General features: G+C 28.2%; 55 protein-coding genes (2 of these 55 only partly in view). 52 read left to right on the top strand and 3 right to left on the bottom strand.

Annotated features, from left to right (window positions below):
• Nucleotides 1-351 carry the 3' portion of a 5-(carboxyamino)imidazole ribonucleotide mutase gene (gene purE / locus HGPB_RS04345; protein ID WP_019132476.1) on the top strand. The gene continues 123 nt to the left of window position 1, outside the view, so the window shows 351 of its 474 coding nt (coding positions 124-474); its start codon lies beyond the left edge, outside the window; it ends in the stop codon at nt 349-351.
• Nucleotides 352-364: 13 nt separating this feature from the next.
• Nucleotides 365-676, top strand: a complete 312-nt coding sequence (locus HGPB_RS04340; protein ID WP_019132475.1) for a YerC/YecD family TrpR-related protein — start codon at nt 365-367, stop codon at nt 674-676.
• 51 nt (nt 677-727) lie between these two features.
• Here HGPB_RS04340 and HGPB_RS04335 read toward each other — a convergent pair whose 3' ends face one another.
• The gene (locus HGPB_RS04335) at nt 728-2,476 is read right to left on the bottom strand and encodes an Rqc2 family fibronectin-binding protein (RefSeq protein ID WP_019132474.1); all 1,749 of its coding nucleotides are present in this window, start codon (nt 2,474-2,476) and stop codon (nt 728-730) included.
• A gap of 147 nt (nt 2,477-2,623) precedes the next feature.
• Here HGPB_RS04335 and HGPB_RS04330 point away from each other — a divergent pair, with 147 nt between their 5' ends.
• From HGPB_RS04330 to HGPB_RS04300, 7 genes are all read left to right on the top strand, one after another.
• Nucleotides 2,624-3,331 carry a response regulator transcription factor gene (locus tag HGPB_RS04330; protein ID WP_019132473.1) on the top strand — a complete coding sequence of 236 codons (708 nt, stop codon included), beginning with the start codon at nt 2,624-2,626 and terminating at the stop codon, nt 3,329-3,331.
• A gap of 17 nt (nt 3,332-3,348) precedes the next feature.
• Complete coding sequence (locus HGPB_RS04325) at nt 3,349-5,565, top strand: sensor histidine kinase (protein WP_019132472.1); 2,217 nt, start codon at nt 3,349-3,351, stop codon at nt 5,563-5,565.
• An 82-nt stretch (nt 5,566-5,647) separates the two neighbouring features.
• Nucleotides 5,648-6,328, top strand: coding sequence for a response regulator transcription factor (locus HGPB_RS04320; RefSeq protein ID WP_019132471.1), 681 nt, complete (start codon nt 5,648-5,650; stop codon nt 6,326-6,328).
• Between the two features lie 67 nt (nt 6,329-6,395).
• Nucleotides 6,396-7,415 (top strand): aminomethyl transferase family protein, encoded by a 1,020-nt coding sequence (locus HGPB_RS04315; protein ID WP_019132470.1) that lies wholly within the window; start codon nt 6,396-6,398, stop codon nt 7,413-7,415.
• A gap of 147 nt (nt 7,416-7,562) precedes the next feature.
• Nucleotides 7,563-8,471: an ABC transporter ATP-binding protein gene (locus HGPB_RS04310; RefSeq protein ID WP_019132469.1), complete on the top strand. Its 909-nt coding sequence runs from the start codon at nt 7,563-7,565 to the stop codon at nt 8,469-8,471.
• Entirely contained in the window at nt 8,468-9,313 is an 846-nt protein-coding gene (locus tag HGPB_RS04305; protein ID WP_019132468.1) for an ABC transporter permease, read from the top strand. Before HGPB_RS04310 ends, HGPB_RS04305 begins: the two co-directional genes overlap by 4 nt.
• A 218-nt stretch (nt 9,314-9,531) precedes the next feature.
• The gene (locus tag HGPB_RS04300) at nt 9,532-10,200 is read left to right on the top strand and encodes a sensor histidine kinase (protein ID WP_019132467.1); all 669 of its coding nucleotides are present in this window, start codon (nt 9,532-9,534) and stop codon (nt 10,198-10,200) included.
• Between the two features lie 29 nt (nt 10,201-10,229).
• Here the strand turns inward: HGPB_RS04300 and glmS are convergent, their stop codons facing one another.
• Nucleotides 10,230-12,056 (bottom strand): glutamine--fructose-6-phosphate transaminase (isomerizing), encoded by a 1,827-nt coding sequence (gene glmS / locus HGPB_RS04295; RefSeq protein WP_019132466.1) that lies wholly within the window; start codon nt 12,054-12,056, stop codon nt 10,230-10,232.
• Nucleotides 12,057-12,325: 269 nt separating this feature from the next.
• Between glmS and HGPB_RS04290 the strand changes: the two genes are divergently transcribed.
• The 10 genes from HGPB_RS04290 (at nt 12,326) to HGPB_RS04245 (ending at nt 19,963) form a co-directional block, all read left to right on the top strand.
• Nucleotides 12,326-13,042 (top strand): acyl-[acyl-carrier-protein] thioesterase, encoded by a 717-nt coding sequence (locus HGPB_RS04290; RefSeq protein WP_019132465.1) that lies wholly within the window; start codon nt 12,326-12,328, stop codon nt 13,040-13,042.
• Between the two features lie 114 nt (nt 13,043-13,156).
• A complete protein-coding gene (locus tag HGPB_RS04285; protein WP_019132464.1) occupies nt 13,157-13,354 on the top strand; it encodes a cold-shock protein in 198 nt (65 codons plus the stop codon).
• A gap of 42 nt (nt 13,355-13,396) precedes the next feature.
• A complete protein-coding gene (locus tag HGPB_RS04280; RefSeq protein WP_019132463.1) occupies nt 13,397-14,167 on the top strand; it encodes a peptidylprolyl isomerase in 771 nt (256 codons plus the stop codon).
• Nucleotides 14,168-14,206: 39 nt separating this feature from the next.
• Nucleotides 14,207-15,547, top strand: a complete 1,341-nt coding sequence (locus tag HGPB_RS04275) for a GTP pyrophosphokinase (protein WP_019132462.1) — start codon at nt 14,207-14,209, stop codon at nt 15,545-15,547.
• A 1-nt stretch (nt 15,548) separates the two neighbouring features.
• Entirely contained in the window at nt 15,549-16,022 is a 474-nt protein-coding gene (msrA, locus tag HGPB_RS04270) for a peptide-methionine (S)-S-oxide reductase MsrA (protein WP_019132461.1), read from the top strand.
• Nucleotides 16,023-16,037: 15 nt separating this feature from the next.
• Nucleotides 16,038-17,492, top strand: a complete 1,455-nt coding sequence (locus HGPB_RS04265; protein WP_019132460.1) for an aminoacyl-histidine dipeptidase — start codon at nt 16,038-16,040, stop codon at nt 17,490-17,492.
• A 31-nt stretch (nt 17,493-17,523) separates the two neighbouring features.
• Nucleotides 17,524-17,967 (top strand): peroxiredoxin, encoded by a 444-nt coding sequence (locus HGPB_RS04260; RefSeq protein WP_019132459.1) that lies wholly within the window; start codon nt 17,524-17,526, stop codon nt 17,965-17,967.
• Nucleotides 17,964-18,875, top strand: a complete 912-nt coding sequence (gene mnmL / locus HGPB_RS04255; RefSeq protein ID WP_019132458.1) for a tRNA modification radical SAM protein MnmL/YtqA — start codon at nt 17,964-17,966, stop codon at nt 18,873-18,875. Before HGPB_RS04260 ends, mnmL begins: the two co-directional genes overlap by 4 nt.
• On the top strand, nt 18,872-19,297 hold the full coding sequence (locus HGPB_RS04250) for a hypothetical protein (protein WP_019132457.1): 426 nt from the start codon (nt 18,872-18,874) through the stop codon (nt 19,295-19,297). The genes mnmL and HGPB_RS04250 overlap by 4 nt, the downstream gene beginning before the upstream one ends.
• A gap of 114 nt (nt 19,298-19,411) precedes the next feature.
• Nucleotides 19,412-19,963, top strand: coding sequence for a DUF6648 family protein (locus tag HGPB_RS04245; RefSeq protein ID WP_019132456.1), 552 nt, complete (start codon nt 19,412-19,414; stop codon nt 19,961-19,963).
• 85 nt (nt 19,964-20,048) lie between these two features.
• Here the strand turns inward: HGPB_RS04245 and murC are convergent, their stop codons facing one another.
• Entirely contained in the window at nt 20,049-21,437 is a 1,389-nt protein-coding gene (murC, locus tag HGPB_RS04240; RefSeq protein ID WP_019132455.1) for a UDP-N-acetylmuramate--L-alanine ligase, read from the bottom strand.
• Nucleotides 21,438-21,616: 179 nt separating this feature from the next.
• Here murC and spoVG point away from each other — a divergent pair, with 179 nt between their 5' ends.
• The 33 genes from spoVG to HGPB_RS04075 all read left to right on the top strand — a co-directional run.
• A complete protein-coding gene (gene spoVG, locus HGPB_RS04235) occupies nt 21,617-21,880 on the top strand; it encodes a septation regulator SpoVG (RefSeq protein WP_019132454.1) in 264 nt (87 codons plus the stop codon).
• Between the two features lie 144 nt (nt 21,881-22,024).
• Nucleotides 22,025-23,782 (top strand): aminopeptidase P family protein, encoded by a 1,758-nt coding sequence (locus HGPB_RS04230; protein ID WP_019132453.1) that lies wholly within the window; start codon nt 22,025-22,027, stop codon nt 23,780-23,782.
• Nucleotides 23,783-23,792: 10 nt separating this feature from the next.
• Nucleotides 23,793-25,646, top strand: a complete 1,854-nt coding sequence (uvrC, locus tag HGPB_RS04225; RefSeq protein ID WP_019132452.1) for an excinuclease ABC subunit UvrC — start codon at nt 23,793-23,795, stop codon at nt 25,644-25,646.
• Nucleotides 25,636-26,559 carry an HPr(Ser) kinase/phosphatase gene (gene hprK, locus HGPB_RS04220; RefSeq protein ID WP_019132451.1) on the top strand — a complete coding sequence of 308 codons (924 nt, stop codon included), beginning with the start codon at nt 25,636-25,638 and terminating at the stop codon, nt 26,557-26,559. Before uvrC ends, hprK begins: the two co-directional genes overlap by 11 nt.
• Nucleotides 26,560-26,662: 103 nt before the next feature.
• A complete protein-coding gene (gene nifJ / locus HGPB_RS04215) occupies nt 26,663-30,235 on the top strand; it encodes a pyruvate:ferredoxin (flavodoxin) oxidoreductase (RefSeq protein WP_019132450.1) in 3,573 nt (1,190 codons plus the stop codon).
• 112 nt (nt 30,236-30,347) lie between these two features.
• Nucleotides 30,348-31,664, top strand: a complete 1,317-nt coding sequence (gene der, locus HGPB_RS04210; protein WP_019132449.1) for a ribosome biogenesis GTPase Der — start codon at nt 30,348-30,350, stop codon at nt 31,662-31,664.
• Nucleotides 31,664-32,263, top strand: coding sequence for a glycerol-3-phosphate 1-O-acyltransferase PlsY (gene plsY, locus HGPB_RS04205; RefSeq protein ID WP_019132448.1), 600 nt, complete (start codon nt 31,664-31,666; stop codon nt 32,261-32,263). Before der ends, plsY begins: the two co-directional genes overlap by 1 nt.
• Nucleotides 32,260-33,264 carry an NAD(P)H-dependent glycerol-3-phosphate dehydrogenase gene (locus HGPB_RS04200; protein ID WP_019132447.1) on the top strand — a complete coding sequence of 335 codons (1,005 nt, stop codon included), beginning with the start codon at nt 32,260-32,262 and terminating at the stop codon, nt 33,262-33,264. Before plsY ends, HGPB_RS04200 begins: the two co-directional genes overlap by 4 nt.
• Nucleotides 33,265-33,274: 10 nt before the next feature.
• The gene (locus HGPB_RS04195) at nt 33,275-34,528 is read left to right on the top strand and encodes a biotin/lipoyl attachment domain-containing protein (protein ID WP_019132446.1); all 1,254 of its coding nucleotides are present in this window, start codon (nt 33,275-33,277) and stop codon (nt 34,526-34,528) included.
• Nucleotides 34,529-34,536: 8 nt separating this feature from the next.
• Nucleotides 34,537-35,223: a YggS family pyridoxal phosphate-dependent enzyme gene (locus HGPB_RS04190; RefSeq protein ID WP_019132445.1), complete on the top strand. Its 687-nt coding sequence runs from the start codon at nt 34,537-34,539 to the stop codon at nt 35,221-35,223.
• Between the two features lie 13 nt (nt 35,224-35,236).
• The gene (locus tag HGPB_RS04185) at nt 35,237-35,680 is read left to right on the top strand and encodes a cell division protein SepF (RefSeq protein WP_019132444.1); all 444 of its coding nucleotides are present in this window, start codon (nt 35,237-35,239) and stop codon (nt 35,678-35,680) included.
• Nucleotides 35,680-36,450, top strand: a complete 771-nt coding sequence (locus HGPB_RS04180; RefSeq protein ID WP_019132443.1) for a YlmH family RNA-binding protein — start codon at nt 35,680-35,682, stop codon at nt 36,448-36,450. Before HGPB_RS04185 ends, HGPB_RS04180 begins: the two co-directional genes overlap by 1 nt.
• Before the next feature lie 22 nt (nt 36,451-36,472).
• On the top strand, nt 36,473-36,940 hold the full coding sequence (lspA, locus tag HGPB_RS04175; RefSeq protein WP_019132442.1) for a signal peptidase II: 468 nt from the start codon (nt 36,473-36,475) through the stop codon (nt 36,938-36,940).
• Nucleotides 36,937-37,821: an RluA family pseudouridine synthase gene (locus HGPB_RS04170; protein ID WP_019132441.1), complete on the top strand. Its 885-nt coding sequence runs from the start codon at nt 36,937-36,939 to the stop codon at nt 37,819-37,821. The genes lspA and HGPB_RS04170 overlap by 4 nt, the downstream gene beginning before the upstream one ends.
• Complete coding sequence (pyrR, locus tag HGPB_RS04165) at nt 37,818-38,333, top strand: bifunctional pyr operon transcriptional regulator/uracil phosphoribosyltransferase PyrR (RefSeq protein ID WP_019132440.1); 516 nt, start codon at nt 37,818-37,820, stop codon at nt 38,331-38,333. Before HGPB_RS04170 ends, pyrR begins: the two co-directional genes overlap by 4 nt.
• A 119-nt stretch (nt 38,334-38,452) precedes the next feature.
• Nucleotides 38,453-38,911 (top strand): ribosome maturation factor RimP, encoded by a 459-nt coding sequence (locus HGPB_RS04160; RefSeq protein WP_019132439.1) that lies wholly within the window; start codon nt 38,453-38,455, stop codon nt 38,909-38,911.
• Between the two features lie 12 nt (nt 38,912-38,923).
• On the top strand, nt 38,924-40,165 hold the full coding sequence (nusA, locus tag HGPB_RS04155; protein ID WP_019132438.1) for a transcription termination factor NusA: 1,242 nt from the start codon (nt 38,924-38,926) through the stop codon (nt 40,163-40,165).
• A 43-nt stretch (nt 40,166-40,208) separates the two neighbouring features.
• Nucleotides 40,209-40,478, top strand: a complete 270-nt coding sequence (gene rnpM / locus HGPB_RS04150; RefSeq protein WP_019132437.1) for an RNase P modulator RnpM — start codon at nt 40,209-40,211, stop codon at nt 40,476-40,478.
• Nucleotides 40,479-40,503: 25 nt separating this feature from the next.
• On the top strand, nt 40,504-42,744 hold the full coding sequence (gene infB / locus HGPB_RS04145; RefSeq protein WP_019132436.1) for a translation initiation factor IF-2: 2,241 nt from the start codon (nt 40,504-40,506) through the stop codon (nt 42,742-42,744).
• Between the two features lie 23 nt (nt 42,745-42,767).
• Nucleotides 42,768-43,127 (top strand): 30S ribosome-binding factor RbfA, encoded by a 360-nt coding sequence (gene rbfA / locus HGPB_RS04140; RefSeq protein ID WP_019132435.1) that lies wholly within the window; start codon nt 42,768-42,770, stop codon nt 43,125-43,127.
• On the top strand, nt 43,108-44,085 hold the full coding sequence (locus HGPB_RS04135) for a DHH family phosphoesterase (RefSeq protein ID WP_019132434.1): 978 nt from the start codon (nt 43,108-43,110) through the stop codon (nt 44,083-44,085). The genes rbfA and HGPB_RS04135 overlap by 20 nt, the downstream gene beginning before the upstream one ends.
• Nucleotides 44,063-44,953, top strand: coding sequence for a tRNA pseudouridine(55) synthase TruB (truB, locus tag HGPB_RS04130; RefSeq protein ID WP_019132433.1), 891 nt, complete (start codon nt 44,063-44,065; stop codon nt 44,951-44,953). The genes HGPB_RS04135 and truB overlap by 23 nt, the downstream gene beginning before the upstream one ends.
• A 4-nt stretch (nt 44,954-44,957) precedes the next feature.
• The gene (locus HGPB_RS04125; RefSeq protein ID WP_019132432.1) at nt 44,958-45,875 is read left to right on the top strand and encodes a bifunctional riboflavin kinase/FAD synthetase; all 918 of its coding nucleotides are present in this window, start codon (nt 44,958-44,960) and stop codon (nt 45,873-45,875) included.
• A 121-nt stretch (nt 45,876-45,996) separates the two neighbouring features.
• Nucleotides 45,997-46,263 (top strand): 30S ribosomal protein S15, encoded by a 267-nt coding sequence (gene rpsO, locus HGPB_RS04120; protein ID WP_019132431.1) that lies wholly within the window; start codon nt 45,997-45,999, stop codon nt 46,261-46,263.
• A gap of 47 nt (nt 46,264-46,310) precedes the next feature.
• A complete protein-coding gene (locus HGPB_RS04115) occupies nt 46,311-48,413 on the top strand; it encodes a polyribonucleotide nucleotidyltransferase (RefSeq protein ID WP_019132430.1) in 2,103 nt (700 codons plus the stop codon).
• Nucleotides 48,414-48,431: 18 nt separating this feature from the next.
• Nucleotides 48,432-48,863: a dUTP diphosphatase gene (gene dut, locus HGPB_RS04110; RefSeq protein WP_019132429.1), complete on the top strand. Its 432-nt coding sequence runs from the start codon at nt 48,432-48,434 to the stop codon at nt 48,861-48,863.
• A 120-nt stretch (nt 48,864-48,983) separates the two neighbouring features.
• Nucleotides 48,984-51,347, top strand: a complete 2,364-nt coding sequence (locus HGPB_RS04105) for an FtsK/SpoIIIE family DNA translocase (RefSeq protein ID WP_019132428.1) — start codon at nt 48,984-48,986, stop codon at nt 51,345-51,347.
• Nucleotides 51,340-52,656, top strand: coding sequence for a 30S ribosomal protein S12 methylthiotransferase RimO (rimO, locus tag HGPB_RS04100; protein WP_019132427.1), 1,317 nt, complete (start codon nt 51,340-51,342; stop codon nt 52,654-52,656). The genes HGPB_RS04105 and rimO overlap by 8 nt, the downstream gene beginning before the upstream one ends.
• Nucleotides 52,653-53,186 carry a CDP-diacylglycerol--glycerol-3-phosphate 3-phosphatidyltransferase gene (gene pgsA / locus HGPB_RS04095; protein ID WP_019132426.1) on the top strand — a complete coding sequence of 178 codons (534 nt, stop codon included), beginning with the start codon at nt 52,653-52,655 and terminating at the stop codon, nt 53,184-53,186. Before rimO ends, pgsA begins: the two co-directional genes overlap by 4 nt.
• 16 nt (nt 53,187-53,202) lie before the next feature.
• On the top strand, nt 53,203-54,432 hold the full coding sequence (locus tag HGPB_RS04090) for a competence/damage-inducible protein A (protein ID WP_019132425.1): 1,230 nt from the start codon (nt 53,203-53,205) through the stop codon (nt 54,430-54,432).
• Between the two features lies 1 nt (nt 54,433).
• Nucleotides 54,434-55,468, top strand: coding sequence for a recombinase RecA (gene recA, locus HGPB_RS04085; protein WP_019132424.1), 1,035 nt, complete (start codon nt 54,434-54,436; stop codon nt 55,466-55,468).
• Between the two features lie 20 nt (nt 55,469-55,488).
• Nucleotides 55,489-56,472: a metallophosphoesterase family protein gene (locus tag HGPB_RS04080; protein ID WP_019132423.1), complete on the top strand. Its 984-nt coding sequence runs from the start codon at nt 55,489-55,491 to the stop codon at nt 56,470-56,472.
• A protein-coding gene (locus HGPB_RS04075; protein ID WP_019132422.1) for an AAA family ATPase crosses the window boundary here: on the top strand, nt 56,469-57,671 show its 5' portion. It continues 240 nt past the right edge of the window; the window shows 1,203 of its 1,443 coding nt (coding positions 1-1,203); the start codon lies at nt 56,469-56,471; the stop codon falls past the right edge of the window. The genes HGPB_RS04080 and HGPB_RS04075 overlap by 4 nt, the downstream gene beginning before the upstream one ends.

The raw sequence follows: 57,671 nt of genomic DNA, 5'->3' as shown, positions 1-57,671 counted from the left end.
CAAAGAGCTTTTGAATTTTCAAAGAATGCTAAAGAAAATGGATTTGGAGCAATTATTTCAATTGCAGGTAAGGCAGCTCACCTTGGAGGAGTATTAGCAGCAAATACAACAATACCTGTAATTGGTGTGCCAGTAAAATCATCGACACTTGATGGACTTGATGCATTACTTGCTACAGTTCAAATGCCATCAGGAGTGCCAGTGGCAACTGTTGCAATCAATGGTGGAAAAAATGCTGCATTACTTGCTATTCAAATATTAGCTCTTAGCGATGAAAAATTAAGTCAAAAATTACTTGACTATAAAAAAGAGTTAGAAGAAGATGTTGTAAAAATGAATAAAGAATTATAAGCGAGGACGTATTATGGTATTTAATTCCAAAATAAAAAATGAACAAACTGATGGTTTATTTGAAGCAATTTTGGCTTTAGAAGATTTAGAAGAATGCTATAGATTTTTTGAAGATATTTGTACTATCAAAGAAATTCAAGCGATTGCTCAAAGACTTCAAGTTGTAAAATTACTTATTAAAAACAAAACTTACCATGAAATTGAATCAGAAACTGGTGCAAGTACTGCAACAATTTCTAGAATTAACAGATCTTTAAATTATGGATCAGATGGTTATAAGTTGGTACTTAAGAGATTAAACTTCATAGATGAAGATGAAGAATAAGGATTCGATATATATATCGAATCCTTATTTTTATAAATTATATTTTATTTTTTATATTTTTTTCAAATCATTCAAATTAATATCATCTTTTTTTATATTGATAGTATCATAGTCTGTATAGACTACTAGTCCAGGCATTTTTGCTGGATGTCTTTTTACATATTTTTTTCTACAATAATCGACAGAAATATTATTTGAAGTTGAAACAGAACTATTCATAGCAGCTACATAGGCTGCTTTTTTTATGCTATCTTCAGAAAAATCAAAATTATCATTTGTTAAAATAACATGAGATCCAGGAGCATCTTTAACGTGGAACCACAAATCTTCTCTATTAGCGAGTTTGAAAGTTATATGTTCATTTTGCTTATTATTTTTACCACAATAAATTTTATCCCCATTTTCAGTTTCATATTTTAAAATTTTTAATTTATTCTTTTTATTTTTATGTTTTTTATATCTTTTTAAATATCCTGTTTCGTGTAATTCATCTTTTATTTCATCAATATCATCTTCACTATCACTAAGCTCAAGATTTAGCATTAGATTTTCTAAATAATTTATCTTGGACTTAGTTTTTGGAATTTCTATTTTTAAAACTTTTTCTGCATGTTTTAATTTAGAAAACTTTTTATAATATTTATTTGCATTTTCGTGAGGACTTAGCTTTTTATCTAGATCTATCTCAAGCTCATTCATATTATCATAAAAGTTCTCTACAAGAACAGATTCATCACCAGCTTTGATTTTATAAGCATTTGCAGATATTAGGTCTGCATAGACTTTATATTTATCTCGGTCTAAAGATGAATTTAATTCATCAGACTGCTTAGCTAGCTTTTTATTTTCCTTATCTATATTTTTCTTGATAATCCTTTTTATATTTTGACTCTTATCTAGAATTAACTGGTTATTTTTTGATTCACTATAATAGAATTCCAGCATTTGACTTATGTTATCAAAAGATTTTTTATCTTCTTCTCTTATGTATTCAAGATTAATTGAAAAAAAGTCTGAAAGATTATTATTTTTATATATTAAAATTGGGGAATATTCATTTCTAGATAAAACTCTCATAATTTCATTAAATGAATTATTTATAGAGTCAAATTCTTCCTTTGTTAATGAGTTTGTCGCTTTAGACTCATCAACCCTTGCCCTATATAGAATTTCACTAGCCATCAGAGCAGATATACCTGTAAAGGATTTTATTATATTATTTTTTATAGCCTTATTTGGATTAAATATATCTATATTATTTATAAAAGCATCTTCTACCAAAGGATTTTCGGCTGTTGAAATAGGTTCAATCTCATATTTTAATCTTGGTAAGATTTGTCTAACTCTGGACATACTAGAGTTTACTCTTTTTATAGAATCAATAATGGACAGACTATCAGATTCAACAAGTATTATATTTGAATGCTTGCCCATAATTTCTACAAAAAGAGATTTTTTGAGTTCATCGCCTAGTTCATTTCTAGAATTTATGTCTATCCTAAAAATCCTATCCATCTTATATTGTTCAACATTCTCAACCTTAAAACCTTCTAAGTGCTTTCTAAGCAGCATACAAAAAGCTGGAGGGTTTTGTGGATTTGAATAGTTGTAGTCGCTAAGATACATCCTAGGATTGTTATTTGCTGCAGATATAAATAATTTATATCTTTGTCCTAAATTTCTAAAATTTATTACTATATCAAAATCATTGACTTGATAGATTTTATCTATTTTTGCATTTACTAATTTATCTTTTAAATCATATATTACAGACCTAAGAACAGATCCATCATATGCCATATTTATCACCTTTATTAATTATAACATGATTAAGTTTTAAGAAAAAATCATATATAATTAAATAATAAATGTGATTTTAATATATTCTTAATAAATTCTAAATTTTTTTGTTAAAGTTAACTGTTACTATAATACTGGAGGTAAGACATGGACAAATATACAGTACTAATAGCAGAAGATGATAAGGCAATTAGAGAATCTATTGCTATATATTTAAGAAATTCAGGTTATAACACCCTGTTTGCAGAAGATGGGGAAGAGGCAGTAAAAGTTTTTAATGAAAATAAGGTTGATTTAATCTTGATGGATTTAATGATGCCCAAACTTAGCGGGGAAGATGCAATTTTGAAATTAAGAGAGGATTCTTATATTCCAATAATAATTTTATCTGCTAAATCTGAAGATTTTGATAAGGTTATAGGATTAAATATAGGAGCTGATGATTATATTACTAAACCTTTTAACCCTCTGGAACTTGTTGCTAGAGTAAACTCAGCAATTAGAAGATTTTATAATTATCAAGCAAGTTCCAAGGCTCAAGAAGGGATTATTCAAATTGGAGATATAAAGCTAAATAGTTTAGAAAAAAATGTCTCTATAAATGATCAAGTAATAAAATTAACTTCGATAGAATATAAAATTCTAGAGCTTTTAATGAAAAATCCCAACAGAGTATTTTCGATTGAAGAAATATATGAAATAGTTTGGGATGAGCCTGCAATAGAAGCAAAAACTGTAACTGTCCATATCAGAAGGATAAGAGAAAAAATAGAAATTGATCCTAAAAAACCTCGCTATTTAAAAGTTGCTTGGGGTCTTGGTTATAAATTTGTAGATCCCTATAAAAAATCTTAAGAAAAGGAGGTTTTAAAATGGAAGAAAAAAGAAATATTAGGTATAGTAATTCTTTTGTTTGGTCTTTTATTTTAATTTTGTCTATACTTGCTACAATCGTATCTGTATTTTTAATAGGAAATAACAAAGGTGCTAAAAATACAAATCTTTCTAATTCAAGATATAGTGGAAGAATTTATGATGTTATTGATTCTTCCTTGTATGATGATATGTATGATGGTCTTGGATTCGAAGTAAGCCAAGATGAAATAGGCATAGATTATTATATTAGGTCTTATAAGATTGTGAACTATCCTTATACCCAAGAATATAAGGACAAATATCCAGACAATGTTGTAGTTTCTTCTGGAGATGACAGATATTATCAATATTATTCAAGAAATGAAATTGATAATGCAATAAGAAACGGTGAAGATATTGAATCGTTTTATGGTATTAGTAAGAACAAACTAGAAAATAGTAATTATTATAAGACAGAAGAGCCAGAATACAAGACAAGCTATCTTTCAAATAACTTTACAAGTGCAAAAGTGGATCCTCAAGAAATTCAAATTGATGATGCTAATGGGAAAAAATTTTTTGTAAAAGGTTATTATGAAAATGGAAATATAAACTTTACAGAGACAAATATAGATGATAATAAACTTGATAAAAGAGATGTTAATTTATTTATAAGTTCTCTTAAAAATGTTTATAAAAATATTGATAGTGAAGAAAATAGCATTAAGAAAATTAATTTTGCTTATAGCTTTGATCCAAACTCTGCATATTTTGCTGATTTAAAGGAAAGTGCTAATTATTCTAATATGGTTTTAAGTTCTATAGTTTTGGTAGTTATTGGAGCTTTGCTTGTAGCAACAGTTTTTGCTATTTCAATGGACTATAAAAAATCATATAACTTGTCTTTTTATCAAGGTTTGGTAAAATTTCCAATTGAAATTGTTATTATAGCTTGCATAGCTTGGGGATTTGCCCTAGCAATGATAGTCTATTCTTACAATGACTTTAATATCATAAGGGAGCTTGGAATTAATTTAAAAAGCTACACAAAGCTTGCTTTTATAGCTGAGTTTATCCTAGTATTTACTGGATCTATAGCTTGTATCTATTTAATAAATTCGATAAAAGCTATCTATAATGAAGGGTCTAAAGCAAAACTAATAGATAATTCAATAATTGTAAGAATATGTAGAAGCTTATCAAGATTTTTCAAAAGAATTTTCTCGAGTGCCAATGATGGTATGTTTAAACTGGCAAATAAAGACTATAGAAAGTATGCCATAGCAATCTATATAGGTCTTTTATTACTAGGATTTATAGCTTGCAACTCAGTTGTTGAATATGGAATGGGCTTAATAGTTTTTATACTATGGGCAATTTTAGTAACACTTGCTTTTAAATTCTTAAAAAAATTCATAGATTCAGTATCAGAAATAAATGAAGTAACAAAAGCAATTTCATCAGGAAATTATGATGTAAAAATTTCTGATCAAAATCAATTCGAATCAATAAGAGAAAATGTAAATACAATAACAAACAATCTTGATCAAGCAATAGAAAATGCTGTAAAATCTGAAAGATTAAAGACTGAGCTTATAACAAATGTATCGCATGATTTAAAAACTCCTCTTACATCGATTATTAATTACTCAGAACTTATAAGAGATGATAAGTTGGATAAAAAAGAAATAAATAAGTATTCAGAAATAATCCACAACAAGTCATTAAAATTAAAAAGTTTAATTGATGATTTATTTGAAGTTTCTAAAGTAGCATCAAATAATGTAGAACTAAACTTAGAAAAAATTGACTTTAAGGCACTTGTTGAACAAGTCGTTGGAGAGTGGGAAGATAAATTAAAAGAAAAAAATCTAGATATACAATTTAAATCTCCAGATCAAGCTGTAATATTAAATCTTGATGGAGATAAAACATCTAGAATAATAGATAATTTGATGTCAAACATCTATAAGTATGCTTTAGAAAACACAAGAATTTATATCGACCTAAAAAATGAAGGCAAAGTTAATTTAACAATTAAAAATATTTCTAAATATCCACTAAATATTTCAGCTAGTGAGCTAATTGAAAGATTTACAAGGGGAGATGAATCTAGAAATACTCCAGGTTCAGGACTTGGCTTATCAATTGCAAGTTCACTTGTAAATGCCCAAGGTGGAAGTTTTGAAATAGATATTGATGGAGACTTATTTAAAACAAGCATAAGTTTTTAATAAAAAATATAATTTACAAAATATGGGATAAGAGCCTGAAGTATAGGCTCTTTTTCTATGTTATAATGAAATTGGTGATTTTATGAATAAAATTTTAGTTATAGAAGACGATAACGATATAAACAAGCTGATAGTAGAAATACTAAAAGATAAATACCAAGTAGATAACGCTTTTACAGCAAGAGAAGCCTTATTATTAACTAAAATAAATAAATATGACTTAATTTTACTAGACTTGATGCTACCAAATATGAGCGGAGAAGATTTCATTAGAGAATTAAGAAAAACAAGTGATGTTGCTATTATAGTTGTGTCTGCAAAAATAGCAGTAGAAACGAAAATTGAAGTTTTAAAAATTGGAGCAGATGCTTTTGTAGAAAAACCTTTCGATAATAGTGAATTGCTTGCTCAAGTAGAAGCCAGTCTGAGAAGATATAACAAATATCTAGATAATAAAAATGAGCCTTCAAACCAGCTTAAGCACAATGATTTGGAATTAGATTTAGAAAATAATAGTCTAAAAATTTTAGATAAGGATGTAAAGCTTACTCTTATTGAGTTTAAACTCTTAGAGTTATTTATGAAAAATCCAAAGAAAATTTTTACAAAAGAAAATCTATATAATTCCGTTTGGAATGATGAATACATATATGCAGCTGATACAGTAAATACACATATTTATAATTTAAGAAGTAAGCTTAAAAAATTTGGGAATAAAGATTACATAGAAACTGTTTGGGGGATAGGCTATAAGTTGAAATAATTATTTATCATCACATTAGTTGGGTATAAGATTAATAGATTATTTTTCCGATATATGAGGTGATAACATGAAAGATAATTTTGAACTTAGAAAAAAAGAACATGAAGCAGTAAGGCACAATGTTGGTTATTATGATTTTACGCATCAATTATTAAATGTAACAGGTAGCGATAGTGCAAAGTTTCTAGACAGAATGTTTGTTAATGATATTAAAGGACTTAAATTATCCCATGCACTTTATACAACAATGCTAAATAGAGAAGCAGAGATTATAGATGATGTAATTGTTTTTCACCTAGAAGAAGATAGGTATTTAATATCAACTCTTTACATTGATAAAATGATCAAATGGTTTGATGAACATAAAAAAGAAGAAGATGTTAATTACGAAGATATTACTAATAGACTTACAATGTATGCGGTTCAAGGTCCAAAATCAAGAGATTTAATTAATAGTCTTGTTGATGAAAATATTGATGATTTAGCTTTCTTTACTGTTATGGATAATACAGTTGGCGATTTAGATATTATGATTGCAAGAGCTGGATTTACCGGAGAACTTGGATATGAACTTTATGTTCCAAGCGAAAAGAAAGAAGAATTAGAAAATAAATTAATTGAAAAAGGAAAAGAATTTAATCTTGTAAATATAACAAGTGATGTAATAATTACAAGTCTTCCAGCAGAAAAAGGTTATGTATTAATGAGTGATCTTGAAGGTGCAAATCCTTTAGAAGTTGGATATGGTTGGACTGTTGATTGGAACACTTTCTTTATAGGCAAAAACTCTTTAGAAAAGGCTAAGAAGAAAGGAATTACTAGAGATTTATTAGGCTTTGTTGTAGAAGATAAGGAAGCTGAAATTGAGCCAGGAGATAAAGTAGAATTTAATTCAGAAGAAGTTGGAAAGGTTACTAAATTTACTTATAGTTTCTCTTTAGGCAAAAACATAGGTTATGCCTTAGTAGATACAAGTAAGGTTAAAAAGACAAACACTGTTAAGATTAAATCAGCAAAAGCAGTTTATGATGCAAAACTTTGTCAAAGAATATTCTATGACCTAAACAATGAAAGAGTTAATGCTTAATAGATAGTTTATTAAAGGGGGATTTTCATCCTCCTTTTTTATTTGCAATAAAATATAATAAATATATAAAATTTAGAATTACTTTAGTTTTGATTTAGAAAAAATAAAAAAATATTTGCAATAATACAAGATAGAAAGAGGTGTGATATGAAAATTATTGAATGTATTGATTTAAATAAATCATTTAAGAAAAATAAGGCTCTAAGCAATTTTAATTTTAATCTGTATGATCATGATATATACGGATTAGTAGGACCGAACGGAGCTGGAAAATCTACATTTTTAAAAATAATTGCAGGCCATATTATAAGAGATTCGGGACAAGTTAGTATTTTTGAAAAGAATTTAGATAATCTTGGAAATAAAAAATCTGGAATTGGATTTTTAATTGAAAAACCTGCATTTTATTCCTATATGACAGGGAAAGAAGCGTTAAAATATATTGCTGATTTAAAAAGAATTAAATTTTCTTTAGATGATGAAATTATAGATGAATTTAATATGAGAGAACATCTAAATAAAAAAATAAAATCTTATTCAACTGGCATGAGGATGAGGCTTGGAATAATTGCTGCTTGTATAGGCAAACCAAGGATTTTAATACTAGATGAACCGATAAATGGTTTAGATCCAGAAGGGATAATTGAACTTAGAAACTTTCTTAAAAGAATTAATAAAGAATGGAATACAAGTATAATAGTTTCTTCTCATATTTTAAGTGAACTTTCTTTAATTACAAATAGAGTGGGTTTTATAAAAAATGGCTTAATGATAGAAGAGATTTCAAAAGAAGAATTAGATGAAAAAACTCAAAACTATATACAAGTTACTAGCAAGGAAGAAGACCTAGCCCAAGTAGTTAATACAATAGAAAATGATTTAAAGATAAATAACTATAAGGTCTTGGCTGATAATGTGGTTAGGGTGTTTGATGATTTTGATATGTTTAATTTCCAAAAAATTCTAGTAGGAAAGGGAATTTATTTAATGGGAATTTCTAGAGAAAGACTTTCACTAGAAGATTATTATATAAGTTTGGTAGGTGAAGAAAAATGAGATATGCTTTTTTAGATTTAAAAAGAGTTGTAAAAAGAAAATCTTTTTATTTAACACTTATAGTATTTTTAGCTTCAGTTGTAATATTAAATTATTTTTTATATAGAAATTTTAATTTCAAAGAATTTGACCTGACAAAATTTGATATACTTCCTATGATATTAAGCAATTTTTTTGCAATAAAAACTAGCGGTATCTTGGCTATGTTTATAACTATGTTTGTACTCACAGATGAATTAAAAGAATCTGGATATTTAAGACCGATTGAGACGGGATATTCTAGAAATACTATTATTTTATCAAAACTTTTAGTTTCATTTATATTAAGTCTTGCCTTTTTGTTAATAGTTTTTCTAGTACATAGTTTAGCTATATTTGTATTATATGGATTTTTTTCTAAAGAAAATTTCGATTTAATTTTAATTATGCTAAAGTATATACTTATAAATATTCCACAAATACTGGTTTTTATGATGATTCCTTTGATTTTATTTAATAGAACAGAAAGCGACTATACAGCATCCCTTGGATCATATTTTTTCGCTGCATTTTTTGTAAAAATATTGAGAACTTTGGGTAATAAATTTAATATTCCTATACTTTTAAAGATAGTTAAGTTTGCACCATCAACAACAACTAGTAAAATAGCTGACCAGTTTTTTGAAGAAGTAGTAATAAAAATACCGAAATTTGAATTTATTCGTGATTATATACTAGGAGATGGTAAAATAAATAGTATATCAATGGGGCAAATGATGCCTTATTTAGGAATTTCTTTAGTTTTATTTTTCATTTTGCTTGCCATAAGTTTATATTTATTTAATAGGAAAAATCTTGACTAAAAAAGGGGAAGATTGAGATAGTTTTTATAATAATATTACTTCTTATTTATATAATTTACAGAGAATACAGAATCAAAAGGGATATAGACAAGTTAAAAGAAATTTTAGATTATAAAATAAAAAACCGAGATATATCTGAGTCTAGTTTAGAGTTAAAAAGCAAAGAATTTGATTCCATTTTAGATAAATTTAATTATTTAATAAGAGAAAACAATGATTTGAGTAATCAGATTAAAGATTTAGATAAAAGCCATAAAGAACTGCTTGCTAATTTATCTCATGATTTAAGGACTCCTCTTACATCCTTAATTGGCTATATAGAATTATTTGAAAAAGATGATAAAAATAAGGAAGAGTACCTTGGCATCTTATCAAGAAGAAGTAAGACGCTAAAAGAATTAATAGAAAAATTCTACCAATATGCAATAATGACAAATTATGAGAGTAGCGAGCTTGAAAATATAAATCTAGTTGATCTAACAATAGAAATTATTTTAAACTATTATGATTTATTTGAACAAGCAGGCCAAGATCTTGAAATAAAAAAAGATATTGAAATATTTGAAACGGTTATTGATAGAAAATTATTTGAAATGCTTATAAATAATGCCATGGATAACATGCTAAAGTATTCAAAAGGATCAAATAAAATAAGTATTGTAGAAAAAAACAATAAATTTGAAATAATATTTTCAAATAAGACAGATTTAAAAGATGGCAACTATGACTTTTTATTTGAAAGAATGAAGGTTATAGATTCAACTAGAAAGAACTCAACAGGGCTTGGACTTAGCATTTTAAAATCTGCTGCTGATAAACTAGCTTGCGAGAGTTCTATAATAGTTAAAGAAAATATATTTTATTTAAGCATCAAAAAAAGGAAGTAGTTTTATCTACCTCCTTTTTTATATTAATCTTATTCTACTGTTACAGCCTTGGCTAAGTTTCTTGGCTTATCTACATCATTTCCTCTTGCTAGGGAAGTGTAGTAGGCAATTAATTGAGCTGGAATTACTGATAGAAGTGGAGCAAAGAAGTCTGTTGTTCTTGCAAATTTAATTACTTCTTTTGAATTTTGTTTTATAGTATTATCATCAAAATCTGTAATTGTATATATGCTAGCGCCTCTTGCAGTTAATTCTTCCAGATTTATTGCAGTTTTTTTAGCGGTGTGTTCTTGGCTAATTATAGCTATAACTTTTGTTGAATCATCAATAAGAGCTATTGAACCGTGTTTTAATTCGCCTGAAGCAAAAGCTTCTGTGTGAATATAAGAAACTTCTTTTAATTTAAGAGCTCCTTCTTTCGCTGTAGTAAAATCTATTCCTCTGCCAGTATAAAAAACTGATTCTTGATTTTTTAATTCTTCTGCTATATTTCTAAAATTATCTTTTCTTTCAAGAATTTCACTTATTCTTTCAGGAATTGTTTTTAGTTCATCTAAGTAAGATTTAATTTTATCTTCACTCAAAGTTCCTAATTTTTCTGCCATATCTAGGGCAAGAAGATAAAGTAAAATTAATTGAGTTGTAAAAGCTTTTGTAGAAGCAACAGAAATTTCTGGACCGCAATAGCAATACATAACTTTGTCAGCTTGTTTAGTCATAGTTGAATTCTGTGCATTTACTATTGCAAGTGTTTTTGCAGAAAGTTTTTTAGCTTCTTCTAGTGCAAGTAAGGTATCAGCAGTTTCGCCAGATTGACTTACAAAAATTGCTAAAGTTTTATCATCAACAAATTTTTGATTGTAGTTAAATTCTGATGCTATTTCTACTTGAACCTGTCTGCCAGTGAAGTTTTGAATTGCAAATTTTGCAATTTCTCCAGCATGGAAAGCTGTTCCACAAGCAATTATATATATTTTTTCAAATTCTTTAATTTCTTCTGCAGTAAAGAAAGATTCACCAAGATTTATTTTTCCATTAATCACTCTCTTATCTAAAAGATTTCTAATGGCATCTGGTTGTTCGAATATTTCCTTTAGCATATAGTGTTCAAAACCATTTTTTGATATAGAGTCTTTATTGAGATCCATTGTTTCTATTTCCTTTTCTATTTCATCTAAATTATAATTAAAAAACTTATAAGTATTATTGAGGTTAAATTGAGCAATTTCTTTGTTGTCCATATATACAACTTTGTTAGTATTTTCAATAATAGAAGATATTTCTGAAGATATAATAAATCCATCTTCTGCAAATCCAACTATTAAAGGACAATTGTTTCTTACTGCTATAAGTTCACTTGGATTATCATTACAAACTACGCCTAGAGCATATGATCCAACTAATCTTTTTACAGTTTTTAAAACGGCATTAAGTAAATTTCCATTATAATAAAAATCAATTAATTGAACTATTACTTCAGTATCAGTTTTTGATTTAAATTTGTATCCTTCTTTTTCTAATTCTTCCTTTAATTCTAAATAATTATCAATCACTCCGTTGTGTACTAAAGAAATTGTATTTTTAGAATTTAGGTGAGGGTGGGCATTTTCAAGATTAACATTTCCGTGAGTTGCCCATCTAGTATGGCCAATGCCGACATTTCCCTTAATTGGATTTGATTTATAAACTTCTTCAAGTTTATCTAACTTTCCAACACTCTTTATTGTTTTAATACTATCTTTTGTAATAACAGATATACCTGCTGAATCATAGCCTCTATATTCTAAATTTTTAAGGCCATGAATAATAATATCAGTAGCATTTTTTTTGCCACAATATCCTACAATTCCGCACATATTGTACCTCCATATTTTTTATATTAAGAGATCACTGTATCCTCTTTGTTATAAAATTTCTCTTATTTTTTAAAGAATACTGAGGCTGTGAGACCTTTGAAGCATCCGCCGAATATTTCGATAACTTCACTCCTCGTCATCCCATAAGGACCTGGCGCTTATTTTAATTTTTTCTCTTTTTTGAATTATAACATAATAAAAAAAGTGTGTAAACTTGCTAAATATAAGACTTGCTATGCTATAATTAGTCCAAGATTAGGAGTGATATTTTGTACGAAAAAATTTATAAAGTTCCTAGCTTTTTATGTCACAAGGGGAAATTACTTATTAATTATCTGGTTAATTTATGCCTTATGACATCAGATTGTGAATTTGAAGAAAAAGGGCACAGTTATCAAGATATTATCTATGAAAATAATTTAACTTGGATAATTTATAAGTGGAAAATAAATTTTAATAGAGAAATTAAAGAAAATGAAATAATTAAAATCAAAACTTGGCCAAGTGGGTTTGATAAAATATATTCATATAGAGAGTTTGCTTGCTATGATAAAAATGAAAAATTATTATTTAAAGCAACAGCCGTGTTTTTATTAATTGATATTAAAAATAAGAAACCTGTTAGGCTTGGTAAAGATATAATTGATTTGTATGATATTTATGAAAAAAGAAATTTTTCAGAAATTGAAAGAATAGATCCAGTAAAAGATATAAAAAAACTTGCAAGTTTTGATGTTAGAAAATCAGACATAGATTATAATAAACACGTAAATAATAGTGTTTATTTTTCATGGATATTTGATGCAATCCCAGAAGAAATTTTAGAAGACAAATTTATATCCGATATAAATCTCATATATAATAAGGAAATTAAAAAAGGAGAAAGTGTAGGAGTTTATAGTAATGATACTTATTCATATTTTGAAATAAAAACTGAAAATACAAACTCGAAAGCTTCTTTAAAATTTAAATGTTTGAATAATTAACCCATTATGATATAATACTAGTTGATCAACTTTATGAATTTGAAAATGCTTAGCTTGTCTTTTATTTGAACACTCTACATTTACAAAGGATTGAAGTATTTTAAGGAGGATTAAATGAAAGGTAAAGTTAAATGGTTTAATAGTGAAAAGGGATTTGGTTTTATTACAACTGAAGAAGGAAATGATGTATTCGCTCATTTTTCTAAAATTCAAAAAGAAGGATTTAAAACATTAGAAGAAAATCAAGAAGTTGAATTTGATGTTGTAGATAGTGAAAAAGGCCCTCAAGCTGAGAATATAGTAATTTTATAAGATAAGAGCAGCTAAGGCTGCTTTTTTTATTGGAGGTTAATAATGAACAAATACGAAGTAATTGCAAAAGTTGGAGATCACGAAATAACATACGAAGATTATTTAATTTTTATGGGAGGATTAAATCCTCAACTTCAACAACATTTTCATCAAGAATCAGGTCAAGAAGTTTCTGAAGAAATACTTGATGAATTAATTTATAAACAACTTTTATTCCTAGATGCAAAAGAACAAGGTTATGACAAAGAAGAAGACTATCAAAAAATCTTAAAAAAGACAGAAAACTCTCTTCTTACAACTTATGCTCTTGGAAAATTAATAGAAAGCATAGACCCAACAGATAAAGAAGTTGAAGAATATTATAATCAATATGCTGAAAAATTTGATAAAGATGAAACAATAAATGCATCTCATATTCTAGTTGATGACGAAGAAAAAGCTAACGAAGTTAAGGCAAAATTAAGTTCAGGAGAAAATTTTGAAGATTTAGCAAGAGAATATTCAACTTGTCCATCAAAACAAAATGGTGGTAACCTAGGCGACTTTGGAAGAGGAACTATGGTTCCAGAATTTGAAGAAATAGCCTTTGATTTAAAAGAAGGAGAAATTTCTGACCCAGTAAAAACAGATTTTGGGTATCATATAATTAGATTAAACAAGAAAAATGAAGCTAAAAAGCATACTCTTTCTGAAGTAAAACAAGAAGTATATTCTGATTTAAGAAGATTAAAAGAACAAACAGCTTATGTAGACAAGATTAGAGATCTACAAAACAAATACAAAATAGAAAAGAAAGATTTAAAAAATGACTAAGAATAACTAATAGTCAGTATGCTATTAGGAGGTCGTCAAATGCAAAATGAACTTTTTGAGTTTGTTGATGAGGGAATAGTTGCACTTAGAACTTATAGAAATATATTTGATCAGATAGCAAGAAAAACTGTAAAATCTTTAAAAAACTCACTTTCTCAATATGATAATTTTATGAATGTGAGTTATAGAATAAAGTCTGAGAAATCTTTTAAAGAAAAAATAATAAAAAACAACTTTTATCTTGAGTATGAAGATGTCAATTCTATGATAATGAACATGTCTGATTTGATTGGTATTAGGATTGAATGTAGATTTATAAAAGATGAAACTGAAATTTATGAGTTAATAAAGAAGACTTATAATGTCGACCAGGGTAATGGTTACTTTAAAAATGATGAAAATTCTCCCATATCTTTAAAACTGAGTGATCGCCAACCTCAAATTCAAAATAATGGGTTTGAGATTTACAAGATTGATTGTAAGTATAAGTATGGGAAAAATCATTTTAATTTTGAGTTGCAAATAAAGTCAATGGTAAATGTATTTTGGGGAGAAATTGACCATAAAATCTTATATAAAAATTATAACTATATGATTGATGAAAAATTTTTCAGAGAAATTATGGCAACTATCAAGGATTCCCTATACATGATTGATAAACAGCTTTTATTACTATATGAGCATGTATCAAACTTAGATGCTAGTGCTGTTGTATCAGCTAATACGCAGATTAATCATTTATTATCTAAGATAATTCATGATGTTTACAGTGAAAAGATTAAAAATGAGCTTGGATTTGTATTTAACTTTAAACATTGTACTGATGTAATAGTTGAGTTTTTACAATTAACAGCTGCCAAGAAAAAAGAGTTATCTTATGGTGAAAACTTTGTAAAGTTAATAAATAGGATAAATGAAATAAGTTCTGATGAGATTTCAATGCGTGATAATATCAAATTTGAAGACACTATCAAGTTTTCAGATAAATTCACACAAAATATTTTGGATGTAATTATTTATTTATCAAGTAGAGATTTTACATGGAATTTGATATTAAAAATAATCTGTCAAATGGAAAATGTAAGCTACTATGAATCTACTATAGATTTTTTGAATTTCATAAGATCAAAATATTCTCTTCTATTTATAAAATATTTTGACCTTTTCAAGTATGATTTTGATGAAGAAAATGAAATCGAAGATTATGTACTTGATATAGTTTATGAAAACTTTAAAAAGAATAAATCTTTAAATTATTTAGTTGAAGATGCTTTAAAAGATATAGAAAATGAATTTATTCAATTGAGATTAAAAGATATCAGCTATCTTAGCGTTGATGTTTTAAAACTAAGATTTAAGAAAAGAATGGTGGATTATTAAAATGAAAGATATTTATTTTGCTGGTGGTTGTTTTTGGGGAATTGAAGAATATTTTTCAAGAATAGAGGGAGTAACCGATACAGAAGTTGGTTATGCAAACTCCAAAGTTGAAAATCCAAGCTATGAATTAGTTTGTAGCGGGATGACGGACTCAGCAGAAACAGTAAAGATTATCTATGATGAGAATATAATAAGTTTAGAAAATTTATTGGAAAAATTATTTTTAGTAATTGATCCGACTTTATTAAATAGACAGGGAAATGACATTGGAAGTCAATACAGAACTGGAATATATTATAATGAAGATGAGGACCTTGAAATTATTAATTCTTATATAGATAGTATAAAAAACAATTATAAGAAAGATATTCTTACAGAAGTTTTAAGAATTAAAAACTTTTATCCTGCAGAAGAATACCATCAAGACTATCTTAAGAAAAATCCAAATGGCTATTGCCATATCAAACTTGACTAATTTTTAGGAGGAAAAATGGGAAAGCTAGAAAACTTAGAACCCAAAAGAGTTTTTTATTATTTTGAAGAAATTACAAAAATTCCTAGATGCTCTTTTAAAGAAGAAAAAATTAAAGATTTCTTAATAAATTTTGCTAAAGATCATGGATTTGAATACTATGATGATAAATATAATAATGTAATAATAAAAAAAGAAGCTAGTCCTGGTTATGAAGACAAGGAAGCAATAATATTACAAGGCCACACTGATATGGTTTGTGAAAAGCTTGATGGTTCAGATTTTAATTTTGATACTGATCCAATTAAGTTCACTGTAGAAGATAATAAAATTATTGCTAAGGAAACTACATTAGGTGCTGATAATGGAATTGCTGTTGCAATGATTTTGGCTATATTAGAATCTGATGAATATAAACATCCAAAAATTGAGGCTCTTTTTACAGCAACTGAAGAGACTGGAATGGTTGGTGCAAAAAACCTAGACGGAAGTAAATTAGAGGCAAAAACTCTTATAAATCTTGATTCTGAGAGTGAAGGAGTTGCTTGTGTTTCTTGTGCTTGCGGACAAAGAGAAAATATTATTTTTGATAAAAAATATATTGATATCAAAGAAGAAAGACAATTTTATCAATTAATAATTTCTGGACTAAAGGGCGGACATTCTGGACAAGAAATCAATAAAGGACTTGCAAATGCAAATAAATTACTTGCAAGAAGTTTAGATTCTTTGTTTAATAAATTTGATATCTTATTAATAGATATATATGGAGGAAGCAAGGAAAATGCTATTCCAAGAAGTTCAAGAGCTATTATAGGAGTTTTAGATTCTGACATAAGAAAAATTCAAGATGAAATTGTTAGCCTAAATAGGGACTTTGTTAAAGAATATGGAAACATTGACCCAGATGTAAGACTAAATTTTGAAAAATCTGATGCTTGTGATAAAGCTTTAAATAAAAACTTATCTAATAATCTTATAAAAGCTTTAAATATTATTCCTAATGGAGTAGATAGAATGAGTGATAATATAGAAGGTCTTGTAGGAGCATCTTCTAATATAGGAATTATAGAATCTACAGAAGACCAAATAATTATCCACAATTCACTTAGGGCTGAGCTCGAGTCACTAAAAGATGATATAGCTAGAAGAAATAGGATTATAGCAGAGCTTTGCCAAGCTGGATATAAGATTTCTAACAACTATCCTGCATGGGAATATAAAAACAATTCTAGGATCAGAGACTTGTCTATTGATGTCTATAGAGAATTAACTAGAAGCCAGCTAAAAATTGAATCTATTCATGCAGGCCTAGAATGTGCAATACTTGCAGATGTAATAGGAGATATTGATATGATATCTTTTGGTCCTTCAATGCACAATGTTCACTCTCCAGGCGAAAATTTAGAAATAGAATCAGTAGCTAATGTATTTAATTTTCTTATAAATTTAATTGAAGAAATTAAATATTAAGATTTTATAAATTAGTAGAAAAGGTGATTATATGAAAACTGAATTTACTTTAAAATCAACAGAAGTAGAAGAAAGAAATTTTAATGATTATAAGGGTAAATACCTAGTATTATATTTTTATCCTAGAGACAATACGAAGGGATGCACAATTGAAGCTAATAATTTTTCAAACCTATATGAAGAATTTAAAAAGCTTGATGCAGAAGTTGTTGGGATAAGTAAAGACTCTATAAAATCTCATATGAAATTTAAAGAAAAAGAAAACATTCCTTATGAATTACTTTCAGATCCAGAAAGAGAAGTGCATGCTAACTATGAAATTTTAAAAAAAGCTAAAATGTATGGAAAAGAAGTAACAAAAACAGTAAGATCAACTTTTGTTTTTGATAAGGATTTAAATTTGATAAAAGAGTATAGAGATGTAAAAGCTAGTGAAAACCCTCAAGAAGTATTAGATTTTATAAAATCACTATGATATATAATAAATATTCAAAATTTTTAAAGGATGAATTTGGAGAAAAAGTCTATAAACTTCCAATAAAATTGAATTTGACATGTCCTAATAGAGATGGAACTTGCGGACTTGGTGGATGTATATTTTGTGGAGAAGAGGGCGGGAGTTTTGAAAATAAAGAAGGAAGTATAAAAGAGCAATTAATAAAAAATAAAGAACTTATATCAAAAAAATATAAGGCTAAAAAATTTATTGCATATTTTCAAAATTTTACAAACACTTATTTATCCTTTGAAAATTTTAAAAAGAATATTGAAGACTGCTTAATAGATGATATTGTGGGTATATCAATATCAACAAGACCAGACTGTCTACCAGATAAATATCTAGATTATCTTGAAGAAATTAATAAAAAAGTTATGGTTACCTTAGAGTTAGGACTTCAAACTGTAAACTACCACACTTTAAAAAAGATAAATAGGGGACATGGTTTGGCTGAATTTATAGATGCAGTTATCAGAAGTCACAAAAGAAATCTAAGAATATGTGCCCATGTTATATTAAATTTACCTTGGGATAACTTAGATGACAATATTGAAACTGCACGTATTTTAAATGCTTTAGAAGTAGAAGAAGTAAAAATTCATGCCTTGTATGTTTTAAAAAATACTAGACTTGGAAGAATGTATAATGCTAAAGAATTTGATATAATAAGCTTAGAAGAATATAAGCAAAGAGTAATTATATTTTTACAAAATTTAAATGACGATATAGTTATTCAAAGACTTATATCAAGAGCACCCGAAGAGGATAGTTTATTTTGTAATTGGGATAGGTCCTGGTGGAAAATCAGGGATGATATAGAAGCAATTATGGAAAAGAATAAACTATATCAAGGGGAAAAAGTGAAAGGATTTGATTTATTATGATTAAGTACATTTTAGGAGCAAAAGGCGCAGGTAAAACTAGATGGTTAATTGACAATGCTAATGAAGATATGAAAAATGGAAATGGAAACATAGCTTTTGTTGAAGTTGATGATGATCATATTTTCAGCCTAGATTATAATGTAAGATTAATTAACGCAGACAACTTTAGATTAAATGATAAAGAATCATTCTATGGTTTTATTTGTGGACTTCTTGCAATGGATTATGACCTAGAAAAAATTTATATCGATGGAATATATAAAGTAATTCATTTAAGAATAGAAGACTTAGAATTCTTAAAAAATAAATTAGAGAAAGTTGAAGATCTTAAAGACAAAGAAATTTATATAAATGTTGACTATTTATTAGAAGATATGCCAGAATCTCTAAAAGATTCTTCATACGAAGTTACAGCTGAGTAGGTGATTTTTTGAATAATAAAAAGATGGTAAGAGTTATTGCATTTGTTTTAGCAATAATGATGCTTGCTCCAATAGTTGGTGCTTTAATTAGATAATAGAATATAGGTGTTTTGATTGATCTATGTAAGAAAAAAGGGGTTATTTGATAGATTTTTTGAGAGAAGATCTTACCTTATTATGCAATATAATAATGGAGATATTTCAAAAAGAGAATTTTTAGTAAGTAATTACAATTACTTTATCTCAGAAAATGTTAAACCTTTTATTAAAGTAGATTCATATGAGAAGGGTATGTATAATTATCAATACTACAATGGCATGGCGAAATATTATAGGATGCTTGCTAAAGAAGTTAGATATAGTGATAAACATAATAAATATTATAATTATTATTTAAATCTAGGTAATAAATACTACCATCATAAAGACAATTCAATTTTGTCTATATTAGAAATACAAAATTTTTCTAATGTTGATTCTTATTTTATAAAATGTGATTCAGATAAATTAGAAAATAATTTGTATGAAATTGTTTTAGGAGATAAAAAAGAAGCTATTTTTCATTCTATGTCAAAATGGCTTCTTAATATTCTAAAAGAAAATCACGTATTTTGTGATAAAAAAAGAAAATCTTTAATAGATGAGTACATAAACGAAAGGTATTAAAAGCTTTGAGTCAAATCAAAGCTTTTTTTATACAAAAAAATACCAGCTAGAAACTGGTATTTTTAGATTAAATATTTATTTATAATTATTTATCTTCTTCAATTAGCATTTCGCCAATTTTATAAACATCTCCTGCTCCCATAGTAACAATGATGTCATCTTCTTCTAGATTATCTTTAAGATATTTTACTATATCTTCAAACTCTTCAATATAAATTGATTCATTACCTGTTTTATTTATAGATTCACACAAAGTTTTTGAATGTATATCTCCATAATCTTTTTCCCTGGCTGAATAAATATCTGTAATTATAGTTAAATCAGCATCGCTAAATGAATTGGCAAAAGAATCTAAAAGTAGTTTCGTTCTAGTAAAGGTGTGTGGTTGGAAAACACAATATAATTTCCTTTTTTTGCTGGACTTAAGTGATGCAAGAGAAGCTTTTATTTCGGTTGGATGGTGAGCATAATCATCTATTACTTTTGCCTTATTATAACATCCTTTGCTTTCAAGTCTTCTGTGGACTCCTTTGTAGTTTTTCAAACCATTTCTAATTTCATCAAAGGATATATTATTTTCGTAAGCTGCTGCAATAGCTGCCAATGAATTATAAATATTATGGTCTCCTAAAATAGATAGTTGAATTTTTTCAATAAACTTGCCATCTTTATATAAATCATATCTAGGGTAGCCTTGGTCTGTATAAGTAATATTTTTTGCTGTGTAATTAGCTTCTTTATTAATAGCTATTGTAACTTTTTTAGCATCTCCAACATTAAGAAGTAGACTGGCATTTTCATCATCAATATTTAAAACTAATATGCTATCTTTGTTTAAATTTTTTGCATAGCCTTCAAAAGTTCTAATAATATGATCTATATTTTCAAAGAAATCTAGGTGGTCTTCGTCAATATTTAAAACAATTGCAGTTGTAGGATAATATTTTAAAATATTGGCCTTATATTCACATGCTTCTGTTAAAAACAAATTTCTATCTCCAATTTTTGCGTTTCCACCAATATCATCTAGTTGTCCGCCAAGTAGTATTGTAGGATTGCTTTTTAAATTATAAATAATTTCAGATAACATTGAAGTTGTGGTAGTTTTACCATGAGTTCCCGATACAGCAATTGAAACCTTAAAATTGCTCATAAGAGCATTTAAAAAGTTTGCCCTATCAATGACATCTATTTTTGATAAAACTGCAGACTTTAATTCTGGATTTTCTAAATTTACAGCATCGGTATATACTACAAGATCTACATCTTTTAAATTATCTTTTGAGTGGTTGTAGTATATTTTAATTCCCATATCTTCTAATGATTCTGTTGTTGATCCCTTATTTAAATCAGATCCTGTTACTTCATATCCTGCAAAGTGCATAACTTTTGCAAGACCACTCATTGAAATACCACCAATACCTATAAAATGTATGTGCTTATATGCGTGCTCATCTATATTTAAATTAAACATAATTCCTCCAAAAATTTTACTCTTTTTATTATATCATTATTCTCAAACATTATTAAATTTTTTAAAAAAATAGTATTTAAGACTTATATAAAGTTTGTTAGCGATTTAACAGGGTATATATAAAAAAGAATTAATAAACATTTTATTACTTATTATTACTAATGGAGGAGGGACACAAAGTGACAATCACTGATGTTAGAATTAGAAAATTACCTGATGAGGGAAAAATGAAGGCAATTGTTTCTGTAACATTTGATGACCAAATTGTAATTCACGACATTAAAATAATTCAAGGAGCAGAATCACTATTCATTGCTATGCCAAGTAGAAAATTGCCAAATGGCGAGTTTAGAGATATAGCACACCCAATTAATTCAGAAACTAGAAAATTAGTAGAAGACGCAGTTTTTGAAAAATACAACGAAATGCTTGAAGAAGAGTAAAATGCAGCAAGTAAAAAGGACATCCTTTTTACTTGTTTTATGTATATAAACGATAAATATTTTCAAAAATAAAGACACTTATTGAAGTGTCTTTATTTTTATTTGATATAATATAGATAATGATTGCAGAGGAGATGTTTATATATGATATTAGATTTACTAAGAGAAAAAATGAAAGAAGCATCAGTTGATGCATATATAATTCCAACTTTAGACCCTCATGGATCTGAATATTTACCTGAACATTTTAAAGATAGAAAATTTGTAACAGGTTTTACTGGATCTGCAGGCACAGCTTTAGTTACAAAAGATAAGGCTTTATTATGGACAGATGGCAGATATTTTATTCAAGCCCAAAGAGAAATTAAAGATTATGGATTTGAATTAATGAAAATGGGCATTGAAGGATATCCAAGCCTTAATGAATGGATAGTAAAAAATTTATCTGACAATAGCAAAATTGCTTTTAACTATGAATGTTTTTTAGAAAAAGATTATGAAACTTTAAAAGAAGATACAAAGAATAAAAATGTTGAGTTTTTAGATAAAGATCTTGTAAAAGATTTATGGAAATATAGACCAGCTCTTTCTGATTCAAAAGTTTTTATCCATGATATAAAATACGCTGGTAAAAGCTCTGAAGAAAAACTTGATGAGATTAGAGCAATATTAAAAGAAAAAGATTGTGATTTAACAATAATAAATAGTCTTGATGATATAGCTTGGATTTTTAATATAAGATCAAATGATATTGAATTTACACCAGTAGTAATTTCATATTGCTTGATTGATCAAGACAAGGCTTATATCTTCTTAGACAAGAATAAATTAGATGATGAAGTAAGTTCTTATATAGAAAAATTTGCAGAAATAAAAGACTATAAAGAAATTTTTGATTTTATTTCAAATTATAAAGATAAAACTATATATATGAACCCTTCCAAGATGAACAGAAAACTTTTTGAACTTGCAGAAAATTCAAACAAGATAGTTAAGGGAAATGATATATCCTCTAATTTGAAAGCTTGCAAAAATAAAGTTGAATTAGAAAATATCAGAAATGCTCATATTAAAGACGGAGTTGCTCTAACCAAATATATATATTGGCTAAAAAATAAGGCTGATTTAAAAAATCTCAATGAATATGAAGTTTCCGAAAAGCTATTAGAGTTTAGAAAAGAACAAGATGGTTTTATTGAAGAAAGTTTTTATACTATTTCTGCATATGGACCAAATGCTGCAATGATGCACTATAGTGCGACTGCTGATAAAAATTCAAAATTAAATGATAAAGGCTTATATCTAGTAGATTCAGGAGGACAGTATCTAGACGGCACCACTGATATAACAAGAACAATAGCCTTAGGTGAGTTAACTGATGAAGAAGTTAAAGACTTTACTTATGTTTTAAAATCACATTTAACTTTACTAGATATGGTATTTTTAAAAGGTACTATTGATAAGCAACTTGATACAGTAGCTAGAGCACCAATTTGGTCAATAAATTATGATTACAAGTGTGGCACTGGTCATGGAGTAGGTTATTTGTTGGGAGTGCATGAAGCACCACCTAGCCTTGGAACTAAGTCTGTAGGAGCTGAAATTCAATTGGGTATGGTATTTTCAGATGAACCTGGAATATACAGAGAAAACAAACATGGCATAAGAACAGAAAACTTAGTTGAAGTTGTAGAAGATGTTAAAAATGAAAGTGGTAGCTTTTATAAATTAGAATCAATTTCTTTTGCTCCAATCGATTTAGATGCAGTTGATAAAAAATATTTAAATGAATTAGAAATAGCTAAATTAAATAAATATCATAAAGATGTATATGAAAAGATATCTCCTTATTTAAGCGAAGAAGAAAAAGTTTGGCTTAAGGAGGTAACAAGAGAAATTTAAGGTGATTTGAGTGAATTTAGAAGATAAGTTAAAAAAGCTTCCTGATCTTCCAGGCGTTTATATCATGAAAGATGAAAACGATGAAATTATATATATTGGTAAGGCTAAATCTCTAAAAAAAAGAGTTAGGCAGTATTTTGGAACTTATGGAAAATCTAGTTTAAAGCTTAAGTCGATGACTGCTAGAATAAATGATTTTGAATATATCATTGTGCAAAATGAAGTGGAGTCGTTAATACTTGAAAGCAACTTAATAAAGGATAACCATCCTAAATATAATATTCTCTTAAGAGATGATAAGCAGTATCCATATATAAAAATCACTAATGAGAAATACCCAAGAGTTATAAAAACTAGAAATATAAAAAAAGATAAGGCTGAGTATTTTGGTCCATATCCAGCAGTTACTGCTGTAAATGATGCCTTGGAAGTCTTTGAAGACAATTATAAGCTTAGGACTTGTTCTTTAAATTTGGACAAAAATCTTAGTAATTACAGGCCATGTCTAAATTACTTTATTGGAAAATGTCTTGCTCCTTGTCAAGGAAACGTAGACGAAGAAATGTATAATCAATCAATTGAAAAAATCAGAAAATTTTTATCTAATAAAGATGATGAGCTTATAAAAAAATTAGAAGCAAAGATGCAAGATGCCTCTGAAAATTTAGAATTTGAAGAGGCGGCAAAATTTAGAGATAGCATTGAAGCTTTAAAATTGATAAACGAAAAACAAATTATAAGTAATACAGACTTTGATGAAAATAGAGATGTAATAGCTATGGCAAGAGGCGTTGATGAGGTTTTAGTTCAAGTATTTTTTATTAGATCTGGGAAAATTATAGGAAGAGAACATTATTTTCTAAGAGACTATTTTAATGATAGTGATTCAAAACTAATGTCTGCTTTTATCAAACAATTTTATGGAGGCATATCTTTTATACCGAAAGAAATAATTACAGAAGTAAAGCCTGATGAAGAAGAAGTAATAAAAAAATTCTTAGAAGATAAAAGACAAGCTAAGGTTGAGATTTTTGTACCAAAAAGGGGAGAAAAGGTTGAACTTCTTAGAATGGTCAAGAAAAACGCCTTGGACATGTTAAATAAATATTCAGACAGGTACAAAAGAAAAATTAAAGGAAATATACTAGCTCTTGAAGAGATAGAAAACTTATTAGGACTTAAAAATTATCCAAGGAGAATTGAAGCCTACGATATATCAAATACCTATGGGATAGAATCAGTTGGATCTATGGTAGTTTTTGAAGATGGAGTTGCAAAGAAAAGTGACTATAGAAAATTCAAAATAAAAACAATAAAAGGTCCTAATGATTATGCATCTATGGAAGAAGTCCTAAACAGAAGGTTCAAAAGAGCTATTGAAGAAAAAAATGGAAATATAAACTCATCTTTTTCAAAACTTCCAGATTTAATAATGATGGATGGAGGAAAAGGACAAGTTAATATAGCTAGGAAAGTAGTAGATAATTTAAATTTAGACATTGAAATTTGTGGCTTGGTTAAAGATGAATTTCACAATACAAGAGGAATAATCTATGACAACCAGGAATATAATTTAAAAATCAACTCTGACTCATACAGGATGATTTACAAGATTCAAGAAGAAGCTCATAGGTTTGCAATAAATTATCATAGATTATTAAGGTCTAAAAATATATTTAAATCTGAACTAGATGGAATTAAATATATCGGTAATAAGAGAAAAAACGACCTAATGACTCATTTTAAATCTATAGAAAAGATAAAGAATGCAAGTATAGATGAATTACTAGAAGTTTCTTCTATGAATAAAAATTCTGCAGAGTCACTTTACAAGCATTTTAGAGGTAATAGCAATGGAAGATAGTATAAAATTAAAAAAAATAGTAGAAAATTTGAATCTAGAATGCATTTATCTTTCTTCAAACTATGAAGATGTAAGAATAATATCATCTAACCTAAATAAACCTGGTCTTCAAATGATAGGACACCATATGGAGCTTGCATCTAATAAGATATTAGCGATAGACCAACAAGAATGGTATTTTATAAATGAAAAAACAAGTGAAGAAAGGCTAAAACTTCTAGAATTATTTTCTGATTATAAAATTCCGGCTATAATTTTTCTGTCTGATAATTATATCTTTGATGAAGTTGTAGAATATGCTTTTAAAAACGATATAAGTTTATTTAGAACAAAAGAAAATTTTTATAATTTTTCCACTAAATTTATTAACTATTTTGAATACAAGTTAGCTCCTTCTGTTAGAATTCATGGAGTCCTACTAGATGTATATGGAATAGGGGTATTAATCACAGGGAAAAGTGGTATAGGAAAATCTGAAGCTGCACTGGATTTAATTTCAAAGGGATCAAAATTAATAGCAGATGATAGTGTAATTATTAAAAGATTTGGAGACGAACTAATAGGAAGCTCACCAGAAATTACAAAACACTTTATGGAGATAAGAGGAGTTGGCATAATTGATGTGCAGAGCATCTTTGGAGTCGGATTTGTAATGGAGGATAAAGAGGTTCAGATGATAGTTCACTTAGAAGAATGGCAAGATGATAAAGAATATGAAAGACTAGGTCTAGATAGACAATATGAAGAAATACTAGGTAAAAAAATAGTAAAATATACTTTACCAATTAAGCCTGGCAGACAAAACGCTTTAATAATAGAGATGGCAACAAAAAGTTTTAAGCAAAATGAAATAGGATACAATGCAGCCGAGGAATTAAATAAAAAAATATTAAATTATAAAGAAACAGATTAAATAGTTAGTGATTTAATCTATAAAAGTATATGTTGATTTTTAACTTTCATAGAATTATAATATATGGAAGTTATAACTTTGGCTTTAGAAATGGGAGGTTTTTATGACAAATTTTAAAACTATGGATGGAAACGAAGCTGCAGCTCATATAGCTTATGCTTTTTCTGATATAGCTTGTATTTATCCGATTACTCCTTCTTCACCGATGGCTGAAAAGGCTGATGCCTGGGCAGCTCACGGAAGAAAGAATATATTTGGACAAGAAGTTATGGTAAAGGAATTACAATCTGAAGCAGGTGCTGCTGGATCAGTGCATGGAGCTTTACAAGCAGGATCTTTGACATCTACATTTACTGCATCACAAGGTTTATTATTAATGATACCTAATATGTATAAGATCGCTGGTGAATTACTTCCAGGAGTATTTCATGTTGCTGCTCGTGCTATTTCATCTCATGCTCTAAGTATTTTCGGAGATCATCAAGATGTTATGGCTACTCGTGCAACAGGCTTTGCATTATTAGCTTCTGGATCAGTTCAAGAAGCTATGGATATGGCTGTTGTTTCCCATTTATCAGCAATAAAAGGAAGAGTTCCATTTGTTCATTTCTTTGATGGATTTAGAACTTCACATGAAATACAAAAAATAGAAGTATTAGATTACAATGATTTAGACAAACTTGTAGATAAAGAAGCAATTAGGGAATTTAAATTAAGAGCATTAAATCCAAATTCACCAAAAATTAGAGGTACTGCTCAAAACCCTGATATTTATTTCCAAGAATTAGAAGCATCAAATAAATATTATGAAAATATAATTGATATAGTTGATGAAAACATGAAAAAAGTTTCATCACTAACTAGAAAAGATTATGGACTATTTAACTACTACGGAGATGAGAATGCTGAAAAAGTAATTGTAGCAATGGGATCAGTTACTGAAACTATCGAAGAAGTAGTAGATTACTTAAATAAGAATGGTCAAAAAGTTGGTGTATTAAAAGTACATTTATACAGACCTTTCTCTAAAAAACATTTTCTTGAAGCTATGCCTAAATCAGTTAAGAAAATAGCTGTTTTAGATAGAACTAAAGAAAAAGGTTCAATAGGAGAACCGTTATACTTAGATGTTAGAGATTTATACTATGATGAAGAAAATGCACCAATTATAGTTGGTGGTAGATATGGGTTAGGATCTAAAGATACAGCACCAAATCAAATTATTGCTGTTTTTGAACATCTTGACCAAGATAAACCAAGACATAACTTTACAATTGGTATCAATGATGATATTACTAACTTATCTTTAGAATTAAAAGAAAATGTTAGAACAGAACCTGATGGAACAATTAGATGTAAGTTCTGGGGCTTTGGATCAGACGGTACAGTAGGAGCTAATAAATCTGCTATTAAAATAATAGGCGATAATACAGACATGTTTGCTCAAGGTTACTTTGACTATGACTCTAAAAAATCAGGTGGTGTAACAATATCTCACTTAAGATTTGGTAACCACAGAATTAAATCTACTTACTTATTGACAGAAGCAGACTTTGTTTCTTGTTCAAAACAATCTTATGTTCATAGCTATGATTTATTAAAAGGCTTGAAAAAGGGAGGAAAATTCCTACTTAATACAATTTGGTCTGATGAGGAATTAGAAGAACACCTTCCAAATAAACTTAAAAAATATATAGCTGAAAATGATATTGAATTTTATACAATAAACGCAACAAAAATAGCACAAGAAATTGGACTTGGCGGCCGTACAAATATGGTTATGCAATCAGCCTTCTTTAAACTAGCTGAAGTATTACCAATTGATGATGCTATAAAATACCTAAAAGACGCAATAGTAAAAGACTATGGCGCTAAAGGTGATAATATAGTTCAAATGAACTATCAAGCTGTTGAAGCTGGAGTAAACGCACTTCACAAAGTGGAAGTTAATAAAGATTGGGCAGGACTTGAAGAAGAATCTTATCCAAGAATTAAAGGCGCAAGTGACTTTGTCAATGACGTTTTAATTCCAATGAATAGACAAGAAGGTAATAAACTTCCTGTATCAACATTTGCAGATAATGCTGATGGAACATTCCCTTCTGGAACATCAAGATATGAAAAAAGAGGAATTGCAGTTAACCTACCTAAATGGAAAATAGATAACTGTATTCAATGTAATAGATGTTCATTAGTATGTCCTCACGCTGTTATAAGGCCATTCTTACTTGATGAAGAAGAGCAAAAAAGAGCTCCTGAAACATTTGAAACTAAAAAAGCTCTTGGAAAAGGTGCAGCAGGATATGAATATAGGATTCAAATATCAGCACTAGACTGTACAGGTTGTGGAAACTGTGCTCAAGTTTGTCCAGCTAAGAACAAGGCACTAGAAATGGTTCCTTTTGAAGAAATATACGAAACAGAAAATGAAAACTGGAAATTTGCTACAACAATTGATACTAAACAAGAAAACTTTGATACAAATAATGTGAAAAATTCACAATTCCACCAACCATATCTTGAATTTTCAGGGGCTTGTGCTGGCTGTGGAGAAACACCTTATATCAAACTATTGACTCAATTATTTGGCGATAGACTTAGCATTGCGAATGCAACAGGCTGTACATCAATTTGGGGTGCATCAGCACCATCTATGCCATATTGTCAAGACGCTAATGGAAAAGGTCCTTCATGGGCAAGTTCATTATTTGAAGACAACGCTGAATATGGATATGGTATGCACCTATCTCAAATTCAAAGTAGAAGAAGAATTAAGCTGTTAATGGAAGAATATATAAGTCTTGGCTTAGATGATGATTTAACAACTGCTTTTAAAGAATGGGTAAGTGACATCGATAGCTTTGAAAAATCAAAAGAATCTACAGCTAAAATTCTACAAGTTTTAGATAATGATACAGATAATGAAAAGGCTAATGAAATAATAAAAGAAATAAGAAGCTTAAAGAACTTCCTAATCAAAAAATCTCAATGGATTGTTGGTGGAGACGGATGGGCTTATGACATAGGATATGGCGGACTTGATCATGTTGTTGCTTCTGGTGAAAATGTTAATATATTAGTTCTTGATACAGAAATTTATTCAAATACTGGTGGTCAAGCATCAAAGGCTACTCCAACAGCAGCTATAGCACAATTTGCTGCAGCTGGTAAAGTTACTAGAAAGAAAGATTTAGGAATGATGGCAGCATCTTACGGATATGTATACGTAGCTCAAATATCATTAGGTGCTGATATGAATCAAGCACTAAAAGCTATTAAAGAAGCTGAAGCTTATGATGGACCATCATTAATAATCTGCTATGCACCTTGTATATCACATGGTATTAAAAAAGGTATGGGATTCTCAGTAGCTGAAGAAAAGAAAGCAGTAGACGCTGGTTACTGGCACCTATATAGATTCAATCCAGAACTTAAAAAAGAAGGAAAGAATCCATTTGTTTTAGATTCAAAGGAACCAACAATACCATACAGAGAATTCTTAGATGGAGAAGTAAGATATACTTCATTATTAAAACTACAACCAGAAAAAGCAGAAGAACTTTATGAATTAGCTGAAGATAATGCTAAAGAAAGATATGAAAGATATCTAGAAATGGAAAAGTTTGATACTGATACTGAAATTGAAGCTCAACCAGGTGAAGATAAATCAATTTAATATTTTTTATAAAAGAGGTCATATTGGCCTCTTTTTTATTTCTAATCCTTAAATTGCAAGTAAATATAGATTTTGATATAATTAAAACGAAAATCTAAAAAGAGGTGATAATATGGAAAAACCAATAGTATCTATTATAGGTGCTCCAAATGTGGGTAAATCAACTTTATTTAATAAGATTGTAGGTAAAAAAATATCAATAACTGAAGATACTCCTGGAGTAACTAGAGATAGAATAAATGCAGATGCCTCTTGGTTAAATAAACATTTTTTGCTAGTTGATACAGGTGGACTAGACTTTAAAGATACTGATGTATTTAAAGTAAATATAAAAGAACAAGTAAATTTAGCTTTAGATATGTCTGATGTAATTATATTTTTAACAGATGGTGTGCTTGGAGTTACGCCAACTGATAGAGAAATTTCGAATTTTTTAAGAAAATCTAATAAGAAAATTGTACTTGCTATAAATAAATTTGATTCAAAACAAACTAAAGAAAATTATTATGATTTTTTTGAGTTAGGTTTTGATAATCCAATATTAATAAGTTCTGAACAAGGTACTGGAGTAGGGGACCTTTTAGATGAAGTAATAAAGGGTTTTCCTAGTAATGAAGAAATAGATGATGATTCTGATATTAGAGTAACTTTTATAGGAAAGCCTAATGTCGGAAAATCTCTTCTTGTAAATAAAATTATTGGAGAAGAAAGATCAATAGTAACTAATATGGCAGGAACAACTAGAGATGCAATAGATAGTAAATTTAGATACAAAGATGAAAATTACATTTTAGTTGATACTGCAGGGCTAAGAAAAAAAGCAAAAATAAATGAGGCTATTGAGAGATATTCTGTTATTAGGACTTTAACTGCAATAGAAAGGTCTAATGTTTGTGTTTTAGTAATAGATGCCAAGGAAGGTGTCTCTGAACAAGATTCTAAGATTGTTGGATATGCGCATGATAACAATAAGGCAATAATAGTTGCAGTAAATAAGTGGGATTTAATAGAAAAAGATAATACTACAATGAAGGAATTTGAATATAACATAAGAAAAAGACTTCCATTCATAAACTACGCTCCAATTGTGTATATATCAGCACTTACAGGTCAAAGAATTATAAATTTATTAGATACTATATTGATAGTAAATAATAATTATAATCATAGAATTAAAACGGGTGTACTTAACGATATACTCAACAGAGCTGTCTTATCAACACAAGCTCCATCAGACAAAGGTAAAAGAGCTAAGCTTTATTATGGAAGTCAAGTAGCAGTAAGACCACCTACCTTTTTGTTGTCAGTAAATGATAAAAAATTATTTCATTTTTCATATGTAAGATATCTTGAAAATCAAATCAGGGAATACTTTGGATTTGACGGAGTTCCAATAATTATAAGGTTAAAAAATAGAGGAGATAATTGATGAGTCAATTATTGATGCTTGCAATTTCTTATTTAGTGGGCTGTATTTCAGGCTCTTATATACTAGGAAAGCTTTTTTATAAAAAAGATATAAGAAATTATGGAAGTGGTAATGCCGGCACAACAAATGCCATGAGAGTTTTTGGAAAAAAGTTTGGTATTATAACTTTTCTTATAGACTTTATAAAAGGTGCAGTTCTTATATTAATTTTAAAATTTATATTCAAATTAGATAACACCAAGCTACTTTTGGCAAGCTTATTTTGTATTTTAGGGCATGATTTCCCTTTTAATATGAATTTCAAGGGAGGAAAGGGCGTTGCAACAACCTTAGGAACTTTTGCAATATTTAACTTTTTACCAACTTTGATATCAGTAGTTTTTTGGATAGTTTTTACTTTAATATTTAATACCGCTTCAATAAGTTCAATAGCTTTTTTCATACTATTATTTTTAATAAATCTATACTTTAAAACATTTTCGGACATTCAAGTAATTTTATTAATAATAGTGGTATCTATAGGTATATTTAGGCATAATTCTAATATATACAGACTTATTACTGGAAAAGAAAATAAAATAGGAGCAAGGAAAAGATGAAAATTACAGTTTATGGTGGAGGTAGCTGGGGAACAGCTATAGCTAGACTACTAGCTAATAATAAACATGAAGTTAAGTTTTATATAAGAAATAAAGATATTGTAGATGAAATTAACTCTAAACATAAAAACTCAAAATATTTACCTGATGTTGATTTAGGAGATTTAACTGCTCTTAATGATCCAGATAGAGCTTTAGAAGATATAGATATGCTGGTAATGGCAGTTCCAACAAGTGCATTTAGGAAAGTTTTGACTAATATAAAAGATAAAATTGATAAAAAAGTCATAATTTTAAACCTAGCCAAGGGAATTGAAAACGAAAGCTTAGATAGGATTTCTGAAATATCAAAAGAAATTTTACCAGACAATCCTTTTGCTGTTTTATCAGGTCCATCTCATGCTGAAGAAGTCGGAAAAGATATTCCAACAGCAGTTGCTGTTTCCTCTGAAAACTCGGACGTGGCTAAAGAAGTTCAGCATGCCTTTGCAAGTAAATATTTTAGGGTATACACTAATCCTGATCTACTTGGAGTTGAGCTTTGTGGTGCTTTAAAAAACATTATTGCTTTAGCCGCAGGAATGGCTGATGGACTAGGTTTTGGAGACAATACTATAGCGGCATTAGCCACAAGAGGCATATATGAAATAAGTAAACTTGGAGTTAAAACAGGTGCGAAAATGCAAACATTCAATGGACTAGCAGGTATAGGAGACTTAATTGTAACTTGTACCAGTATGCATTCTAGAAATAGAAGGGCAGGGGTCTTAATAGGTAAAGGTATAGCAGTTGAAGAAGCTAATAAGCAAATCGGTCAAGTTGTAGAAGGAATTAAAACTACAAAATCAGCTTATGAACTTTCAAAGAAATATGATGTTTCTATGCCAATAACAGCTAAACTGTATGAAGTTTTATATGAAGGGCTTGATCCTAAAGAAGCAGTAACTAGCTTAATGACTAGAGAATACAAGGAAGAAATAGAAGAAATATTTTTAATTTAGGGTGGTATCTTTGAAAGCTAAGAGAAAAATTAAAAAAAAGAGAAACACTAAAAATATGCTTATTTTTGCTATAATCGCTATAGTAATATTTTTTTTCTTAATAAGATCTCTTACTGGTCGTATTTATAAGAATTATAAAACCACATTTCCTATATATACTAGCTATGTTGACGAAAAAACTTATAAGGGTGTAAATATTTTAAATGAAAAAGTTTATACAGCTAAAGGTGAAGGAATTGTAATATATAGTGCAAGTGAAGGACAAAAGGTTCCGGCTAATTTTGAAATAGCAAGCATTAATTTGATGAATGATACATCTGAATTAAAAGATGAGCTGGCAAAAGTTAATGCTGCTATAGCTTACAAAACTGATGGCGATAAAAAAGAAGAAAGCAAAGTTGAAGATATAAGCTTAAAAGATCTACAAGATAATATAAAAAAGAATAATTTGTCAGCTGCTATATCAGATATAAATAATTTAGACTTATCTTCAAATAAAAATATTGCATGGTCTGAATTAACGGAGCTAATGGATTATTCTTTAGATGCTTTAAACGCAAAAAGAGATGAATTAACTGAACAAATAAATAAAAGTAATATAGTTTATAAAAGTGATACATCTTCTATAGTTTCTTTTCTAATTGATGGTTTTGAAAATAAATATTCATTAGATAAAATTGATAAGATGGATTACTCATATTTTACTAAAAATTCCGAGCCACTTAATAGACAGTCAAAAACTAAGGTCAACAAAGGAGATAAGCTATTTAAGTTAATAGATAATATAAATTATAATGTAGCAATACTTGTAAAAGATAATGATGATTTGAAAAAAATAAAAGATAATGATTATTTACTTTTAAAATTTAAGGACGATAAAGTTAGGGCAAAAGTACTTACAATTAATGAGTCAGATAAGGGAAGTGTTGTCATAGTAAATCTCGATAGGTTTTTTGATCAAGTTTATAAGCAAAGAGTAAATGATTTTGACATTGTTTATAAAGATCAAAAGTGCTATGAAATTCCTAAGTCTGCAATTATAAAAAGAGATAATATTTTTGGAGTTTATATACAGGAAATACACGGCTTGGTTAGGTTTGTTCCTATAAAAGTAATTAAACCACTTGAAAAAACTAGTTATGTATCAAAAGGAGATAGGTCTTCATATATAGAAATTGATAACAAAAAATATAAAACAATTTCATTAAATGATCCTATCATTATAAACCCTAAGCAAGTTGAACAATCAGAAATATTGAATTAAGGAGCAATATGTCTTTAAAAGATAATTTAGAAGAAGTATTAGAAGAAATAGAAGAAACTCGTTTACATAGTTTAACTGGTGAAAAAGTAAATTTAATAGCAGTTTCTAAAAACCATCCAGTAGAAAAAATAAATGAATTATCACAATATGGATGCTTAAACTTTGGTGAAAATAAAGTTCAAGAAATTGTTGATAAAATTCCCTTATCAAAAAATAATATAAAGTATCATATGATTGGAAATTTACAATCAAATAAGGTAAAATATATCTATGATAAAGTAGTTTTAATCCAATCTATTGATAGATTAAAACTAGTAAAAGAAATAAATAAAAGAGCTAAGAAAGATGATATTTTTGTAGATATTTTAATTCAGGTTAATATTTCAAAAGAAGAGCAAAAAGGTGGGGTAAATATTGAAGACACTTTAGACTTTCTTGAAAATTGCCTTGATTATAAAAATGTTGCGATTAAAGGATTAATGGGAATTGCAGCTAACACAAAAAATCAGAATGAAATTAGGACTTCATTTAGAAATTTATTTAAATTAAAAGAAGATATTATTAATAGAAACTATGAAAATGTTTCTATGGATTACCTTTCTATGGGGATGAGTGGAGATTACAAAATAGCCATAGAAGAGGGTTCAAATATGGTAAGGATAGGTACAAAAATTTTCGGTAAGAGAGAATATTAGTAGGAGGATTAATATGGCAGATTTTATGGATAAGATGAAAAATATTTTTGGTTTTTCCGATTATGATGAAGATGAGTATGGATATATTGAAGATGATATCTATGAAAATGAAGATGAAAGACAAGATGAAACACCTGCAAGAGCCACAAAGGTAAAAAAAGTTTCCAATAGACTAAGTGCAGCTGATATGATAATTTCAGTTCATGAACCACTATCATATGAAGAATCACCTAAGATAGTTGATGATTTAAGAGCTAATAAATCAATCGTGCTTAATTTTGAACAATTAGACTTAGATGTTAAAAGGCAAATATTTGATTTTGTAAGTGGTGCTTTATATGCATTGGATGGTAATATTCAAAAAGTAAATAAAGATATATTTATATTAGCGCCAGAAAATGTCGCAATAGATGGCTTAAAGGAAGAACTTAAAAACACAGGGATGTTTCCTTGGTAATGAGTTTCAACTTAGATAATCTAATTAGCCATATTAATGATGATAAAAAGATTATTTTAGCAAGAAGAATTCTAGACAAAATAAGGATAGTAGAAAAAAATCATACCATAGAAACGACTGATTTTTTAGATCCTTATGAAGTTAGAATTGCAAAGTCTATATTAAACAGTTTTGATAATATTTCTTACCAAGTAGATGGTGGATATAAAGAAGCTGAAAGAAAAATTATATATATTTATCCAAGTTATTTATACCAAATAGAAAAAGATGAAGTAAAATATCTTAGCTACAATAAAAATGACAATATAAGACATAAAGATGTTTTAGGTTCAATTCTTGGACTTGGAATAGAAAGAGAAATAGTTGGAGATATCATAATATCTGAGGATTATATTTATATATTTGTTAAAAAACATATTTATGATTTTATAAAATATAATTTAGATAAAATTTCAAAATATAATACAAGTTATGCTAATGTAGAACTAAATATACCAAAAAAAGTATTTAATAAAAGAAAGATAGTTGTATCCTCTTTAAGATTAGATACTTTTTTGTCTTCTAGCCTAAATTTATCTAGAAGTGATGTCAATAAAATTATAAAAGCTGGCCATGTAAAAGTTAACTTTAAGCTTGAAGATAAGACATCAATAACTTTAGAAGAAAAAGATCTTATTTCTGTTAAAAAATATGGCAGAATTTATTTTGATGAAATTTTATCAACTACTAAAAAAGGTAAGTATTTGATAAGTATAAAAATTCCAAAGTAAAATTGGAATGTTTGGAGGTTAAATGAGCGTACTAATTTTTACAGCTATTTTAGTTTTGATAGACCAAATGTCAAAATACTTAGTTGTCGAATTTTTAAAAGACCAACCACCAATTGTTGTCATAGAGGATGTACTTAATTTCTTCTATGTTGAAAATAGAGGAGCTGCATTTGGAATAATGCAGGATATGAGGTTGTTTTTTATAGTAATCACAATCGTTATAGTTTTAGCGATACTTTTTATACTGTTTAAAAATTATAAAAACAACTCTCTACTTTTTAATATATCTTTAGCTTTGATCCTAGGAGGAGCTATTGGAAATTTTATAGATAGATTTAGGTTACACTATGTTGTGGACTTTATATCATTTAGGATTTTTGGATATGATTTTGCTGTTTTTAATTTAGCAGATGTCTTTATAGTTGTTGGAACCATATTATTGGCAATAATGATATTACTTTATGAAAATCCTAAAAGAGGTAATAAATGAAAGAACTTATAGCTGATTTAAATAATCAAAGATTAGATCTTTACCTGCTTGATAAAATATCTTTATCTCGATCACAAATTAAAAGAAAAATTGACAATGGCGAAATATTAGTAAATAAAAATAAAGTAAAAGCCGGATATAATATTGAGCTAGGAGATATTATATCAATTGAAGAAGATAAAGAAATTAAACTTGAGAAAGAAGACATAGATTTTAAAATACTTTATGAGGATGATCATCTTGCTATAATATCAAAACCTCAAGATTTAGTTGTACACCCTGGAGCAGGCAATCCTAATAATACTCTTGTCAATGGTTTACTATATAAATTTGATAATCTAGCAAAAGGATCAGATGAACTCAGACCTGGTATAGTTCATAGACTTGATAAAGATACAAGCGGTTTAATGATAATTGCAAAATCTGATGAAGCTTATTCTAAACTAGTAAAAATGTTTAAGAATAGAAAGATAAAAAAAACGTATTTAGCAATAGTTTATGGTAAACTTGATGACTTTGGTGTAATCGATGCTCCAATCGGAAGAGACAGGAAAAATAGGAAAAAATTTTGTGTAACTAATCATAATTCGAAAAGAGCAATATCAAAATATAAATTATTAAAAAATTTTGATAATTACTCTTTAGTTAAAATTAATCTTATAACTGGAAGGACTCATCAAATTAGAGTACATTTTTCTTACATTAAACATCCTATAATAGGAGACCCTGTTTATGGATATAAAAATAAATTCAATATTGACAAGCAGTTATTACATTCTTATATTTTAGAATTTAAACATCCTATAAGTGGTCAAGAAATGAAATTTGAAGATGATTTTCCTCCTAGATTTAAGAAATTTATAGATAGGTTTGAAAAATGAAAAATTTAATTATGGATTCCATGGCAATGAATAGATCTATTCAAAGAATTGCCTATGAAATAATAGAAAAAAATAAAGGGACTGAGAATTTAATAATAGTTGGAGTAGTTAGGCGAGGGGAAAATATAGCACAAAGACTTGCCGAAAAAATATCACAGCTTGAAAAAACTGTTGATGTATATTCTATAGATATAACAAATTTTAGGGATGATAATAAAGAAAAAAATTTAGTAGAAAATTATAAAATTAATATTCCAATTGATGATAAAAAAATAATTATAGTTGATGATGTTTTTCATACGGGAAGGACTATTAGGGCTGCTCTCGATGCAATTTGTACTTCTGGCAGACCGAGAAATGTACAATTAGCTACTTTAATTGATAGGGGTCACAGAGAGTTTCCTATTAGACCGGACTATGTTGGCAAGAATCTTCCAACATCACTTGATGAGAATGTAATTGTTCATATAAAAGAAATAGATGGGGAAGATGAGGTTTATATAGAAAAATAATAAAAAGTCTTAAATCATTGTTATATTGATTTTTGTGCTTATTATGATATAATGAATATGTTATAAAGAAGTTGAAAGGAGTGGGTTATCCCACTCTTGTTTTTTTGAGGAGGTGTGTTTTGAATTCAAATATATTAAAAGATAAGATATATAATATTTCGGATAAAGCTACAAAAGAGCTTGGATATGAACTTGTTGATATTGAATTAAATAAGAGTTCTAAAATATTATCAATAATTATATATATTTATTCAAAAGATGGAGTAGATTTTGATGACTGTAAAGTAATGAGTAAAAAAATAGAAGATGATATTGATAAACTTGATATTGATGAATCTTATTATCTAGAAGTTTCTTCTCCTGGTTTAGACAGACCACTTAAAAATCAAGACGACTATAGAAGAAATTTAGGTAATGAAGTTGAAGTAAGTTTATATGCTGCAATAGCTGGAAAGAAAAAGTTTATAGGTAATCTGGATAACTATGATGAAAACAATGTTACTCTTGATGTAGATGGTGAAAGAGTTGAAATACCTATTAAGTCAATTTCTATTATGAGACAATCTATAAAATTTTAATGGGGGATAAATATGAATGAAGAACTAATTGGTGTTATAGATTTATTAGCTAAAACAAAAAGAATATCTAAGGATGTTTTATTTGAAGCTCTTGAATCTGCACTTATCTCTAGTTATAGAAAAAACTATGGAACTTCACAAAATGTAAAAGTATCTATTGATAGAGAAACTGGTAAAATAAATTTTTATTCGCAAAAAGAAGTTGTTGAGGATGATAATTTATTTGATGATAATTTAGAAATAAGCTTAACAGAAGCTAAAAAAATAGATTCAAAAATTAATGTTGGAGATATTCTAACAGAAGAAATTGTACCAGCTGATTTTAGTAGAATTGCTGCTCAAACAGCTAGACAAGTTGTAGTTCAAAGAATAAAAGATGCTGAAAGAGAAGTAATCTATAGTGACTTCCGAGACAGAGAAAATGAGATCATAACAGGTCAAGTCCAAAGAGTTTCTTATGGATCAATATACTTTGATTTGGGTGAGACAGAGGCTGTACTTCCTCCTTCAGAACAAGTTAAGTCAAAAACATACAAGCAAGGAGATAGATTAAAACTTCTTTTACTTCAAGTAAAGAAAACTACTAAAGGACCACAGGTTATATTATCTAGATCCCATCCTAATCTTGTAAAAAGACTGTTTGAACTAGAAGTTCCAGAGATCTCTGAAGGTATAGTTGAAATTTATTCTATAGCTAGAGAAGCTGGATCTAGAACAAAAATAGCTGTATTTTCTAGAGATGAAGAAGTTGATCCTTTAGGAGCCTGTGTTGGATATAAGGGATCAAGAGTTAAAGCAATTGTTGATGAACTAGATGATGAAAAAATCGATATAGTTATATATGACAAGAAAATCGAAAAATTTATAGCAAATGCACTTAGTCCTGCAAATGTAGAAAAAGTTTTTATTAATGAAAAAGAAAAATCAGCCCTAGTTATAGTTCCAGATCTTCAATTATCTTTAGCTATAGGTAAGGAAGGACAAAATGCAAGGCTCGCTGCTAAGTTAACAAATTGGAAGATAGACATTAAATCTAATGAACAATTTGAAAATTATCTAGAAGAAGAGGGTTTAAGTGAAGAAGAATTAGCTGAAAGCTTCAGTAGGTTTTCTGATTTTACTAAAGAAGATGAATTAGAGGACGAATCTATTGATGATAACTTCAATATAGATAAAGAAGATTCTTATAATATCGACGAAGTTCATGAAGATAATGATATAGAAAGAACTGAAGATGACTTATTTACTAATTAAATTAATTATAAATATTTAGTACTACATTAACTTGAGGTGTAATATGTCAAAAGTTAGGAAAATTCCTATGAGAAAGTGCCTTGGTTGTGGAGAAAACAAGGCAAAAAAAGATTTAATTAGAATAGTAAAAAATAAAGAAAATGAAATATTTTTTGATGAGACAGGAAAGCAAAACGGCAGAGGTGCTTATATATGTTTTAATGAGAAATGTTTAGAGAAAGCTTTTAAGACAAAAGCTTTAAATAGGACATTTAAAATGGAGATTAGTGATGAAATTTATGCACAATTAAAAGAATCTATTAACAAACAATAGCACCCAATAATAGGGAGGTGTTCTAATGTCAAAAATTAGAGTACATGCATTGGCAAAGGAAATCGGAATAAGTAGTAAAGAATTAATAGCTAAGCTTAATGAACTGAACATTGATGTTAAAAACCACATGTCAAATATCGTAGATGATGATATTGATAGGGTTCGAAATATCTATATGAAAAAAAGTGAAGCTAGCAATAAAAAAACTGAAGGAGAAAAAAATATAAAATCTGATATCAAAAATTCAGTTAAAGAAAAAAAGGAACAAAAAAGTATAGATAATACGAAAAACAATAATAAAAAAGAAAATAAAAATAATAAAAATATAGATAAAAAGAATAAAAATTCAGATAAACAAAATAATAAAAAAGAAAATAAAAATAATAAAAATAATCACAGTAATAAAAGCAATAACAAAAATAATAAAAGAAACAATATTCCTGATTTAACTAAAAAACAAGCAAAGAAGAAAGTTAAAAGGAATAAAAATACTAAAGAAGAAGATAAAATTATCTCAATAAGCCTACCTATTACTGTAAAAGAATTTTCTGAATCTATTGATGTTCCAGTAGCACAAGTAATAACAAAATTAATTGGTTTGGGAGTAATGGCTAGCCAAAATCAAGAAATCGATAAAGATACTTGTATTCTACTTGCTGATGATTTAAATAAAGAAGTTGAGATTAAGGATAAAGCAGAAGAGTTATCAATTGAAGATTATTATAATCTTGATTTTGAAGACAAGGAAAGAGATCTCAAACCACGTCCACCAGTTGTTACAGTTATGGGACACGTTGACCATGGTAAAACTTCGTTGCTAGACTGTATAAAAAAATCACATATTCAAGGTTCAGAAGCTGGGGGAATCACTCAACATATTGGTGCTTATACCGTAAGAGTTAATAATAAAAAAGTTACTTTTTTAGATACTCCAGGACACGAAGCTTTTACTTCAATGAGATTAAGAGGTGCTTTAATCACAGATATAGCTATATTAGTTGTAGCTGCTGATGATGGAGTTATGCCTCAAACAATAGAAGCTATTTCACATGCTAAATCAGCTGGTGTTCCTATAATTGTTGCTATAAATAAAATAGATAAAGGTAGAGAAAATATTGATAGAATAAAACAAGAACTTCTTGAAAATGGTCTAATGTCAGAAGACTGGGGTGGGGACACAATAATGGTAGGTGTTTCTGCAAAAACAAAAGAAGGAATAGATGAACTTCTTGAAATGGTACTTCTTGTTGCTGAAATGCAAGAATTAAAAGCTAATCCTAATAGAAAAGCAATAGGAACAGTTGTAGATGCAAGATTAGACACTGGAAAAGGCCCAGTGGCAACAGTATTAGTTCAAAAAGGTACTTTAAAATTTGGAGACTATGTTGTTTCAGGAGTTTCTAGCGGTCGTATAAGGGCTATGACAGACGATAAGAACAGACCTGTTAAAAGTGTTGGTCCATCTATGCCAGCAGTAATTTTAGGCTTATCTGATGTGCCAAACGCAGGTGATACAATATATGCAATAGAAGATGAAAAATTAGCTAGAACAATTGCTGATAAAAATAGAGAAGAAATTAGAGAATCTAAAATAAGCTCTACTTCAAAAGTTTCATTGGATAACCTTTTTGACAGAATAAAAGAAGGAGAAATGAAAGAACTAAACATCGTTGTTAAAGGGGATGTTAAGGGTTCCGTAGAAGCTTTAAATCAATCACTTATGAAATTGGACAATGATGAGGTTAAAATAAGTATTGTTCATAGTGGAGTAGGTGGAATTAATGAATCTGATATTACTTTAGCCTCTGCTTCAAATGCGATTGTAATAGGATTTAATGTAAGGCCAAATATTAATGCTTTAGAACTTGCAAAGTCTGAAGATGTTGATGTTAGAACATATAGGGTTATTTACGATATTATTAATGATGTTGAAGCTGCTGTAAATGGTATGCTAGAACCTGATATAGTTGAAGAAATTCAAGGAAGATGTGAAGTTAGACAAACATTTAAATTACCTGGAAATACAATAGTTGCAGGTGTTTATGTAGTAAATGGAAAAATTCCTAGAAACTCAATGATTAAAGTTCTAAGAGATGATGTTGTAATACACGAAGGTGAAATTGCATCACTAAAGAGATTTAAAGACGATGTTAGGGAGCTAGCTACAGGATTTGAAGGTGGGCTTGCTATAAATAACTTTAATGACATTAAAGAAGGAGACTTACTAGAAAGTTATATACTAAAGGAAGTTAAAAAAGACCTTTAATAGATATAAAATGTGGTGATTTGATGAATAAAAAAAGGGTACAACAGATTTCAGAAGAAGTAAGAAGATCTGTTTCAGATATAATAAATCATAAATTAAAAGATCCGAGAATACCTCAAATTATTAGTATAGTTCATGTTGATGTTACAAATGACCTATCATATGCTAAAATATATTATTCTATTTTAGGCGATACTGAAAAAAGAGATGAAACTCAGGATGCTCTGGAAAGTTCAAAGGGATTTATAAAAAGAGAATTAGCAAGATCTGTTAAACTTAGAGCTATGCCAGAGTTAATATTCGAATATGATGATAGTCTTGATATATCTTACAAAATCTCTAAATTAATTGATGAGGTAAAAAATGATAATAAATCAAATTAATCAAGAAATTAAAAATTCAAAAAATATTTGCATAGCTTCTCATTTAAATCCTGACGGGGATAATTTAGGATCTATTTTGGGACTTTATAAATTATTGGTTAATCAATCGAAAAATGTAAGTCTTATTATAGACGATGAAGTTCCAGATAATTTGAAATTTTTGCCAAACTTAGACAAGTCAATAAAAAGCAGTGAAATAAAAGCAAATCCTGATCTTTTTATTGTTCTTGATTGTGCAGATATTGGAAGAGTTTCAAAGGGTGTAAGAGAAATATTTGAAAGAACAAAATCTACAATAAATATAGATCATCATATAACAAATACTAAATTTGCAGATATTAATCTAGTTGATACTAAATCACCAGCTACAGGCGAGTTATTATTTACTTTACTTGATAATCTTGATTATGAACTGGATAAAGAAATAGCAACTTGCTTGTATGCTGCAATTTCAAGTGATACTGGAAGTTTTAAGTATGATTCAACAAGAAAAGAAACTTTCATGGCAGCAGCCAAGCTTCTTGAATATGGAATAAATGTAAATGATATTGCAGTTAATCTGTATCAAAAAAGATCTATTGGGAAAACTAAATTATTAATGGATGCAATGTATACTCTTGAATTTTATGAAAATAACAAAATAGCATTGGTTTATGTTGATGATGAAATGATAAAGAATGCTAATGCTAAAAAAATGGACTCTGAAGGAATAGTCGAATTTATAAGAGATATTGATGATGTTGAGATAGCTTTGTTTATGAAAATAAAACAAAAAAGCATAAAATTATCCATAAGAACAAAGTCATATGCCAATGCTATAAATATAGCGGAAAAATTCGATGGTGGCGGTCATATAAGAGCTGCTGGAGCTAGTATGAAATTAGATTTTGAAAATCAAAAAAAATTATTAATAAAATATGCTATGGATGAATTAAATGAACGGAATAATAGTAATTAATAAGCCTAAGGATTATACTTCTCACGATGTAGTAAATGTATTAAGAAAAACTGCAAATATGAAAAGAATAGGCCATACGGGAACCTTAGACCCAATAGCCCGGGGAGTTTTGGTAGTATGTCTTGGTAAAGCAACCAAAATTTCTGAATATTTACTCTCAAGCGATAAAGAATACATAGCAGATATTAAATTTGGCTATGAAACAGATAGCTTAGATGTAAGTGGTGAAACTGTAAAAATAACAGATAGAATCCCTGAAAGATTTGAATTAATTAAAGCTTTAGATGAATTTAAAGGAGAAATTAATCAGATTCCACCCATGTATTCTGCTTTAAAGTATAAGGGTAAAAAATTGTATGAATATGCTAGAGAAGGTAAATTTTTAGATCTTAAAGCTAGAAAAGTTAATATAAAAAGCTTAGATCTTATTGAACAAATTGATAAAGACTTATATAGAATTAAAATAGAGTGTTCATCCGGAACTTATATTAGAAGTCTTATAAGAGATCTAGCATATGAATTATCAAGCTACGCTACAATGCAAGAACTCATAAGAACGAGATCTAGTAAGTTTGATTTAAGCATGGCTTATGACATAGACTATATAAAAAGTATTGATAAATATAAATTAGAAGACCTTTTAATTCCAATAGATGATGCTTTATCAGATATGAGAAGTTATGAAGTTGCTGACTTTTTTTACAAAGGAATTACTAATGGTAGAATCTATAAAGCTGATCCTGATAATTCAATTATTAATCAAGATTTAAAAATATATTGTAAAAATGAATTTATTGGGATAGGTTCTTATGTGGAAAAAAATGATATCAAAGGAATAAAAATAAAAAAAATGCTAAAAGGGGATTAATGTTTTGGAAATAATATGTATTGATAATGGTTATAAAGCAAAATCAAAATCGGTAATTGCTCTTGGAAATTTTGATGGCGTGCATATAGGACACAAAGAACTTTTAAAAAATCTTGTTAATATGGCAAAAGAAAAAAATATAAAAAGTTCAATTTTAGTATTTAAAAATCATACAAAAAATCTTTTAGCAAAGAAAGCTCAAAATCTTATAACTTCAAATCGAAAGAAATATGAGCTTTTTGAAAATATGGGCATTGATATTATTTATGAGATAGCTTTTACAAAAGAAATTATGCGTTTAGAACCTGAATATTTTGTAGAAAACTTTTTAAAAGAAAATTTATTAATCGAAGGAATAGTAGTTGGCTATGACTATAAATTTGGTTATAAAGCAAAAGGTGACACTAAACTGTTAAAAGAATTATCAGATAAAAATTCAATCGATTTAATAGTTGTTGATAAAATATCTGATGATGGAGAAGCTATTTCTTCAACTAGGATAAGAAATTTGATAAAAAATTCAAATATAAAAAAAGCTAATCAGCTTTTAGGATATAATTTTAGTATGGATTGTCTTGTAGTTCATGGCAAAAAACTAGGTTCAAAGATGGGATATCCAACTGCAAATTTAGAATTGCTTGATGACTATATTATTCCTAAATTTGGAGTTTATGATAGCAATGTTATTATAAATAATAAATTATATAAAGCAGTTACTAATATTGGTAAAAATCCAACTATAGAAAATAGTGGAATTAGGATTGAATCAAATATAATTGATTTTAATCAAGATATTTATGGGCAAAAAATAGAATTAATACTACTTGATTATATAAGATCTGAAAAAAAATTTGATAGTATAGATAGTCTTTTTGAACAAATAAAAAAAGATAGAAAAATTGTAGAAGACAGATTTTTATAAATAACTTTACTTTATTCGATTTTATGATATCATTATAGAGTAAATTACCGTATATATGTATATCGAGTCTCGACGAATACTTGTATATAGGCGTATTAATAATAGGAGGATAAATAATAAAATGTTAGATGCAGCAAAGAAAAAAGAAATAATTGATGAATATAAGTTAAACGACAAAGATACTGGTTCATCAGAAGTACAAATTGCGATATTAACTACAAGAATTAATGAATTAAACGAACATCTTAAAACTCATAAAAAAGACCATCACTCTAGAAGAGGATTATTAAAAATGGTTGGTAAGAGAAGAAATCTTCTTAGATATTTAAGAAATAAAGATATTGAAAGATATCGTTCATTAATAGAAAAGCTTAAAATAAGAGGTTAACAATTAGGGGCGGTACAAACCGCTCCTTATTTTTTAAGGAGGATCTAATGCAAAAAATATACGAATTAGAACTTGCTGGCAGTCCTTTGAAGGTTACTATTGGTAAAGTAGCAGAGCAAACTAATGGAGCTTGTCTATTAGAATATGGAGAAACCGTTGTATTGGTTACAGCAGTAGCATCAAACACTCCACGTGAAGGAATAGATTTTTTCCCTCTAAGTGTTGAATTTGAAGAAAAAATGTATGCTGTTGGGAAAATGCCTGGTGGATTCATAAAAAGAGAAGGAAAACCAAGCGAAAAGTCTATTTTATCAGCTAGACTTATAGATAGACCTATTAGACCACTTTTCCCAGAAGGATATAGAAATGATGTGCAAATTATAGTTACTGTACTATCAGTAGACCAAGATCATCAACCTGATATATTAGGTATGATTGGATCATCAATTGCATTAAGCATTTCTGACATACCGTTTGATGGACCAACTGGATCTGTGGCTGTAGGATATGTTGATGGTAAATATATAATAAATCCAAATGAAGAAGAAAGAAATAATTCTAAAATTCATTTAACACTTTCTGGAACAAAGTCTGCAATCATGATGGTTGAAGCTGGTGCAGATATTGTAACAGAAGATGAAATGTTGGAAGCTATATTTACTGGACATGAAGAAATAAAAAGAATTTGTTCTTTTATAGATGAAATAGTAGCTGATATAGGAAAAGAAAAAGCTGAATATACTGTATTTAAAGCTGATGAAGAAATTGAAAGTAAGGTTATAGAATACGGAAGAGATAAATTGATTGCTGCTATTAATCAAGAAGACAAAGTTGTCAGAGAAAAGATGACCGAAGAAGCCAAAGATGACATAAGAGAACACTTTGAAGAATATATCGAAGAATTCGGAAAAGATATAGAAGCAACAATAGAAAAAATTGAAATTGATGAAGTTAGACGTGAGATTTTAGAAGAAGAAATCAGACCAGATGGTCGTGCAATTGATGAAATAAGACCTTTATCTTCTGAAACATCACTACTTCCTAGAGCGCATGGATCTGGTTTATTTACAAGAGGACAAACTCAGGTATTATCTGTATTGACATTAGCAGGATTAAAAGATGTTCAAGTTATTGATGGTTTGGGCGATGATACACCTAAGAAATATATACATCACTATAACTTCCCACCTTTTTGCGTTGGAGATACAAGACCTATGAGAGGTCCTGGAAGAAGAGAAATAGGACACGGTGCTTTAGCAGAAAGAGCTCTAGAACCAGTAATCCCTTCAGAAGAAGAATTTCCATATGCGATTAGAGTAGTATCAGAAGTTTTATCTTCAAATGGATCATCTTCTCAAGCATCAATTTGTGGATCAACACTTGCTCTTATGGATGCGGGAGTTCCAATAAAAGCTCCAGTTGCTGGAATAGCAATGGGTTTAATAGAAAAAGAAGGTAATGTAAAAATTCTTACAGATATTCAAGGATTAGAAGACCATTTTGGAGATATGGACTTTAAAGTTGCTGGAACAAGAGAAGGTATTACAGCTATCCAAATGGATATTAAAGTTGAAGGAATTAGCAAAGAAATACTATCAGAAGCTTTAGAAAAAGCTAAGAAAGCTAGATTATTCATTCTTGATCATTTACATTCTACAATAGCAGAACCAAGAAAAGAATTGTCTAAATATGCACCAATTATTAGAACTATGACGGTAGATCCTGATAAAATTGGTGAAATAATTGGAGCTGGTGGTAAGACAATAAATAAAATTATTGAACAAACAGGTTCTCAAATTGATATAGATGATTCTGGAAAAGTATTTGTACTAGCTACAGATGCAGAAAAAGCAAACATGACTATGGAAATAATAGAATCTATAGTTAAAGAAGTTGAAGTTGGGGACATATATCAAGGAAAAGTTAAGAAAATTATGAAATTTGGTGCTTTTGTAGAAATTAAAAAAGGTGTTGAAGGATTACTTCACATTTCTGAAATAGCACATGAAAGAACTGGTAAAGTTGAAGATGTATTAAAGGTTGGAGATACTGTAGATGTTAAAGTAATAGATATTGATGGAGATAAAAAAATATCTTTGTCAAGGAAAGCTTTAATTCCAAAAGAAGAAAAAACAGATAAAGGCGAATAATATATCGAGGAGATTTATTTGAAAGTTAAAATTAAAAATATCAGTAAAAATGAAATTCCTAAGTATGAAACTGATGGTTCTGCTGGTTTAGATTTAAGAGCTAATCTTGATCAAACAATCACTTTAAAACCACTACAAAGAATTTTAGTACCAACTGGATTATTTATAGAACTTGAAAAAGGATATGAAGCTCAAATAAGAGCAAGATCTGGTCTTGCAATTAAAAATGGAATTTGCCTTGCAAATGGAATTGGTACAATTGACTCAGATTATAGGGGAGAGATAAAAATAATCCTTATAAATTTAGGAGATCAAGATTTTAAGATAAATTCTGGTGATAGGATAGCTCAAATGGTTATAACTAAGTATGAGCAAGTTGAATTTGAACTTGTTGAACAATTAAATGAAACTGAAAGATCTGACGGCGGATTCGGACATACAGGTAAGTAGAAAAGAAGGTTTAACCTTCTTTTTTTATTTATTTATTTTTAAAAAGTATTGTAATATTCACATTAAAGTCTATAAATTAGCCAGTAATTATATGTTATAATTAATTAGTGAGGTGTGATTTTGGCTAATAGAAAAGTAAAAAATAAAAGAAAAAATAAAAAAAATTCAAACAAAGAATTAATAGCAATAATACTAATTATAGTTGGTTTTATAAGTTTAATTAGTCTATTCTCATCAAAGATGGGCATAGTTGGAAACTTATTTTATAAATTATTTACCTTTTTAGCTGGTAGTGGAAACTTTATTTTTCCATTTTTAATAGTCTTTTGGGGATTTATATATGGTATGAAGAAATTTGAAGAAAATTTTTCAAAGATCTTTATATCAACATTTATTATAGCTATATGTATATTAGTCTTTTTAGATGGCACAAAAAACTTAGATCTTACTCTTATAGATAGGATTTCTCTTTCTATGCAGTACTTGGATATAGCAAGATCAGGAGGAGTTATTGGTTCTATATTTGGATTTTTCTTATATAAATTATTTGGTTCTGTAGGAACATACATTATACTTTCATTAATTATTATAGGAAACTTATACTTGTTGGCAAAAGTTAATATCAATGGGTTAAGCTTAATAAAAGATAATATGATTTCTCTTGGAAATGGAATATCATCTTCATTTAATAAACTTAAAGAAAGAGTTAAGGATAAATCAGAATCAAAAGAAGATTTAGAAAAATATAATTTAGATATAGAAAATATATTTGAAAATAATGATAGTGAAGAGTTAATAGAGACTGACTCTAAAGAAGATATTAGTATTGAAGATATCGAAATAAAAGATTATAACACAGATCAAAATACAGAAGATGACACTTCTTACAATTTGGAAGAAAATCTTCAAACAGATTCGATTCGTGAAGATAAAAAAAGAGATGTAAAGACTAAAAATAAAAGAAGTTTAAAGACAAAAGAAGATATAAAAGATAATTTAGAATTTAATAAAACTATTGAAAATATTAATAATTCTGAAGCTAAAAATGAATATTCTTTTCCACCATTAGATTTATTGATGGAGTCTAGCTCAAGTCTTCCTAAATCTAATAATGATATAGTTAGAAACGGAAAAATAATAGAGCAAACTATGGAAAACTTTGGTATAGACTGCAAGATTGTAGCTATAAAAAGAGGTCCTGTAATAACTTGCTATGAAATCGAGCCGGCACCAGGAGTTAGACTTTCAAAAATAGTTGGCTTAAATGATAATTTGGCCCTATCTTTAGCGAGTTCAGATATAAGAATAGAAGCTCCAATACCAGGTAAATCTGCTGTTGGAATAGAAGTTGCAAATAAGAAAAAAGAAGCTGTGAATATAAGAGATATAATTTCTAGTAGCGAATTCAAAAATTTGCAATCAAAATTGCCACTTGCTTTAGGCAAAGATGTTTCTGGTTCAATAATAATATCCTCAATAGATAGGATGCCACACTTACTTATAGCTGGAGCAACTGGATCTGGAAAATCAGTATGTATAAACACAATAATTACTAATATACTTTATAAATCATCTCCAGAGGATGTCAAACTCATGTTGATTGATCCGAAAGTCGTTGAACTTAGTGTTTATAATGGTATTCCTCATCTTTTAATACCAGTTGTTACTGATCCTAAAAAAGCTTCATTTGCTTTAAACTGGGCTGTTAGCGAAATGGAAAAAAGATATAAGCAATTTTCTGAAAATTCTGTAAGAGATATAAAATCTTATAATAATAAGGTAAAAAGAGGCGAAATAGAAGCTAATAAAATGCCTCAAATTTTAATCATTATAGATGAGTTAGCAGATCTTATGATGGTTGCAAAAAATGAAGTTGAAGATTATATAACACGTCTTGCTCAAATGGCAAGAGCTGCTGGTATCCACTTAATTATAGCTACTCAAAGACCTTCAGTTGATGTTATTACTGGAACTATAAAAGCCAATATTCCATCAAGAATTGCTTTTGCAGTTTCTTCATCAGTTGATTCTAGAACTATTTTAGATGCTAGTGGGGCTGAAAAATTACTTGGTAAAGGTGATATGTTATTCTATCCAGGATACTTATCAAAACCAATAAGAGTTCAAGGTGCTTTTATTAGTGATGAAGAGGTTGAACGTGTTGTTTCATATGTAGTCGAAAATTCAGACTATGATAAAAAAACAGAAGATAAAATTAAAAGTGAAATTATAGAAAAAAGAAATGATCTTGAAGATCCTAAAGATCCTTTGTTTGAAGAAGCTTTAAGAAATATTTTATTAAATGAACAAGCTTCTATATCTTTCTTACAAAGAAAATTAAAAGTTGGATATTCAAGAGCAGCTAGAATTGTGGATCAAATGGAAGAGTCTGGAATTCTAGGACCACATGAGGGCTCAAAACCTAGGAAAATTCTTATGAGTCCTGAAGAAATTAGAAAGTTTTTAGGTGAAGATGATGAATAATGTTTATTTTTGGACTCTAGGTTGCTCAAAAAATGATGTTGATACAGCTCAAATGCAGTCATTACTTGATAATGAAAAATTTGTAGTTAGTGATGATATAGATAAGGCAGATATAATTGTAGTAAATACTTGTGGTTTTATAGATTCTGCAAAAGAGGAGTCTATAAACTCTATCTTAGAAGCAAGTCTATATAAAGAAAAAGGATCTTGTTCTGCTTTAATAGTTTCAGGCTGCCTTGCTCAAAGATATCCTGATGAATTAATGAAAGAAATACCAGAAATTGACTATATTGTTGGGGTAGGGAGCATAGCAAATATCAACAAAAGTCTTGAAGATGCACTAGAAGGACATAAATCAGTAGACATCGAAGATATAAACAGTGATTATATAGAAGGTTTAAAAAAGGAAAATGTAAATATAACAGAATATGTAAAAATTTCTGAAGGTTGCAACAATAATTGCAGCTATTGCATTATACCTAAATTAAGAGGTAGGAATAGGTCTAGAAAAATCGAAGATATATATGATGAAATTTCTTATCTAGTATCAAAAGGTACAAGAGAGGTAATTTTAATTGCACAAAATACCACTGACTATGGAATTGATTTATATGGAGAATATAAATTAGCTGAACTGATTAGGGAAATTTCAAGAATTGATAAGCTAAAATGGATAAGAGTTTTATACCTTTATCCAGATCATTTAAATGATGAACTAATAAGTGAATTTAAAAATAATGATAAATTACTAAACTATGTAGATATACCTCTTCAACACATTAACGATTCTGTCCTAAAAGCTATGAATAGAAAAACTAATAAAGAAGATATTCAAAATATAATAACTAAGCTTAGGAATGAAGTTGAAGGAATTATAATTAGGACTACTTTTATAGTTGGATTTCCTGGAGAAACGGATGAAGCTTTTAAAGAACTATATGATTTTATAAAATATAATCATATAGATAAGCTTGGAGTATTTAAATATTCAAGGGAAGAAGATACAAGAGCCTATGATTTAGGAAATCAAGTTAGGGAAGATTTAAAAGAAAAAAGATTTAACGAGATTATGAGTCTACAAAGAGAAATATCTTTAGTTAATAATCAGAAATATATAGGGAAAAAATATGAAGTTTTAATTGAAGAAAAACTTGATAATAATGAATATGCAGCTAGGTCATATATGGATACTCCAGATATTGATGGTTTAATATATCTTCATAGTGAACAAGAATTAGAAATAAATAGCTTTGTTAAGGCTGAAATTGTGGATAGTATGGAATATGACTTAATAGGAGAGATTATATGAATATTGCAAATAAATTAACATTTTTAAGGATACTTTTAGTTCCAGTATTTGTCATAGTAATGTATATGAATTTTTTTGAAGCAAGACTTGTAGCAACAGCTATCTTTGCAGTAGCAGCTTTTACAGATTTTTTAGATGGCCACTTAGCTAGAAAACATAATCTTGTTACTAACTTTGGTAAATTTGCAGACCCTTTAGCTGATAAGATTTTAGTCTGTGCAGCTATGATTTTGCTTGTAGAAATTGGAGATATACCTGCTTGGGGAGTAATAATTATTATTTCTAGAGAGTTAGCTGTAACTGGTTTTAGAATAATTGCAGCATCAGAAAATATAACTATAGCAGCTAGTAAATTAGGAAAATTTAAAACAATAAGCCAATTAGTATCTTTAATAATTTTATTAACTGATATTACTTATTTATACAAACTAGGACTATATATATTCTATTTTGCTATATTTGCTACTATTGTTTCTGGAATAGATTATTTTTATAAGAATAAAAAAGTCTTAGATTTAGATAATATTTAATTTAGGTGAAAGATAAATGAAAGCAGCCATTATTACAATAGGTACAGAGTTAGTTATAGGAAGTGTAGTTAATACTAACTCTGCTTATTTAGCAGAAAAATTAACAGACCAAGGTGTACATGTTAGTTACCATATATCTCTGAGAGATGATTTTGAAGATATAAAATCGTGTATTGAAGAATATTCAAAAAAAGTAGATTTAATATTCTTATGTGGTGGCTTAGGTCCTACCAAGGACGATATGACAAAAGAAGTTCTAGCTAAATTTTTAGATAAGGACTTAATATTAGATGAAAAACAATATAAAAAATTAATAGATAGAAGTAAAAAAAGAAAATATAAATTAACAGAAAATAATAAAAAACAGGCATTTGTTATTGAATCTTCTCTTATTTTGGATAATAACCATGGACAAGCTCCTGGAGAAGTTTTAGAAAAAGATGGGGTAAAATACTTTTTATTGCCGGGGCCACCTAATGAATTTAGGGGAATGGTCGATGAATATATTGTTAATTTAATAGATGATGATTCAATGATTTTTACTAAGTCAATAAATGTTAAAGAACTTGGCGAAAGTAGAGTTGAGTCTATGATTAGAGAGTTAGATCTTGAGGACTCTGATCTATCTATAAATACCTTTGCTAAATTTAAATATACTGAAATTAAAATACTAGCCGAAGGAAAGGATAGATTGCTTTTACAGCAAAAAGTAGAATTTGTATCAGAAAAACTTTTCAAAAGCTTCGAAGCTTATATATATGATGATTTAGATAAAAAATCAGAGGCCGAAAAATTAGTAGAAATTTTAAAAGAAAAGAATTTAAAAATATCATTTGCAGAATCTATAACAGGTGGATTATTAGCATCAATGATTACTAAAATATCTGGAGCATCACAAATTCTTAAAAACTCAATCGTTTGTTATTCGAACTTATCTAAGCATAAGATATTAGGTGTATCAGAAAATACTTTGAATAAATATGGAGCTGTTTCAGAACAGACAGCGTATGAGATGGCAAAGGGTCTTAACTCTTTGGGCATGAGTCAAGTCAATATTTCTGTTACAGGTGAGGCAGGACCAATTTGCGACGAAAAGCCAATTGGTACAGTATATGCTTGCTATTACTATTCAGATTCAAATTATAGAATTGAAAAATATGATTTTTCAGGAAATAGAAATGAAATACAAATGAAAACTGCAAATAAGATATTATCAACATTAATTAAAGATTTACAGGAGGATTGAAATGTCAAAAGATGAAAGAAGCCAGGCACTTGAGGCGGCTATATCAAGAATAGAAAAACAATTTGGTAAGGGTTCAATAATGAAGCTGGGAAGCGATAGCAAACTAGATATTGAAACTATACCTACTGGATCTTTAGCTCTAGATCTTGCTCTAGGAGTGGGTGGTATACCAAAGGGAAGAATTATAGAAATTTATGGACCAGAATCTTCTGGTAAAACAACTCTAGCACTTCATATATTAGCTGAAACTCAAAAAAAAGGTGGTATAGCAGCTTTTATAGATGCTGAACATGCTCTTGACCCAACATATGCCAAAAATTTGGGTGTTGATATAGAAAACTTAGTAATTTCTCAACCTGATACAGGTGAACAAGCTCTAGAAATAACAGAATCCCTTGTTAGATCTAATGCAGTAGATGTTATAGTTGTCGACTCAGTTGCAGCTCTTGTTCCAAAAGCTGAAATTGAGGGAGAAATGGGAGACAGTCATATTGGTCTTCAAGCAAGACTTATGTCTCAAGCCCTTAGAAAATTAACTGGTGCCATAAACAGATCTAAATCCTCAGTAATTTTTATAAATCAATTAAGAGAAAAAGTTGGGGTTATGTTTGGAAATCCTGAAACTACTACAGGTGGTAGAGCCCTTAAATTCTATTCAACAATAAGACTTGATATCAGAAGAATTGAAAATTTAAAACAAGGAGATAATATTGTTGGAAATAGGGTTAGAGTAAAAGTTGTTAAAAATAAAGTAGCTCCTCCATTTAAACAAGCTGAATTTGATATTATGTATGGTAAGGGAATATCAAGAGAGGGAACAATATTAGATGTTGGGGTAGATGCTGGCATTATTGATAAGTCTGGTGCTTGGTATAGTTATAATGAACACAGATTAGGTCAAGGTAGAGAAAACTCCAAAGACTTTTTAAAAGAAAATGAAGAAATATCTAGAGAAATTGAATTAAAAATTAGAGATGTGTATGGCTTAGGAGAAGATCAAGATAAAGTAGAAGAAAGCGAAGATACAGAAGAATAAGATAAGTAGGTGGCTTTAAAATGAAGCTCTTATATTTTACTGATACTCATATCAGGGCAACAAATCCAAAAAATAGGATAGATAATTATTTAGAAACTATAAAAAATAAAATAAATGAAGTAGCTGAGATAAGTATATCAGAAGATGTAGATCTCGTTTTACATGGAGGAGATCTTTTTGATAGACCAGATACTTCTATTTCTGTTGTTTCAGATTTTGCAGAGATATTTCAAAAATTTAAAGCTCCAATTTATATAGTTAGTGGCAATCATGATATATTTGGTCAAAATACTAAAACCTTATCTAGAACTGTGCTAGGATTACTAGATAGTTTTAATGTTTTGAAACTAATTAATGATAAGAAAATAATATTTAAATCAAAAGATAATGTAAAAGTACAAATAACTGCAAATCCTTACCATGTTGGAATGGATGAGGTTATAAACAAAGAAGATTATATAGTCGCAGAAAAAAATCCAGAAGTTGATTATATGATTCATTTAACTCATGGATTTTTACTTGACAAAGCCTTTGTTGATGGTGTTGATGTTACTTTAATTGATGATATTAAGGAAACAAAGGCAGATATAACATTTGGAGCCCATTATCACTTTGGTTTTAAAGATACACAAATAAATGGAAAATGGTTTATTAATCCAGGTGCTTTAATCAGAATATCTAACTCTTTATCAGAGATAAATAGAAGGCCTAAGGTTAAAATAGTAGAATTGACAGACAAAATAGAGATGAAAGATGTCTATTTAAAAACTGCCTTAGATGGCAATCTTGTTCTTGATAGGTCTGAAATGGAAAGACATAAGTTTAAAAGGTCTAAGTTAAATGAATTTGAACAATTAGTCCAATCTTCTCAAGATTTGAATAATATAGATGTATTCACTATACTGGATGAAATAATGAAGAATAAAAGTCTAGATGATAAGGTTAAAAATGAAGCTAGACTAAGAATACAAAAGCAACAAGAAAGAGAGGCTGAATTTTTTTGATTTATATAAGTAAATTAGAACTTGTAAACTTTCAGTCTCATAAAAATACAGTTATGGAATTTGACAAGGGGCTAAATGTAATAATAGGAAATTCTGATAGTGGTAAAACATCTATAATAAGAGCAGTAAAATGGGCACTTTTCAATGAACCACAAGGTGATGCTTTTATCAGACAAGATGAAACAAAATGCTGGGTAACAGTTCATTTTAATACAGGCGCCATAGTTAGAAGGCTAAGAACAGCTTCTAAAAATTCCTATTATCTAAAGAAATCAAATGGAGAGGAATATAATTTTGAGGCCTTTGGAAGAAATGTTCCAAAAGAAATCATAGATGAAATCAATATGTTTAAAATAGAATTTGATGAAAATAATAATTATATTTTAAACATAGCTGAACAATTAGAAGGACCCTTTCTAATAAATGAAAAACCCTCTTTAAGAGCTAGTGCAATAGGTAGAATAGTAAAAGTTAATTTAGTAGATAATGCAATGCGAGACACTATAAGAGATCGCAAAAACACTCAATACCAAGCTAAGCTCTTACAAAATCAAATCGATGATTATAAAGAACAAATAAAAAAATATGATTATTTAGAAGAAAAAATAAGATTATCAAATAAGCTCAAAGCTATAAGAGATAAAATCAAAAATTTAGAAAAAGTTCACAAACAATATAAAAATTATAAAATCGCTTTAGATAAATTAAATATAGAAATAAAAGAAAGTGAAGAAATCTTAGACAAATATAAAAACCTAGATAAACTTATAAATATAGCTAAAACTTGTGAAAATACTACAAAGACTTACTATTCTTTATCTAGACTGAGAGATAATTACACTAAAAACAAAATTGAAATTAAAGATAATTTAAGCAAAATTAAATCACTTAAAAATATTGAAGATATAGATAAAATTTATCAAGATATTTACCATTCTTATTTTTCTAAATATAAAGTATTAAATGATTACAATATAAATTATAAAAAAATTCTTAATAACATAGAAGAAAATAAATCTTTATATGAAAAATATAAAAATACAGATAATTTAGTAAAGTTATATCAAGAAATTGATAATAATTTATTAAAATTCAATAGTTTTATTAATTTTAATACAAACTATAAAGATTTAAATTCAAGAATCAAAAAAGGCAAAAGTTTTCTTGAATCATATAAAAATTTAGACCAAGTAGATAAG

The organism is Peptoniphilus obesi ph1, assembly GCF_000311865.1.
Lineage (GTDB): Bacteria > Bacillota > Clostridia > Tissierellales > Peptoniphilaceae > Peptoniphilus_E > Peptoniphilus_E obesi.
Note: the sequence above shows the minus strand (reverse complement) of the source record. Positions and strands in the feature narration are given on the sequence as shown.

Bases quoted from the DNA above. Each gene is read 5' to 3' on its own strand.
- HGPB_RS04340 (WP_019132475.1), top strand. From the start codon at position 365: ATGGTATTTAATTCCAAAATAAAAAATGAACAAACTGATGGTTTATTT.
- HGPB_RS04335 (WP_019132474.1), bottom strand. From the start codon at position 2,476: ATGGCATATGATGGATCTGTTCTTAGGTCTGTAATATATGATTTAAAA.
- HGPB_RS04330 (WP_019132473.1), top strand. From the start codon at position 2,624: ATGGACAAATATACAGTACTAATAGCAGAAGATGATAAGGCAATTAGA.
- HGPB_RS04325 (WP_019132472.1), top strand. From the start codon at position 3,349: ATGGAAGAAAAAAGAAATATTAGGTATAGTAATTCTTTTGTTTGGTCT.
- HGPB_RS04320 (WP_019132471.1), top strand. From the start codon at position 5,648: ATGAATAAAATTTTAGTTATAGAAGACGATAACGATATAAACAAGCTG.
- HGPB_RS04315 (WP_019132470.1), top strand. From the start codon at position 6,396: ATGAAAGATAATTTTGAACTTAGAAAAAAAGAACATGAAGCAGTAAGG.
- HGPB_RS04310 (WP_019132469.1), top strand. From the start codon at position 7,563: ATGAAAATTATTGAATGTATTGATTTAAATAAATCATTTAAGAAAAAT.
- HGPB_RS04305 (WP_019132468.1), top strand. From the start codon at position 8,468: ATGAGATATGCTTTTTTAGATTTAAAAAGAGTTGTAAAAAGAAAATCT.
- glmS (WP_019132466.1), bottom strand. From the start codon at position 12,056: ATGTGCGGAATTGTAGGATATTGTGGCAAAAAAAATGCTACTGATATT.
- HGPB_RS04285 (WP_019132464.1), top strand. From the start codon at position 13,157: ATGAAAGGTAAAGTTAAATGGTTTAATAGTGAAAAGGGATTTGGTTTT.
- HGPB_RS04280 (WP_019132463.1), top strand. From the start codon at position 13,397: ATGAACAAATACGAAGTAATTGCAAAAGTTGGAGATCACGAAATAACA.
- HGPB_RS04275 (WP_019132462.1), top strand. From the start codon at position 14,207: ATGCAAAATGAACTTTTTGAGTTTGTTGATGAGGGAATAGTTGCACTT.
- msrA (WP_019132461.1), top strand. From the start codon at position 15,549: ATGAAAGATATTTATTTTGCTGGTGGTTGTTTTTGGGGAATTGAAGAA.
- HGPB_RS04265 (WP_019132460.1), top strand. From the start codon at position 16,038: ATGGGAAAGCTAGAAAACTTAGAACCCAAAAGAGTTTTTTATTATTTT.
- HGPB_RS04260 (WP_019132459.1), top strand. From the start codon at position 17,524: ATGAAAACTGAATTTACTTTAAAATCAACAGAAGTAGAAGAAAGAAAT.
- mnmL (WP_019132458.1), top strand. From the start codon at position 17,964: ATGATATATAATAAATATTCAAAATTTTTAAAGGATGAATTTGGAGAA.
- HGPB_RS04250 (WP_019132457.1), top strand. From the start codon at position 18,872: ATGATTAAGTACATTTTAGGAGCAAAAGGCGCAGGTAAAACTAGATGG.
- murC (WP_019132455.1), bottom strand. From the start codon at position 21,437: ATGTTTAATTTAAATATAGATGAGCACGCATATAAGCACATACATTTT.
- HGPB_RS04230 (WP_019132453.1), top strand. From the start codon at position 22,025: ATGATATTAGATTTACTAAGAGAAAAAATGAAAGAAGCATCAGTTGAT.
- hprK (WP_019132451.1), top strand. From the start codon at position 25,636: ATGGAAGATAGTATAAAATTAAAAAAAATAGTAGAAAATTTGAATCTA.
- nifJ (WP_019132450.1), top strand. From the start codon at position 26,663: ATGACAAATTTTAAAACTATGGATGGAAACGAAGCTGCAGCTCATATA.
- der (WP_019132449.1), top strand. From the start codon at position 30,348: ATGGAAAAACCAATAGTATCTATTATAGGTGCTCCAAATGTGGGTAAA.
- plsY (WP_019132448.1), top strand. From the start codon at position 31,664: ATGAGTCAATTATTGATGCTTGCAATTTCTTATTTAGTGGGCTGTATT.
- HGPB_RS04200 (WP_019132447.1), top strand. From the start codon at position 32,260: ATGAAAATTACAGTTTATGGTGGAGGTAGCTGGGGAACAGCTATAGCT.
- HGPB_RS04190 (WP_019132445.1), top strand. From the start codon at position 34,537: ATGTCTTTAAAAGATAATTTAGAAGAAGTATTAGAAGAAATAGAAGAA.
- HGPB_RS04185 (WP_019132444.1), top strand. From the start codon at position 35,237: ATGGCAGATTTTATGGATAAGATGAAAAATATTTTTGGTTTTTCCGAT.
- HGPB_RS04180 (WP_019132443.1), top strand. From the start codon at position 35,680: ATGAGTTTCAACTTAGATAATCTAATTAGCCATATTAATGATGATAAA.
- lspA (WP_019132442.1), top strand. From the start codon at position 36,473: ATGAGCGTACTAATTTTTACAGCTATTTTAGTTTTGATAGACCAAATG.
- HGPB_RS04170 (WP_019132441.1), top strand. From the start codon at position 36,937: ATGAAAGAACTTATAGCTGATTTAAATAATCAAAGATTAGATCTTTAC.
- pyrR (WP_019132440.1), top strand. From the start codon at position 37,818: ATGAAAAATTTAATTATGGATTCCATGGCAATGAATAGATCTATTCAA.
- nusA (WP_019132438.1), top strand. From the start codon at position 38,924: ATGAATGAAGAACTAATTGGTGTTATAGATTTATTAGCTAAAACAAAA.
- rnpM (WP_019132437.1), top strand. From the start codon at position 40,209: ATGTCAAAAGTTAGGAAAATTCCTATGAGAAAGTGCCTTGGTTGTGGA.
- infB (WP_019132436.1), top strand. From the start codon at position 40,504: ATGTCAAAAATTAGAGTACATGCATTGGCAAAGGAAATCGGAATAAGT.
- rbfA (WP_019132435.1), top strand. From the start codon at position 42,768: ATGAATAAAAAAAGGGTACAACAGATTTCAGAAGAAGTAAGAAGATCT.
- HGPB_RS04135 (WP_019132434.1), top strand. From the start codon at position 43,108: ATGATAATAAATCAAATTAATCAAGAAATTAAAAATTCAAAAAATATT.
- truB (WP_019132433.1), top strand. From the start codon at position 44,063: ATGAACGGAATAATAGTAATTAATAAGCCTAAGGATTATACTTCTCAC.
- rpsO (WP_019132431.1), top strand. From the start codon at position 45,997: ATGTTAGATGCAGCAAAGAAAAAAGAAATAATTGATGAATATAAGTTA.
- HGPB_RS04115 (WP_019132430.1), top strand. From the start codon at position 46,311: ATGCAAAAAATATACGAATTAGAACTTGCTGGCAGTCCTTTGAAGGTT.
- rimO (WP_019132427.1), top strand. From the start codon at position 51,340: ATGAATAATGTTTATTTTTGGACTCTAGGTTGCTCAAAAAATGATGTT.
- pgsA (WP_019132426.1), top strand. From the start codon at position 52,653: ATGAATATTGCAAATAAATTAACATTTTTAAGGATACTTTTAGTTCCA.
- HGPB_RS04090 (WP_019132425.1), top strand. From the start codon at position 53,203: ATGAAAGCAGCCATTATTACAATAGGTACAGAGTTAGTTATAGGAAGT.
- recA (WP_019132424.1), top strand. From the start codon at position 54,434: ATGTCAAAAGATGAAAGAAGCCAGGCACTTGAGGCGGCTATATCAAGA.
- HGPB_RS04080 (WP_019132423.1), top strand. From the start codon at position 55,489: ATGAAGCTCTTATATTTTACTGATACTCATATCAGGGCAACAAATCCA.